This is a genomic window from Streptosporangium heterodermiicola (assembly GCF_051390675.1).
Taxonomy (GTDB): Bacteria; Actinomycetota; Actinomycetes; order Streptosporangiales; family Streptosporangiaceae; genus Streptosporangium.
On the sequence record NZ_JBPJSR010000010.1, the window covers coordinates 1 to 57230 of the forward strand.

The window sequence follows — 57230 nt, forward strand, 5'->3', positions numbered from 1 at the left end:
GAGCGTGCCCGACTTCGAGACCAGGCCGATGCGGCCCGCGCTGGTGATGTCGGCCGGGATGATCCCCGCGTTGGAGGCGCCGGGACTGATCAGCCCCGGGCAGTTGGGGCCGATGATGCGGGTCCGGCCGCCCGCCGCCCTGGCGTGGGCCCAGAAGGCCAGCGTGTCGTGGACGGGGACGCCCTCGGTGATGACCACGCAGAGGCCGATCCCCGCGTCGACGGCCTCGATCACCGCGGCCTTGGCGAATCTCGGCGGCACGAAGACCACCGAGACGTCCGCGCCCGTCCGGGCGATCGCCTCGGCGACCGTGCCGAACACCGGGACGCCCCGCTCGGCGAAGTCGACCGTGCCGCCGCCCTTGCCCGGCGTGACCCCGGCGACCACGTCGGTGCCCGCCGCGAGCATCCTCGCGGTGTGCCGTCTCCCCTCCGCGCCGGTCATGCCCTGCACGACCACCTTGCTGTGGCCGGTCAAGAAGATCGCCATGCTTGCCACTCCCTCTCCGTGCTCGCGCGCCCTCCGTGGGCGGGATCCGTGCTGGCGTGCCCTCGGTGGGCGAGGTCCGTGCTCGCGTGCCCTCCGTGGGCGGGACCGGCGGGCTCGCCGGGTCCGGTGGGTCCGGTGGGTCTAGTAAGGCCGGTAAGGCCGGTGGGGCCGGTGATGGGCCCGCTCATGCCGCGGCGAGCCTGGCCGCCTCTTCGGCGGCGCCGTCCATGGTGGTGACCTGGCGGACCGCGGGGTGCCCGGCCTCGGTGAGGATCCGGCGGCCCTCCTCGGCGTTGTTGCCGTCGAGCCGCACGACGATGGGGCGGCTCAGGCCGCGGTCGCCGAGCAGCCCGAGCGCGGAGACGATGCCGTCGGCCACCGCGTCGCAGGCGGTGATGCCGCCGAAGACGTTGACGAGGACCGACCTGACGTCGGGGTCGGAGAGGATGATCTCCAGGCTGTTCGCCATGACCTGCGCGGACGCCCCGCCGCCGATGTCGAGGAAGTTGGCCGGGCGGACCCCGCCGAAGCGCTCCCCCGCCTGGGCGACGACGTCGAGGGTGCTCATCACCAGCCCCGCGCCGTTGCCGACGACCCCCACGTGACCGTCGAGCTTGACGTAGTTGAGGCCCTTGGCCCTGGCCCGCGACTCAAGGCCGCCGTCGCCCGGCCCGGTGATCAGGGCCGCGTGCTCGTGGCGGAAGGCCGCGCCCTCGTCGAGGCTGACCTTGCCGTCGAGGGCGAGGATCGCGCTCCCCGCCGTCCAGACCAGGGGGTTGACCTCGACCAGCAGGGCGTCCTCCTCCACCATGACCCGCCAGAGGCGGACCAGCACCTCGGCCACCGCGCCCTGGAGGTCGGTGGGGAAGCCCGCCTTGGCCACCAGCTCGCGGGCGGCGCCCTCGTCGATCCCGGCCAGGGGGTCGACCGGCATCTTGACCAGCGCCTCGGGCCTGGTCGCGGCCACCTCCTCGATGTCCATGCCGCCGTGGACGGACGCCATGGCGAGGAAACACCGGTTGGCCCGGTCGACGAGGTAGGCCACGTAATACTCCTCGACCGGGACCGTGGCCGTCTCCACGAGCACGGTCTCGGCGATGTGGCCCCTGATGTCCATGCCGAGGATGTGCCGCGCCTCCCGCTCGGCGGAGTCGGGGCCGGGGGCGGGCCGCACACCTCCGGCCTTTCCCCTGCCGCCGGTCTTCACCTGGGCCTTGATGACGACCGGGACCCCGAGGCCGGCCGCGATCGCGCGGGCGCCCTCGGGGGTGGCCACGACCTCCCCGGTGGGGACGGGGACCCCGTGCCGCGCGAAGAGTTTCTTCGCCTCGTATTCGAACAGGTCCACGCGACCTCCCTGGATACGGTTCTTGTAGACGGTATACCGTATGGAAATCTAGCCGTCCAGGCCTCGACAGGGACTCCGGCGACGGATATTCCATACGGTATGGAGAAGACGCAGCTCGTACGAGACTGGCGGGGACGCGATTACCTCGTCGGCGACACCCCGCAGGATCTGATCAACCGTCCCCGGTCGTGGATGTTCTGGCTCCCCTGGGCCGCCATGGCCTCCATCGGCGCCATGCAGTACGGCTACGCGGCGGCGGTGCCCGCCCTGGCGCAGGCGCGCGGCTGGCCGCTCGCCCCGGCCCTGGCACCGCTCGCCGTCTGGATCGTCTGCCAGGCCGCGGTGGCCCTGCCCACCGTCCTGCTGCTGCGGCGCGGCGCGCTCGGGATCCGCCTCGCGCTGTGGGCCGGAGCGCCGCTCAGCGCGGCGGCCCTGCTCACGGCGGCCTTCGCCCGCGACCTGCCCACGGTCCTCGCCGGCTACGCCCTGCTCGGCGGCGTGGGCGCCGGGCTGGTGTACGGCGCGTGCACCGAGGCCGTCGCCCGCTGGTACCCCGAGCGCCCGGCCGCGAAGGTGGGCTTCACCACCGGCGCCTTCGCCTACGGCACGGCCCCGCTCGCGGTGGTGGCCGTTCTGGGCGGGGGCGCGGGGAACGCGGGGGCCACGGAGAGCACGGGGGGCGCGGGGGGCGTGCTCCAGCCGCTGTTCGCCGTGGCCGCGGTCGTCGCGCTGGTCGCGGTGGGCCTGGCGGCGACCTTCGTACGCCTGCCGCCGCCACACTGGTGGCCCGCCCACATCGACCCGCGCGCCTGGGCCGACGACCGGGTCGCGCTGCGCAGGGAGCCCCGGGCCGTGCGCCAGTTCTCCCTGAGCCAGGCGCTGCGGACGGGCTCGCTGCCCACCCTGGTGTCGATCCTGATCTGCGCGGGGGCGGTCTCCATCTTCGACGTGGTCGCACTGGCGACCTCGGGCGGCTTCTCCCCCTGGGGCGCGGTGGCCCTGCTCCTGGTGCTCAACGGCGCGGGACGCGCCTGCGCCGTGCTCGCCGCCGAGGTGGCCGGGCGGGGGCGCACGCTCAGCGCCGTGCTGGCCCTGCTCTGCCTGGGGCAGCTGCTGCTGGCCTGGGGGACGGTGACCGGGGCCGCCGTCATGATCCTGGTGGCGACGGTGCCCGCCGGCCTGGGCGGGGGCGCGTTCTACCCGCTCATCGCCAGCCTGGTCCGCGAATACTTCGGCGAGAGGCACACCGCCTCGATCCACGGCGTGGTCTACAGTGCGAAGGCGGTCGCCGGGCTCGTCGGGGTCGGCCTCGCCGCGCTGGCCCTGACCTCCTCGGGCCACGCCGTGGCGTTCTTCCTCGCCGCCGGTCTGGTGCTGGCCGCCGCGACCCTCAGTGTCACGCTGCGCCAGCCCGGTCATCCGGTCACGCTCCCCGGGTGAGCCATGATGTGATCAGGCTCACCACGGCGACCCTGCCCGAAACTGTATACTGTAGGCAGTCGACAACAGACAATGGGCTGGCCAGACGAGGGGCCGCCATATTTTCTCATCCTGGAGCTGAAGACAATGGTGCGGTCGGAACTGGCGAACTCGGGAGCGGCGCCCAAGATCCCGCGCCCGACCACTCTCCGGGAGAGCGTTTTCGAGGCGATCCTGGAGCTCATCGTGAACGGGAGCCTCAGTCCCGGCCAGCACCTCGCGGAGAGCGAGCTCGCCGAGCTGCTCGGCGTGTCGCGCCAGCCGGTCCGCGAGGCGCTGCAGATGCTCAGCGGCGAGGGCTGGGTCGACCTCCGTCCCGGCCACGGGGCGTTCGTCCACGCGCCGACCGTGCAGGAGGCCGACCAGCTGCTCGCCGTACGCGCCCTGCTGGAGACCGAGTCGGCGCGGCTGGCCGCGCTCAACTCCGACACCGCGGGCGTGGCCCGGCTGCGCGAGGTGTGCGCGCGCGGGCTCCGGGCCCTGGAGGCGGACGACATCGACGCCTCTGTGGCGGCCAACTCCGAGCTGCACGCGCTGATCACCGAGCTGTCCGGCAACGCGGTGCTGGCGGAGCTGGCCTCGCAGGTCTCCCGCCGCGTGCGGTGGTATCACACGCCGGTGGCCCGCCAGCGCGGCCGGGCCTCCTGGGAGGAGCACGACCAGCTGATCAACGCCATCGAGGCACGCGACGAGATCAGGGCAGCGGAGATCATGCGCGACCACACCGAGCACACCCGCTCCTCCTACCTGGAGCAGCGGGCCTCCGAGCCCGCCGAGCCGGAGGAGCCCGCGCCCGTCGCCCGCCGCCGGCGCCCGCGCTCGCTCAGCGCGAGCTGACCCTCCCTCCGTCTCCTCGGCCTCCTCGTCCCCTCAGCGCGGGCCGGCCCTCTCCGGCAGGCGCGATCCCCTTCCTCCCCTCGCTCGCGCCGGTCCGATCCGGCGCGGGCCATCCCCTCCCGTACGAATCCGGCACCGGCCCGACACTGACTCGACTCGGCCCGACCCGGTACGGGCCGATCACCGGAAACTCCCTCGTGCCGTTCTGATCCGGTTCGGGATGATCTCGCATGTCCCGGACCGGGAGGGCACACCCGGGAGGCACACCCGAAGGAGCACGTCCTCGGAAACGCACGTCCGAGGAAAGGACGTCCGGGCAAGGCGCGTCCGGGGAGGCACGGAAGAACCCGTGCGGACCGGCGTCCGAACCCGCGCCCACCGGCATTGACCGTCAAACGAACTCCCACCGGATAATCCAGCGGAACGGCCCCCGCGAATCCACTCCGGCCGGCGCCGGTCGACCCGTGCCGGCCGGGTGCGGAAAAGCGCGGCGACCCCGCGCGGACCGGCGTCGAATCCAATCCTCTCAGGGCCGTTCCCGCACGGTCCGAGCAGCTCACGGGCCAGTTGACACAGAATTCACGGTTGGCCCGTTTGAGTGAAACACCCAGGGCAGATACTGAACGAAAGAAATTGGTGGTGATGATCGATGAGAGCGTTTCTCAACAGGTTCCGCTTTCTCACCTCTGGACCCGCGGGCTATTCCGCCGACGGCCGGATGATGGGGCTCGGCCTCGCGACGGCCATGCGAAAGTACGGCTCGGCGGAGAACGCCGAGCGCCATCTGCGCCGCTGGGCGACCGAGCGGCGGACCGACGGGATCGACGTTCCGAAATGAGCGAGCGGGAGGTCTCCGCCGGGGAGACCACCCGCTCGCGACGGCCGGCCGCGCCTCAGCCGTCCGCGTGCGCCTCGCTCCGCTTCGTGGCGGGGTCGGCGGGGTCGGGAGAACCGGAGGGGCCGGTCGCCGGATCCTCCGCGGAGTCGTTCTCGCCCGCCGGGGCGCGGCGGCGGTCGTTCCTCGACTTGACGAGGCTGGCCACGGTGGTGACGGCGAGCGTGCCGACGATGACCCCGAGGGAGACCAGGATGGGGATCTCCGGGGCCCAGGAGACGCCGTCGTGGTGCAGCGCCTCGAAGATGAGCTTCACGCCGATGAAGGCCAGGACCACCGACAGGCCCTTGCTGAGATAGACGAGGCGGTCGAGCAACCCTCCGATCAGGAAGAACAGCTGCCGCAGCCCCATCAGCGCGAAGGCGTTGGCGGTGAACACCAGGTAGGGCTCCTTGGTCAGCCCGAAGATGGCCGGGATGGAGTCGAGGGCGAACAGCAGGTCCGTGGTCCCGATCGCGACCATCACGATCAGCATCGGGGTGACGGCGCGGCGGCCGTTGACCATCGCGGAGAGCGACGAGCCGTGGTAGGTCTCCGTGGTGGGGACGACCCGCCTGACCGTGCGCAACGCGATGTTCTCGGAGAACTCCGCCTCCTCCTCCTCGTGGCCCACGAGCTTCCACGCGGTGTAGATGAGGAAGGCGCCGAAGATGTAGAAGAGCCAGTCGAAGCGGGTCACGGCCTCCGCCCCGGCGGCGATGAAGGCGCCGCGCATGACGAGTGCCAGGACGATGCCGATCAGGAGCACCTTCTGCCGGTAGCGGTCGGGCACCGAGAAGCGGCTCATGATCAACAGGAAGACGAACAGGTTGTCGACGCTGAGGGAGTACTCGGTGATCCAACCGGCGAAGAACTCGCCGCCGTGCGACGGCCCCGTGACCACCAGCAGCCCGATGCCGAACGCGATGGCGAGCGACACGTAGAAGACCACCCAGAACACGCACTCGCGGAACGTGGGCTTTCGCGGGTTGCGCGCCACGAGGTAGAAGTCGACGGCCAGCACGAGGCCGAACCCGGCGATCGTGACCAGCCACACCCAGGTGGGAATGTTCAACGCGCTCCTTTCCGTGCGCGGCGGCGTTCCTTGGCGAGCCACAGCGCCTCAGCGTGCTCGACGTAGGCGGCGAACAGTTCGCGCGCCCGCGGATTGCGCTCTCTCAGGCGCATCAACCAGTGGGGCATGAGCCTCTCGTGCAACCAGAGGAAGCCGATCGCGAAGCCGAGGCTCACCATGGCCTGGTAGGCCAGGAATCCCGCCACCCCGCCGGGCAGGCCGACGTGACCGAAGACGGCGAGGCCGGTGATCGTCTCCTGGAACAGCCGGGCCAGGGGGAAACCGGCCAGCCAGTAGAGACCCGCGGGGGCGAACACCCCCGGCCTGAACAGGTTCTGGCCGAGCAGGACGGAGTATCCGGCCCCGAGGAGCCCCAGGGGGAGGGCGAGCGTCAGCGCGGAGATCGCGGCCCAGCCGGCGGGCTGCCCTGCGAGCAGGGTCAGCCCTCCGGCCACGGCGCCGGCGACGACTCCGATCAGCGCCCCGGGAAGGGCGAGTTCAGCTTGTCGCGTCGGCACGGTCTCAGCCCACGACCACACCGAAGGCGAACAGGCTGTAGAGCAGCATCCCCAGGTAGAAGACCGCCCCGAAGCCGATGATCAGGTTGGTCCAGATCTTCGGCCGGATCGGTTTGGGCAGCATGCGGTTGTTCACCAGCAGGAGCGTCACGCAGTAGGCGCCCATGGCGAACGTGGACAGGAACGCCAGCGTGTCGAGGATCCCGCTCGGGCCGTCGGCCGGGCCGAACAGCAGGATCAGGATGCCGAACGCGATGACGCCCCACAGGAAGGCGGCGTACAGGCGGGACATGCCGAGCTTCTTCGCACCGCGTACGAAGTGGAAGCTCATGTCCGCCTGGCCCCGGGAGAAGGAGTCGAACAGGCCGAGGGTGGCGTTCAGCCCGATCAGCGCGATGAAGCCGAGGAAGACCCCGCCCAGCACCGAGCTGCCCGCGGAGGCGAAGGAGTCGGCCATCGCGTTCAGCGCCACCTCCCTGTCGCCCGACTCGATCACGGCGCGGACGCCGGGGGTGTTCCTCGCCGCGGCCTGGGCGATCACGGTGAAGGAGACGGTGACCAGCATCGTGATGCCCCAGAAGAGCAGGAGCGCGTCGAAGGTGACCCAGCGCCGCCACCCCTTCCACTTGCGCATCTCCTCGGGGTTGCTCGTGTCGAACATGAAGCCGCGCGAGGGCATGGCCTCTTCCTCACCGGCGTGCCGGAGACCGCGCACGGCCGGGATGTGGGAGCCCATGCCGGCTCCGGAGTCGCGCAGGTGCAGGGTGTACCACATCTGCTGCATCCCGGACGGCCCGGCGAAGGCGATCGAACCCACGATCACCGGGAACCAGGCCTCGGAGAGCGCCTGCTGCGGCAGGTAGCCGAAGGCGAACATCCCGGTGATCGTGCTCACCACGTCGTTCCAGGTGCCGACCATGGCCGCCACCACGGCGGTCCCGACGACGAGCGTGCCGATCAGGATCGACAGCACGCTCTCCAGCAGGTTGTAGATCACCTTCGCCAGGCTGAAGACGACCCCGACGAGTATCAGGCCCGCGCAGGCCGTGATCACCCATGGGATGCCGGTGATCTGCTCGAAGGCGGCGGCCCCCGCGGACAGATGACCCGGCCAGATGTAGACGAGGATCGCGACGACGAAGAAGAACCACATCAGGGGCTTGAAGACCCGGGCGGCGCCGAAGAAGATGCTCTCCCCGGTCGCCATGGCGTAACGGGCCATCTCCAGCATGACCACGGCCTGGAGGGTGACGCCGATGAGGAACAGCCACCGGATCTCCGGCCCGAACAGCAGGACCAGCCGGGGCCACATGTACGACTCGCCCATGCCCACGCCGAGCGCGACGAGGAACACCGTCGGCCCGAGGATGTGGATCGACGGGGGAGCGTCGGGCAGGGTGCGTATGGGCATCGGCTCCAGCCCGCCCGCCCGCCATACTTTCTCTTCCTGGCCGGATGCGGCGGCGGCTTCGCCGGGCTCCGCTGCAGCCGGTGTTCTCGATGTGTCCACCTGCGGACCTCCTGGGGGGTTGGTTGATCCTGCGAGTGCCCCGATTCGCCCCCTCGCTCCTGAAGCGCGGCTCAGCCGCGCAGCAACCCCGCGGCCCGCGCCCAGCGGTACTTGGCGCCGAGCACGGCCACGGGCCTCTCCGTGGTGTACGGGTAGGCGATCACCCCGTTCGCGAAGAGATGGTCACAGGCCTGCTCGACCTCGGTGTCACCGGCCAGCGAGGCGACCACGGGCTTGTCGTTGCCCTTGGCCCGCTCCTCGGCCACGACCCGCGCGACCAGCTCGGCGAAGACCATCGGCGGGGTGACGATGGTGTGCCAGTAACCGATCACCAGCGCGTGCACGCGGGGGTCGGCCAGGCCCAGCCTGATGGTGTTCTCGTAGGTGCTGGGCGGCTCGCCACCGGTGATGTCGACCGGGTTGCCCGCCGCCCCGAAGGGCGGGATGTAGGCGCGGAAGGCCTCGTCGAGATCCGGCGGGATCTCCATGAGGCTCAGCCCGTTGTCGACGCAGGCGTCGGAGAGCAGCACTCCCGAGCCGCCCGCCCCGGTGATGATGACGACGTTCTCCCCCTTGGGGGCGGGCATCAGCGGCAGCGCCCTGGCGTACTCCAGCATGTCGTTGAGGCCCGGGGCCCGCACGACGCCCGCCTGGCGGAGGATGTCGTCGTAGACCTTGTCGTCGCCGGCGAGCGCCCCGGTGTGCGAGCCCGCGGCCCGCGCGCCCATCGCGGTGCGCCCGGCCTTGAGCACGATCACCGGCTTCTTGGCGACCATCCGCCGGGCGGCCTCGACGAACCCTCGCCCGTCCTTGAGGTCCTCCAGGTGCATCGCCACGCAGTTGGTGTTGTCGTCCTGCTCGAAGAAGGTGAGCAGGTCGTCCTCGTCGACGTCGGCCTTGTTGCCGACCCCGACGATCGCCGAGACGCCCATCCCGGTGGTGCGGCTGAAGCCGAGGATGGCCATCCCGATGCCACCGCTCTGCGAGGTCAGCGCGACCCCGCCCTTCACGTCGTACGGCGTGCAGAACGTGGCGCACAGGTTTTCCGGCGTGTAGTAGTAGCCGTAGATGTTGGGGCCGAGCATCCGCATGCCGTGCTTGCGGGCGATCTCGACGATCTCCCGCTGCCCCTCGACGTTGCCCGTCTCGGCGAACCCCGACGGGATCATGATGGCTCCCGCCACCCCCTTGCGCCCGGCGTCCTCCAGCGCCGCGGGCACGAACTTGGCCGGGATGGCGAAGACCGCCACGTCGACCTCGCCCGGCACGTCGGCGATGCTGGCGTAGGCGGGCAGCCCGAGGATCTCGGGGGCCTTCGGGTTGATCGGGTAGATGTGGCCCCGGTAGCCGCCGTTGATCAGGTTGCGCATCACCGAGTTGCCGATCTTGCCGGTCTCGCCGGAGGCGCCGATCACCGCGACGGCGCGCGGCTTGAAGATCCGGTTCATCCCGGCGAGGATCTCCTCGCGCGAGAGCCTGGCGGGCGCGGCGACGGGGTCGGCGTCGAGGAGGATGCGCACGTCGGCGGCCGTCGCGCCCTCGGAGGTGGCGAAGACCGGGTTCAGGTCCACCTCCGAGATCTCGGGGAAGTCCCCGGCGAGGGCGCCGACTCGTTCGATCATGTTCGACAGCGCCCCCCTGTCGGCCGCCTCGGCACCGCGGACACCGCGCAGCACCTCCGCCGCCCTGATGTCGTCCAGCATCCCGAGTGCATCATCACCCGAGAGGGGGGCCAGCCGGAAGGTCACGTCCTTGAGGACTTCGACGAGCACCCCGCCGAGCCCGAAGGCGACGACCTTGCCGAAGGTCTGGTCGGTGACCGCGCCGATGATCACCTCGTGCCCGGCACCGACCATGGCCTGGACCTGGACGCCGTCGATCGACGCCTCGGGGTCGTACGAGCGCGCGGAGGCGAGGATCCGGTCGTAGCCGGCGCGCACCGCGTCGAGGTCGGCCAGGCCGACGAGCACCCCGCCCGCCTCGGTCTTGTGCAGGATGTCGGGAGACACGATCTTGAGCACCACGGGCAGGCCGATCTCCCCGGCGAGCGACACCGCCTCCTCCGCGGAGGTCGCCACCCCCTCACCGGGGGTCGAGATGCCGTACGCCTGGCAGATCCTCCTGCCCTCGGGGGCGGTCAGCGCGGTGCGGCCCTCGGCACGGGCCTTGTCCAGCACCTCGCGTACGGCGGCCTGGTCATACGCCATCAGATGACTCCGTTCGTCTTCAGCTCGGCCAGCTCCTCGACGGACAGGCCGAGGCCGGCGTAGATCTCGGTGTTGTGCTCGCCGAGCAGGGGCGGCGCGGTGACGTCCACCGGCGAGTCGGACAGGTGCAGCGGGCTGCCGACCGTCACGAAGGAGCCGCGCTGGGGGTGGTCGACCTCGACCAGCGCGCCCTCCCTCCGCAGGCTGTCGTCCTCCAGCAGCTCCTTGGTCGACAGGATCGGGCCGCAGGGGATGTTGGCGGCGTTGAGCAGGTCGAGGACCTCCCACTTGTCGCGGGTGATGCTCCACTCCTCGATGAGCTGGAACGTCTTGTCGAGGTTGGGAAGGCGCGCCTCGGGAGTGGCCCACTCGGGGTCGTTGGCCAGCTCGGGGCGGCCGATGATCCCGGCGAGCGGCGCCCAGCCGACCGGCTGCACGATGACGTAGATGTAGTCGTTGGGGCCGCCGGGCGCGCACCGCACGGCCCAGCCGGGCTGGCCGCCGCCCGAGGCGTTGCCCGAGCGCGGCACCTCGTCGCCGAAGGTCTTGTTGGGGTATTCCGACAGGGGCCCGTGGCCGAGCCGCTGCTGGTCGCGGAGCTTCACCCGGCACAGGTTGAGCACCGCGTGCTGCATCGCCACCTGCACGCGCTGGCCGCGCCCGGTCTGCTCACGCTGGTAGAGGGCGGCCAGGATGCCGGCGACGGCGTGGATGCCGGTGCCCGAGTCGCCGATCTGGGCGCCGGTGGCCAGCGGCGGGCCGTCCTCGAAGCCGGTGGTGCTCATCGAGCCGCCCATCGCCTGGGCGATCACCTCGTACGCCTTGAACTTGGCGTAGCGTCCCGGGCCGAAACCCTTGATCGAGGCGTAGACCAGCCGCGGGTTGAGCTCCTGGAGCCGGTCCCAGGAAAACCCCATCCGGTCGACCGCGCCGGGCCCGAAGTTCTCCACCAGGATGTCGGAGTCGCGCAGCAGCTCGGTGAAGAGCTGCTTGCCGCGGTCGCTCTTCATGTTGAGGGTGATGCTGCGCTTGTTGCAGTTGAGCATCGTGAAGTAGAGGCTGTCGACGTCGGGGACGTCGCGCAGCTGCTTGCGGGTGATGTCTCCGGAGGGCGCCTCCAGCTTGATCACGTCGGCGCCGAGCCAGGCCAGGAGCTGCGTACAGGACGGACCCGACTGCACGTGGGTCATGTCGAGGACGCGGACACCTTCCAGTGCCTTCATGGGGTCCCCCTCACTTGTACATGGTCTGGTTCATGGTTCCGGGCGCGTAGACGTCCGGATCGACCCATACGTTGATCAGGGCGGGCCTGCCCGACTCGCGGGCCCGCTCCAGCGCGGGCCTGATGTCGGCGGGGTCCCTGACCTCCTCGCCGTGACCGCCCAGCATCCGGGCGAACTCGTCGTAGCGGACGTCGCCGAGGGTGTTGCCGATCCGGCCGCGGTCGTCGCCGTACTTGGCGGCCTGGCCGTAACGGATCTGGTTCATCGACGAGTTGTTGCCGATGACGCCGATGAACGGCAGGTCGAAGCGGACCATCGTCTCGAAGTCCCAGCCGGTGAGGCTGAACGCCCCGTCTCCGAAGAGGCAGAGCACCTCCTTGTCGGGTTTGGCGTATTTGGCGGCCATGGCGAAGGCGACGCCGACGCCGAGGGTGCCGAGCGGCCCGGGGTCCATCCAGTGGCCGGGCGACTTGGGCTGGACGACCTGGCCGGAGAAGGTGACGATGTCGCCGCCGTCGCCGATGTAGATGGTGTCCTCGGTGAGGAACTCGTTGATCTCGTGGACCAGGCGGTAGGGGTCGATCGGCTGCGCGCCGGAGAGCTGGCGGGGCAGCCGCTTCTCGTAGGCCGCGGTCTCGACCGCGCGCAGCTCCTCCAGCCACTCCTTGCGCCGGGCCGCGCCGTTCTCGACGCGGCCGGAGGCGGCCTGGGTGGCCGCCGCCAGGATCAGCCCGGCGTCGCCGACGATCCCCAGGTCGACGTCGCGGTTCTTGCCGACCGTGCGGTAGTCGAGGTCGATCTGGACCACCGTCGCCGAGGGCGACAGGCGCTTGCCGTAGCCCATCCGGAAGTCGAACGGGGTGCCGACGATGATGATCAGGTCGGCGTTGGTGAAGGCGTAGCGCCGGGAGAGCTGGAAGTGGTGCGGGTCGCCGGGGGGCAGCGTGCCGCGGGCCGAGCCGTTCATGTAGGCGGGGACGTTGAGGGCGCGGACGAAGTCGATCGCGTCGTCGGTGCCCCGGGTGGTCCAGACCTGGCTGCCCAGCAGGACGCAGGGCTTCTCCGCGTGGGCCAGCAGGTCGGCGAGGCGCTCGACGGCCTCGGGGTCTCCGGCCTGGCGCACCGAGGCGCGGTAGCGGCCGGCCTCGGGGACGCGGGCCTTGGCGAGCGGGACGCTGGCGTCGAGGACGTCGCGCGGGATCTCCAGGAAGGACGGCCCGGGAGCGCCGTGGTAGCACTCCCTGAAGGCCATCGAGACGATGTCGGCCACCCGCTCGGTCGAGGGGACCGTGGCCGCGAACTTGGTGATCGGGGTCATCATGTCGACGTGGGGCAGGTCCTGCAGCGAGCCCATCTTGTGCTGGCTCAGCGCCCCCTGCCCCCCGATGAGCAGCATGGGGCTCTCGGCCCTGAAGGCGTTGGCGACGCCGGTCACCGCGTCGGTGGTGCCCGGCCCCGCCGTCACGACCGCGCAACCCGGCTTGCCGGTGATCCGGGCGTAACCGTCGGCCGCGTGCGCCGCCACCTGCTCGTGGCGGACGTCGATGACCTCGATGCCCTCGTCGACGCAACCGTCGTAGATGTCGATGATGTGGCCGCCGCAGAGCGTGAAGATCACATCGATCCCCTCCGCCTTGAGCGCCTTCGCCACCAGGTGGCCTCCGGAGATGGTTTCCGGCGCCGTGTCCGCTGGCTGGGTCATTCTGGTGGTCCTCTCGATTGTGTTCTCCATACTGCATACCGTATGAGGGCAATGGTTACCCCCGGGGTCCGGGGATGTCTAGACCCTTTGTGCGGGCAGTGGGACGAGCTCGACCGGCTCGCCCCTCCACCCGGGCGGGACGACCGCGAGCGCCTCGGCGAGCGCGGCCCCCCACAGCGATCCCGGCCGGTCGTGCCCGACGGGCACCGCGCCACGGCCGCCGCGCCGCACCGCGACCATGCGGGTGTCGGCGTGGTGGGGCCGTACGGGACCGGTGAGCGCGGACCGCTCGCGCGGGGCCTCGGGACCGCCCGCGAGCGCCCGGATCGCCGGGGCGAGCAAGGTCAGCGCGGCGACCAGGGCGGCGTAGGGATTGCCCGGCAGCCCCGCCACCAGGCGCCCGTCCGGAAGCCTGGCGAGGAGTTGCGGGTGGCCGGGACGCACCGCGACGCCGTCGACGAGGATCTCCGCCCCGAGCCCGGAGAGCACCGCCCTCAGGTGGTCGGCGGGCCCCTTCGAGGAGGCGCCGCAGACCACGACCACCTGGCCCGGCGGGCCGTCCGGGGCCCCCGCGAGCGCGGCGGCCAGCGCCCGCGCCCCGTCGGGCAGCCACCGCGGCGCCTCGGCCAGGCCGCCCGCCCACTCGACGAGCCCGGGCAGCATGGGACCGATCGCGTCGCGCACCCGCCCCGGGCCCGGCAGCCCGCGCGTCACCACCTCGTCGCCCGTGACCAGCACGGACACCAGCGGTCTGGGCCGTACGCGGAGCACGTCGTGCCCGAGCCCGGCCGCGAGGCCGAGCACCGCGGGCGTGACGGCCGAACCGGCCGTGAGCACCACGGTCCCCAGCGGGCAGTCCTCGCCGCGCCGCCGGATGTGTCTGCCGGGCTCGACCGCCCCCGGGACGGCCGACACCCAGCCGCCGCCCGGTGGCCCACCCGGCGGCCCTCCCGGTGGCGCTCCCGGTGGCGCGAACCGGCCGAGTGGCGGCGCGAAACCGCCCGGCGGCACGGATCGCCCGGCCCCCTCGCCCCCGGGTGGCGCCCCGCCGGTCCGTACGGCCAGCTCGTAGGGCAGCACCGCCTCGGCGCCCTCGGGCACCGGGGCGCCGGTGGCGATCTCCACCGCCGTGCCGGGCGCGAGCGCGGCCCCGAAGGGCGCGCCCCCGGCGAGCACGAGGCCCGTGACCCGCCAGGGCGGATCGCCCGCGACCGCGTAGCCGTCCATCGCGGCCACGTCGGCGCCGGGCACCGGGACGAGGGCGTGCAGCGGCGCGGCCAGGCGGCAGCCGTACGCCAGGTGGAGGGGGAGGTCGACCGGGGGGAGCGGCAGCGCGGCGGACGCCGCGACCCGGCGGGCCGACTCCCACGGGAGCGCCCCCGCGTGGGCGCCGTGGTGCGACGCCCCCTCGGCCGGCGACCCCGGCGAGGGCGCGGTGCCCGGATCTCGGGACGGGGCTTCGTGCACGGCTTCGTGGACGGCTTCGTGGACGGCTTCGTGAACGGTGGATCTGGGGACGGCCATCGGCGGCTCCTTGACCGGATTTTTTCCATACTGTATACCGAATGCACTATGGACGCGAGGACGGAGCCTCTTGTGAAAGTCGCTGTTCTTGGCGCCGGCGCCATCGGCGCCTACGTCGGCGCCGCCCTGTGCAGGGCAGGCGCCGAGGTGCATCTGATCGCCCGCGGAGAGCACCTCGCGGCGATGCGCGAATCGGGAGTGCGCGTGCTCAGCCCGCGCGGAGACTTCACCGCCCACCCCCACACCACCGACGACCCTCGCGAGATCGGCCCGGTGGACCACGTCTTCCTCGGCCTCAAGGCCAACTCCTACGCGGCGGCCGGGCCCATGATCCAGCCGCTGCTCCACGAGACCACCGGCCTCATCGCGGCCCAGAACGGCATCCCGTGGTGGTATTTCCACGGGATGCCCGGCCCCTACCAGGGCCACGTGATCGAGAGCGTCGACCCCGGCGGGGCGGTCACCTCCGCCCTGCCGCTGGAGCGCGCCATCGGATGCGTCGTCTACGCGGCGACGGAGATCGAGGCGCCCGGCGTGATCCGCCACCTGGAGGGCACCCGCTTCTCCATCGGGGAGCCCGACGGCTCCCTCTCCTCGCGCTGCGTCGACTTCAGCACCGCCATGATCGAGGGCGGCCTGAAGTGTCCTGTCGAGACGGATCTGCGGCGCGACATCTGGATCAAGCTCATGGGCAACATCGCCTTCAACCCGATCAGCGCGCTCACCCGGGCGACCATGGCGGGCATCTGCCGCCACCGCGGGACGCGCGACCTCGTCGTCACCATGATGCGCGAGACCGTCGACGTGGCCCGCCGGGTGGGATGCGAGCCCGACATCTCGATCGAGCGCCGGATCGCGGGCGCCGAGCGGGCGGGGGAGCACAAGACCTCCACGCTCCAGGACCTGGAGAAGGGCAAGCCCCTGGAGCTCGACGTGCTCCTCGCCGCCGTCGTGGAGCTGGCCGACCTGACCGGGGCCGAGGTGCCCACGCTGCGGGCGATCCACGCGGTCGCGGACCTGCTGGACGAGCGCGTCCGGGAAAATCTTGCCGCCGTCGGTTGATGCGACATACCGTAGACTGTATACAGGACTGTCGAAAGGATGCGGCAATGAAAAGGGACCGCGGGGACCGCGCCGAGCACTACGACCGGCTCACCCATCCCCTTGTCCGTGAGAACGGCGTGCTGCGCCGCGCCACCTGGGAAGAGGCGCTGCGGCGGGCCGCGGAGGGCTTCCGCCGCAACGTCGAGCGGCACGGGCCCGACTCCTTCGCGATGCTGTCGTGCGCCCGTTCCACCAACGAGATGAACTACGTGGGTCAGAAGTTCACCCGGCTCGTGATCGGCACCAACAACGTCGACTCCTGCAACCGCACCTGCCACGCCCCGAGCGTGGCGGGCCTGTCCGCGGCCTTCGGCAGCGGCGGCGGCACCTCCTCCTACCAGGAGGTGGAGGACGCCGACGTGATCGTGATGTGGGGCTCGGCGGCGCGCAACGCGCACCCGATCTTCTTCCACCACGTGCTCAAGGGGATAAGAAAGGGCGCCCGCATGTTCGCGGTCGACCCCCGCCGCACGGGCACCGCCGAGTGGGCCGACCTGTGGATGGGCCTCAACGTGGGCACCGACATCCCGCTCGCGCACGCGGTGGCCCGGGAGATCATCCACTCCGGGCTGCACAACACCTCGTTCATCGAGCGCGCCACCGAGGGATTCGCGGAGTTCGCCGCCTCGGTCGAGCCGTGGACGCTCCCGGTGGCCGAGCAGGTCACCGGCGTGCCCGCGGACGCCGTCCGGGAGCTCGCGCACGCCTACGCCAGGGCCGACCGCGCCCAGCTGTGCTGGACGCTCGGCATCACCGAGCACCACAACGCCACCGACAACGTGCGCGCCCTCATCAACCTGGCGCTGCTCACCGGCCACGTCGGGCGCTACGGTTCGGGCCTGTCCCCGCTGCGCGGCCAGAACAACGTGCAGGGCGGCGGCGACATGGGGGCCATCCCCAACCGGCTGCCCGGCTTCCAGGACATCCTCGACCCGGAGATCCGCGTCAAGTTCGAGCGGGCCTGGGACACCCCCATCCAGCCTCGTTACGGCCGCAACCTCACCGAGATGCTGGAGGGGATGGCCGAGGGCGAGGTCACCACCTGCTACCTCATCGGCGAGAACCCGGTGCAGTCCGAGGCCGACTCGCTGAGCTGCGTCAAGCGGCTCGGCATGCTCGACCACCTGGTCGTGCAGGACATATTCCTCACCAAGACCGCCCAAATGGCCGACGTGGTGCTGCCGGCGGGCGCGGCCTGGTGCGAGAGCGAGGGCACCTTCACCAACAGCGAGCGGCGGGTGCAGCGGGTCCGCAAGGCGCTCCAGGCGCCGGGCGAGGCCCGCGACGACATCTGGATCCTCTGCGAGCTGGCCCGCCTCCTCGGCCACGACTGGCACTACACCGGCGCCGAGGAGGTCTGGGACGAGCTCCGCGCGCTCTCCCCCGCCCACACCGGCATGACCTACGACAGGCTCGACAGGCTCCAGGGCATCCAGTGGCCCTGCCCGTCCGAGGACTCCCTCGAACCGCCCTTCCTGCACGGGCGGCTCTGGGAGAGCGACCCGGCCCGGCGGGGCAGGGCGGCGCCGTTCGCGGTGCTCAGGCACTCCCCGCCGGTCGACCTGCTCAACGACGAGTATCCCCTGCGGCTCACCACCGGCCGCCGTCTCGACTCCTACAACACCGGCGTGCAGTCGTCCGGGTTCGCCTCCCCGCTGCGCAGGGGCGAGAACATCGAGCTCTCCCCCGAGGACGCCGCGCGGCTGGGGGTGAGTCCCGGCGAGGAGGTCAGGATCAGCTCCCGGCGCGGCTCGGTCGTCGCCCCCGTCCACGTCGACCCGGCGCTGCGTCCCGGCCTGGTCTTCATGACGATGCACTTCCCCGACGAGGTCGACACCAACGCCCTCACCATCGAGGCCACCTGCCCGATCGCGGGCACCGCGGAGTTCAAGGCCGCCGCCGTGCGCGTCGACAAGCTCGTGCCCGCGAAGGCCGGGTGACGGGGGCGTGGATCTCCGGTTCAGCGACGCCGAGCCCTCGGCCGAGGAGCGCGCCGCCGTCGACGCGTTCCTCGGCGCCCCTCCGTCGGGCTGGGAGGGCGGCGCCCGCTCCGAAGGTGACCTGCGCGTCGCCGTCGGCGGGCACGGGGCCCGCGATCGGCGCGACCTCCTGCTCCCCGCGCTGCACGCGGTCAACGACAGGATCGGGTGGATCAGCGAGGGAGCCCTCGACTACGTCTGCCGCCGCCTGACCGTGCCGCCCGCCGAGGCGTACGGGGTGGCGACCTTCTACTCGCTGTTCTCGACGAAACCACGACCGGCGCGGGTGCTGCACGTCTGCACCGACCTGGCCTGCCAGGCGCGCGGCGCAGACGCGGTGCGGCGGAGCACCGAGGAGCGGCTCGGCCCGCCCGGCATGTCCTGGCAGCCGAGCCCCTGCCTCGGCCTGTGCGAGCGGGCCCCCGCCGCACTCGCCCTGCAGGCCGGCGAGTTCCCCGGCGCGACCGTGTACGGCCCGGCCGAACCGGCACCGGCTCCCACCGGCGGAGCCAACGGGGCCGGCCGGGCCCGCGCCGCCGATGCCACAAACGGCACGAGCGATGCGAGCACCGCCGGCGGCGCGGCCGGCACACGCGATGCGGGCGACGCTCGTCCCGCGGAGGGCACCGTTGGCACGGGCGGCGGTGAGGCGGGCCGCGCGAGGGATCTCAGCAGGCTCGGCGGCCTCAGCGGCATGGACGCCACCGGCGGCCCCGCCCTGGCCGAGCGCGCGGAGCCTCCCGCCGAGCACGCCGTCCCGCAGGCGGGCGACCCCTCCCTCGTGCTGCTGCGCCGGGTGGGCGTCGTCGACCCGGCGAGCCTGGACGACTACCGGGCCGAGGGCGGCTACGCCGCGCTGCGCGAGGCCGTCAGGATCGGTCCCGCCGGCGTCATCCGCGAGGTGCTCGAATCCGGCCTCGTCGGGCGGGGCGGGGCGGCGTTCCCCACCGGGCGCAAGTGGGAGGCCACGGCCCGCCAGCTCGACCACCCCCACTACCTGGTCTGCAACGCGGACGAGAGCGAGCCGGGCACCTTCAAGGACCGCGTGGTCATGGAGGGCGACCCGTACGCCCTGGTGGAGGCGATGACCATCGCCGCGTACGCCACCGGCTGCCCCAAGGGATACCTCTACATCCGCGGGGAGTACCCCCGGGCGATCGGCCGGATGGCCCACGCCATCGACGTCGCCCGCGCGCGCGGCCTGCTCGGGGCCGACGTCATGGGGCAGGGCTTCGCCTTCGACATCGAGATCAGGCGCGGCGCGGGCGCCTACATCTGCGGCGAGGAGACCGCGATCTTCAACTCGATCGAGGGCTTCCGCGGCGAGCCGCGCAGCAAGCCGCCCTTCCCCGTGGAGAAGGGCCTGTTCGGCAAGCCCACCGTGGTCAACAACGTCGAGACCCTGGTCAACGTGCTTCCCATCCTGAGCGGCGGGGCCGCCGCCTACGCGGCGATCGGCACGGAGGGCTCGACGGGCACCAAGCTGTTCTGCGTCTCGGGCACGGTCGCCAGGCCGGGCGTCTACGAGCTGCCGTTCGGCGCCACCCTGCGCGAGCTGCTCGACCTGTCCGGGGGCGCGACCGGGAGGCTCCGGGCGGTGCTGCTGGGCGGCGCGGCCGGCGGGTTCGTCCGCCCGGACGAGCTCGACGTCCCGCTCACCTTCGAGGGCACCCGGGCGGCCGGCACGACCCTGGGCTCGGGCGTGGTCCTGGTGCTCGACGACAGCGTCGACCTGGCCCACATCCTCCTGCGCATCGCGGAGTTCTTCCGCGACGAGTCGTGCGGGCAGTGCGTGCCCTGCCGGGTGGGCACCGTGCGGCAGGAGGAGGCCCTGCACCGGCTGAGCCGCAGGCCCACCGCCGGAGACATCGCGCTGCTGCGGGAGGTCGGCCGGGCCATGCGCGACGCCTCGATCTGCGGGCTCGGCCAGACCGCCTGGAACGCCGTCGAGTCGGCCATCGACCGGCTGGGCGTCTTCTCCCCCTCGGAGGCATCATGAGTGTTCCCCTGCAGCCGCCCCGGCGGCTGATCGAGATGACCGTCGACGGCGACCCGGTCCGGGTGCCGGAGGGCTCGACCGTGCTGGACGCCTGCTCGGCGGCGGGCAAGGACATCCCGACCCTCTGCTACGGCGACACCCTCACCCCGAAGAACGCCTGCCGGGTCTGCGTGGTCGAGGTCGAGGGCGCCCGTACGCTCGCCCCCGCCTGCTCGCGCAGGGCCGAGCCCGGCATGGTCGTCGGCACCGCGACCGAGCGCGCCCGGCACAGCCGCAAGATCGTCCTGGAGCTGCTCGCCTCGACGGCCGACCTGTCCACCACGCCGCGCGCGGCCGAGTGGATCGAGGAGTACGGCGCCCGGCCCGACCGCTTCGGCGAGGAGGCCGCCACGGTCGCGCAGCCCGCGAAGGTCGACAACGACCTCTACGTGCGCGACTACTCGAAGTGCATCCTCTGCTACAAGTGTGTCGACGCCTGTGGCGACCAGTGGCAGAACAGCTTCGCCATCTCGGTCGCCGGGCGGGGCTTCGACGCGATGATCTCGACCGAGCACGACGCCCCGCTCACCGACTCCGCCTGTGTTTACTGCGGCAACTGCGTGGAGGTCTGCCCCACCGGGGCACTGTCGTTCAAGAGCGAGTTCGACATGCGCGCCGCGGGCAGCTGGGACGAGTCCCGCCAGACCGAGACGACGACGATCTGCAGTTACTGCGGGGTCGGCTGCAACCTGACCCTGCACGTGCAGGACAACCGGATCGTCAAGGTGAGCTCGCCGCACGACAACCCCGTCACCCACGGCAACCTGTGCATCAAGGGCCGTTTCGGCTTCCAGCACGTCCAGAACGTGGCCACCTCCGAGAACACGATCCCCCTATCCGGCCCCGCTCCCCGGCCCACCTCCGAACCCGGCCCCGTCTCCGGGCCCGCCTCCCGACCCGCCTCCGGGCCCGTCTCCGGCGCGCGGACGGCCTCCGCCGATGGGTAGGGTCACCGTCAAGCGCCGGGTCCTGCGGTTGCGGGAGGCCGCGGCCGCCCACCGGGTCGACGTGCTGGCGGCCGAGGAGCCGCTGGAGATCCGGCTCGACGGGCGGCCGCTCACGATCACCATGCGCACGCCGGGCGACGACTTCGACCTGGCGGCGGGCTTCCTGGTGAGCGAGGGAGTGGTCACCTCCGCCGAGCAGGTCACCGCGATCCGCTACTGCGCGGGCGCCACCGCCGACGGCGCCAACACCTACAACGTGCTCGACGTCAGGCTCGCCGCGGGCACCTCCCCGCCGGCGACCTCCCTGGAGCGCAACTTCTACACCACCTCCTCGTGCGGGGTGTGCGGCAAGGCCTCGCTCGACGCGGTCCGCACGGTCGCCAGGTGGCGGGTGGACGGTGACCCAGCGCCGGTGACGGCCGAGGTGATCGCGGCGCTGCCCGACCGGCTCCGCGCGGCCCAGCGGGTGTTCGACCGGACCGGCGGGCTGCACGCCGCGGGCCTGTTCACGCTCGGCGGCGACGCGCTCTGCGTACGCGAGGACGTGGGCCGGCACAACGCGGTGGACAAGCTGGTCGGCTGGGCGCTGCGCGACGGGCGCCTGCCGCTCGCCTCGACCGTGCTCATGGTGTCGGGACGCGCCTCCTTCGAGCTCGTCCAGAAGGCGGTGATGGCAGGCATCCCGATCCTCGCCGCCGTCTCGGCCCCCTCCTCGCTCGCCGTGGAGCTGGCCGCCGAGACGGGGCTGACACTCATCGGGTTCGTCAGGGGCAGCTCGATGAACGTCTACACCGGGGAAGGACGCGTCGGCCTGGTCCCCGGCTGAATCCCCGGTCACCAGCGGGGCCGGGGCGCCCACACCCTCGGGCACCCCGGCCCACCGGTAGCGGGAGGTGCGGCCCGAATCCTCCACGCCGGGCCGGAGCCTCCGCGTCCCCCCACCGACCGCCGAGGCCGGAGAGCGGCGGCTCCCCGGCCCGGCGACGAGAGCCCGGCCCGCGATAACTTCGCCCCCTTCGCCGGCCGGGCTCTCTGACGCCCGCGCCCCGGAGGCCCCTCGCGCCGGGCGGCGTTCCCCTGCTCCCCCGGTTCTCCCGGTTCCCCGCTCCCCCGCCCGGTCGCGCCCCGGCCCGGCAGGCCCGGTACAGCGCGTCAGCGGTCTTCGCCCGCGTCACGGTCCCTCCCCGCCGCACCGGACGCCCTTCCTCCTCGCACCGGGCGGCCTCCCTCCCGGGCCGAGCGGCCTTCCTTCCCAGGCCGGACGGCTCTCCCTCCCGGGCCGGACACGACTGCCCCGGGTGCCGTACGGTGCTCCCTCGCGTGCGGAACGGCGTCCTCGGCGGGCTTCGCGCGAGACCCGATTTTGACAACCGTTTTCATTTACGCGCATACTGGTTAGCATGATGTCCGAGTCCTCCCGACGTATCCGCATACGTAATGCCAGCTTGGCCGCGTCCGCCGTTCTTCTCGCCGCCGTCACCGCCTGCGGCACCGAGACCGGCTCGGCCACCGGCGGCTCGTCCGGGGGGGCGTCGGGCGTTTCCGCGGACGGCAGGCCCGCCGTCACCGCGGCCATGTATCCCCTGCAGTGGCTCGCCGAGCGGGTGGGCGGCCCCGACGCGACCGTCACCGGCCTGACCAAGCCCGGCGTCGAGCCGCACGACCTGGAGCTGTCCCCGCTCCAGGTGGCCGGGCTGGAGAAGACGGGGCTCGTCGTCTACATCAAGGGGGTCCAGCCCGCGGTGGACGAGGCCGTCGAGCAGCACGCCGCCGACCGGGGCTTCGACGTGGCCACCTCGGTCACCCCGCTTCCCGCGGTCGCGGAGGAGGAACACCACGGCGAGGAGGGACACGACCACGAGGAGATCGGTTACGACCCCCACCTCTGGCTCGACCCGGCCCGCTTCGCGACGGTCGCCACCAAGCTCGGCGAGAGGCTGGCCACCGCCGACCCCGCGCACGCCCAGGGGTACAGGGACCGCGCCGCCGCCACCGCCGCCGACCTCACCACCCTGGACCAGGAGCTGGCCAAGGGCCTGACCACCTGTTCCTCGGACGCGATCGTCACCAGCCACGCCGCGTTCGGCTATCTCGCCGACCGCTACAAGCTGCACCAGATCGGCATCAGCGGCCTCGATCCTGACGCCGAGCCCTCTCCCGCCCGCCTCGCCGAAGTGGCAAAAGTGGCCAAACAGGAGAAAGTAACTACGATTTTCACCGAAACCCTCGTCAGCCCGAAGGTCGCCGAGATTCTCGCCCAGGAGGTCGGTGCGAAGACCGCGGTCCTCGACCCGGTGGAGAGCCAGCCGCCGAACGGCGACTACCTGTCCGCCATGCGCCAGAACCTCTCCACACTCCAGGCAGCGCTCAGCTGCTCGTAAAGGTCACACGTGACGTCCAGCAAAACGGTTTTCACCATGAACGGCGGCCAGGTCAACCTGGACCGCCGTCCGGTGCTTCGCGGGATCGACCTGTCCGTCGAACCCGGTGAGGCGGTGGCGGTGCTCGGCGCGAACGGATCGGGGAAGTCCACCCTCATCCGCGCCCTGCTCGGCCTCGTCCCCCTGTCCGGCGGCGAGACCCTCCTGTACGACAGGCCTCCCGCCCGGTTCCGCGAGTGGTGGCGGATCGGCTACGTACCCCAGCGTCTCTCGGTGGGCGGGGGCGTGCCGACCACGATCCGCGAGGTCGTCGCCTCCGGCAGGATCGCGAGGCAGCGCCGTCTGCGCCCGACCGGCGCGGCCGACCGCGAGGCGACGGACAGGGCCCTGGCGGCCGTCGGCCTGGCCCACCGCGCCTCCGACCCGGTGCAGGCGCTGTCCGGCGGGCAGCAGCAGCGGGTGCTGATCGCCCGCGCCCTCGCCGGGGAGCCCGACACCTTCGTCATGGACGAGCCCACGGCGGGCGTCGACTCAGAGAGCCAGCTGCTCCTCGCGGAGACCCTGTCCACGCTCGTCGAGCGGGGCAAGACGGTCCTGCTGGTCGCGCACGAGCTCGGCCCGCTGGAGCCCCTGATCACCCGGGCGGTGGTCCTGCGGGACGGATACGTGTGCCACGACGGCCCGCCACCCCAGGCGGTCGGCACGCACGCGCTGCCCGGCCACGACCACGTGCACCCGCACGCCGAGGAGGAGCCCGTGAGCCCGCTCGACTGGAGGCCCGCCTCGTGATCGAGCTTCTGCGGTTCGACTTCATGCAGCGGGCGCTGATCGCCGCCCTCCTGGTCGGCCTGGCCGCCCCCGCCATCGGCACGTTCATGGTCCAGCGCCGCCTCGCCCTGCTGGGCGACGGCATCGGGCACGTCGCGCTGACCGGCGTGGCCCTGGGCTTCCTGACCGGGACGGCCCCCGTGCTGACGGCCGTGCTGGTCTCGGTGCTGGGCGCCGTCGCCATCGAGCTGGTCCGCGAGCGCGGCAGGACCAGCGGGGACGTGGCGCTCGCCCTGCTGTTCTACGGCGGCATCGCCGGAGGCGTGCTGCTCATCTCGCTGGCTCCCGGGGGGAGCAACGCCACGCTGATGTCCTACCTGTTCGGCTCGATCAGCAGCGTCGCCGTCGAGGACGTGTGGGTGATCGGCCTGCTGGCGGTGGCGGTGCTCGGCGTGGTGACCGTCTTCGGGCGGGAACTCTACGTGCTGTGCCAGGACGAGGAGGTCGCCAAGGCCAGCGGCCTGCCGGTCCGCTTCCTCAGCCTGCTGATCGCCGTGACCGCCGCGCTGACCGTGGTGATCGCCATGCGCGTCGTAGGATTGCTTCTGGTGAGCGCGCTGATGGTGGTGCCGGTGGCGACCAGCCAGCAGCTCACCCGGGGGTTCGTGAGCACGATGTTCCTTTCCATGCTGTTTGGGATGATCTCTACGGTCGGTGGCCTGACCTCCTCCTTCTACATCGAGGTTCCACCGGGCGCGATCATCGTCATCGTCGCTCTCGCGGGGTTCGCCCTCGCCCTCGGGCTCGGTAGATTCGTACGTCGAAGCCGACCTCAGGAGTCCAGCCCATGAGCAACAGGCGTGACGCCGTCCACGCGATCCTCCGTCAGAGCGAGGGTTTCCGCAGCGCGCAGGACGTCTACGCGGAGATGCGCGCGGAAGGCGCCAAGATCGGACTGACCACCGTCTACCGGGCGCTCCAGGCGCTCGCCGACACCGGCCACGTCGACGTGCTGCGGACCGACGACGGCGAGTCGGTCTACCGGGCGTGCGCCAGCGGCGACCACCACCACCACCTGGTCTGCCGCAGGTGCGGCCGTACGGTGGAGGTGGCCGGGCCCGCGGTTGAACGCTGGGCCGAGACCATCGGTTCCGAGCACGGCTTCACCGAGATCACCCACACGCTGGAGATCTTCGGGACCTGCGCCTCCTGCGTCACCGCCGCCAAGCCGCTCCGCGCCCCGAGCCGCGCCTGAACGGACGCCCGCTGGCACGACACAGGGTGACGTGAGGCGACGGAACACGTACGAGAAGCCCGATTTCGGGACGTGACGCACACATCACGGCTCACCAGGACATGCTCCACGGAAAGCCTTGTCGGCCGGGGCACACCACTGTGACGGGCGCCCGTGAGAGGGCGCCGGAGGTCCACGGGAGAGATACGCTTCCGACACGGCGAGCCGCCGTACGCGCCTCCACGTTGCAACCGCTTCTACAGGAGTCAACATGCCATTCGGACATGACATGGTGCACTCACTCGCCACCGCGGTGGACCTGGTCAACACCTCCCCCTCCACCGGGGGCGAGGACACCCTGACCGACCTGCGGAAACTCGGCGACTTCGTGGCACGCTGGGAGGTCAGCGGGATCGGGGAGCTGGGCGCCGCCGACCTGACCCAGGTGCGCGCGCTGCGCGAGGCCTTCCACAAGGTCTTCACCGCCCCCGACCAGCCCACCGCGGTCATCCGGCTGAACACCCTGCTGAGCGGGACCCGCATCACCCCGCGCCTGGCGGAGCACGACGGCCACCCCCTGCACGTCCACTACTTCGCGCCGGACGCCTCGCTCCACGAGCACCTCGCGGCCGACATCGGGGTCGCCCTCGCCCACCTGCTCGTCGAGGGCGAGTGGGAGCGCCTGCGCACCTGTTCGGCGCCCGACTGCGACCACGTCTTCGTGGACGAGTCACGCAACCGCTCGCGGGTCTACTGCGACAGCCGCACCTGCGGGAACCGGATGCACGTCGCCGCCTACCGCGCCCGGCGCCGGGCCTGACGTCACTCTCCGCTAATACCTATTGACTGAGTAGGTAATGCGGGTAGGTTGTGACGTGACGTCGCCTACCCCCGAGGAGAACCCATGAGCGTCACCGACGAGCTGCTCGCCAACGCCGAGCGTTACGCGGAGACCTTCAGGAAGGGCCACCTGCCCCTGCCGCCCGCGCGCGGGGTGGCCGTGCTGGCCTGCATGGACGCCCGCCTCAACCCGTACGGCCTGCTCGGGCTCTCGGAGGGCGACGCGCACGTCATCCGCAACGCGGGCGGCGTGGTCACCGCGGACGAGCGCCGCAGCCTGGCCATCAGCCAGCGCCTTCTCGGCACCAGGGAGATCATCCTCATCCACCACACCGACTGCGGCATGCTCACCTTCACCGACGACGACTTCAAGCGGCAGATCCAGGCCGAGGTCGGGGTCAAGCCCGACTGGGCGGCCGAGGCCTTCACCGACCTCGACGAGGACGTCGTCCAGTCCCTGCACCGGATCAGGAACGACCCCTTCATCCCGCACACCGACTCGGTGCGCGGCTTCGTCTACGAGGTGGAGACCGGCCGCCTGCGCGAGGTCAAGGCCTGACGGCCCCCGGGGAGGCCGCGGGTCAGGGGGCGCCGAAGTCGCCGTGGCGGCCGGCTCCCGCGGCGAAGCGGGACGCGCCGGCCGCTGCGCCGGGCAGGACGCCCAGGCCGTGGCGCAGCTCCCCCGCCATCGCCTCCCGCTCGGGCAGCCCCTCCTGCTCCAGCACCGACACGCGGTCACTCCGCACGCACTCTTGGGGGAAGCGCGCGATGGAGGCGGCCAGGTTCTCGGCGGCGGCGCGCGAGGCGCCGGCCGGCACCACCCGGTTGACCAGCCCCATGCCGAGGGCCTCCTCGGCGGCCACCGGACGGCCGGTGAGGATCATGTCCATCGCCCGGCCCGTCCCGACCAGCCGAGGCAGCCGCACGGTGCCGCCGTCGATCAGCGGGACGCCCCAGCGGCGGCAGAAGACCCCGAACACCGCGTCCTCCTCGGCCACCCGCAGGTCGCACCAGAGGGCGAGCTCCAGCCCCCCGGCGACCGCGTGCCCGGCGACGGCCGCGATCACGGGCTTGCCGAGCCGCATCCGGGTGGGTCCCATCGGCCCGTCGCCCTCGGGGTCCACCCGGTTGGCGCGGCCCTCGGCGACGGCCTTGAGGTCGGCTCCCGCGCAGAACGTGCCCCCCTCGCCCCACAGCACGGCCACCGCCGCGCCGGGGTCGGCGTCGAAGTCGCGGAAGGCGTCGGCGAGCGCCTGGGCCGTGGGACCGTCGACGGCGTTGCGGACGTCGGGCCTGGAGAGCACGACGGTGGTGACGGGCCCGTCGCGTTCGATCCTGACAGTCATCCGGGGCACCTCTCAGCGGATCGGCGTCACCCGGAACCTAACATCATTCCGCCGCGATACCCGGGACACCCGAGGCGTCCCGCGCGGACGGGACCGCGTTCGGCACCGCTCCCCCGTACCGCCTGTCGCGCTTGGCGTACGTCTCGCACGCCTCCCACAGATCACGGCGGTCGAAGTCGGGCCAGAGGCGGTTGAGGAAGACCATCTCGGCGTACGCCGTCTGCCAGATCAGGAAGTTGGAGATCCGCTGCTCGCCGGAGGACCGTACGAAGAGGTCGACGTCGGGGATCTGCGGCTCGTCCAGGTAGCGGGCGAAGGTCTCCTCCCTCACCCTGCCCGGCTTGACCCGCCCGTCGGCGATGTCCTGCGCCAGGCGCAGGGCGGCGTCGACGATCTCGGCGCGGCCGCCGTAGTTGACGCAGAACTGCAAGGTCAGCGTGGAGTTGCCCTCGGTCATCTCCTCGGCGTCGCGCAGCTCCTGGATGACGCTCCTCCACAGCCGTCCGGGGCGTCCCGCCCAGCGGACCCGTACGCCCATCGCGTGGAGCTGGTCCCTGCGGCGGCGGATGACGTCGCGGTTGAAACCCATCAGGAAGCGGACCTCGTCGGGGGAGCGCTTCCAGTTCTCCGTGGAGAAGGCGTAGGCCGACAGGTAGGGGACGCCGAGCTCGATCGCGCCCTCGATCACGTCGAAGAGCGACGCCTCGCCCGCCTTGTGTCCCTCGGTGCGGGGCAGGCCGCGCTGCTTGGCCCACCTCCCGTTGCCGTCCATCACGATCGCCACGTGCCGGGGCACGAGGTCACGCGGGATCGGGGGCGGGGTGGCGCCGGAAGGGTGTGGGACGGGCGGGCGGACGTTCACTTGGCTGCTCCCTTTCTACGTGTCGAAGAGAGCGTATGCCGTGTTCGAGGTGCCACTGGAGGTAGGCCGCGACCAGGCCGCTGCACTCGGCCCGGTGCCGGGCGACGGAGGCGTCGGCGGCGGGCCAGTCGCCCTTGAGCAGCGCGACCATCAGGGCGAGGGTCTCCCCCTCGGGCACCGCCGCGCCCGCCGGGCGGCAGTTTCCGCACACCACGCCCCCGGCCACGATGGCGAAGGCCCGCACCGAGACGGCCTTGCAGCGGGCGCAGGCCTCCAGGGCGGGGGCGTACCCGGCGACGGCGAGGGAGCGCAGGAAATAGGCGTCCAGGACGAGCCTGGCCTCGTGCTCACCCGAGCCGAGCGTGCGCAGGCCGCCGACGAGCAGCAGGAACTGGCGGAGCGCGGGCTCCTTCTCCCCCATGACCAGGCGGTCGGCGGTCTCCAGCATCGCGGTGCCCGCCGTGTAGCGCGGGTAGTCGGAGACGAGCGGCTCGCCGTAGGACCGGATGGTCTCGGCCTGGGTGACCATGTCGAGCGTGCGGCCGGTGTGGAACTGGAGGTCGACGTGGGTAAAAGGTTCGAGCCTGCCCCCAAATCGTGATGTTGTCCGCCTGACCCCCTTGGCGACGGCCCTGATCTTGCCCATCCGCCGGGTCAGGACGGTGACGATGCGGTCGGCCTCGCCCAGCTTGTGGGTGCGCAGCACGATGCCGTCGTCACGGTACAGACTCACCCGGACAGTGTAGTGGGACCGTCCACTTGGCAGAGGTGGAACCATGATCAAACGACACGGATAGATCACCGGTGCGTGTTGTTCACCTAAAACTCACTAAACTTTGGCCTCTGGCGAAATGCCGCCCCCGGTTGCACCGCCTCAACACCCGTCTCCGCACGAAAGGGTGCCATGCCCCGCGTGGTCCTGCTGGGCTCATCGCCCGGCCCCGATGCCGCTCCCGGCCAGGTGACGCCCGCCGCGTTGACCCTGCCCGCGCTTCCCGGCTGCCCCACGGTGATCGGCAAGCTGCACGGCCAGCTCGCCTCACTCGACCCCGAGCCGGTGACGATCGTCCGCTCGGGCGACGCCGCCGCCCACCGGGGCTTCCCCGGCAGCCTGGTCGAGACCTCCGACCTGGCCGGCGACCTGCGCGCCGTGGCCGACGCGGTCGAGGGCGCCACCGAGAACCTGCTCTTCCTGCCGGCCAACTCGCTGATCCACGACGAGCTGATCTACCAGGTCACCAAGTCGAAGCGCGGAGCCCTCGCGCTGATCACCAAGGAGCCTCGGGAGGAGGACGAGAACGGCGACGTCATCGTCCCCGACGTCCCGATCGACGAGGCGCTGCCGGAGATCGGCGACCGGAGGCTGGAGGGCCTGCCCGTCCGGGTGCGCGCCCGCAAGTCCCGGGTCATCTCGGTGGGCTCGGCCTACCACGGGGTGACCAGGCCCAACTCGGTCCTGCTCGGCCCGCTGCACCTGCACCACAAGCACGCGCCCGTCCTCGCCGAGGCCGCCCGCGAGCTGGCCGACATGGCCCACCTGCTCGGCCCCGACGACGACCTGGTCCAGCTGCTGGTGCTGGGCCTGGTGCGCAAGGGCGTCTCGGTCGGCATCCGCGGCCGCCGCGACCTGTTCTTCCGCCGGGTCTCCTCTCCCGAGGAGGCCACCGAGGCGCTCGCCGAGATGGCCACGTTCAACGAGGACAAGGCCCGGCTGAACAACGCGGTGAAGGGCGCCGACGGCTTCTTCACCACGTACTTCGTCAGCACCTACTCCCGGTTCATCGCCCGCTGGGCGGCCAGGCGGGGGCTCACCCCCAACCAGGTCACGCTGATCTCGATCGCGCTGGGCGTGGCGGCGGCGCTGTGCTTCGCCACCGGCGAGCGGGCCGGGATGGTCGCGGGCGGCGTGCTGATCTACTTCGCGTTCGTGTTCGACTGCGTGGACGGCCAGGTCGCGCGGTACGCCCGCAAGTTCGGCGTGCTGGGGGCGTGGCTGGACGCCACGTTCGACCGGTTCAAGGAGTACGTGGTCTTCGCGGGCCTCGCGGTCGGCGCGGCGGTCTCCGGCGTGGGCGACGTCTGGACGCTGGCGCTGATCGCGCTCGGCGTGCAGTCCATCAAGCACCTCCTCGACTTCTCCTACGGCGCCGCGAACCGGCGCAAGCCCCCGTCGCCGCTGCCCTCGGTGGCGCTGTCGGTCAGCGCCGACACCGGCCTGCGCCAGGCGCTGGAGGAGCGCAAGAACGCCAGGACCGGCGGGATCCGCAACCTGCTGAAGATCTGGGGCAGGGCCGGCCGCTACCGTACGGTGCACTGGGCCCGCAAGATGATCGTGTTCCCCATCGGTGAGCGTTTCGCCGCCATCGCGATCGTCAGCGCCCTGTTCGACGCCAGGATCACCTTCCTGACCCTGATCATCTGGGGCGGCATCGGGGCCGCCTACTCGCTCACCGGACGCCTGATGAGGTCTATCGCATGATCACCCAGCCGCAGACCATCCCCGCTCCGGATCCGTACGAGGAGCGGCTGCGCGTGCAGACCGCCCGGCTGCTCGCCTACCGCGACGACGGCCCGCTGGTCACGCTGCTGCGCGACAAGGTCGGCCCCGGCCTGCCGCCGGTGCCCGCCTCGCTCGCCGCGCTGCTGGCGATCGTCGCGATGGCCGTGACCGGGTTGCTGACGAACGGGCCGATCCTGCTCGTCCCGGTGCTGGTCATGGTCGTCCTGGTGCTGCCCACCGCGGCCCGCGACCACCTCGGCAAGCTCGACTGGCTGACGCCGCCGCTGATCCGGGCGACCGAGTTCCTCACGATCATCCTCATCGGCCTGGCGGCCGACGCTCCCAAGTGGCTGCTGTACGTGCTGATCTACGTGATCGGCTACCACACCTACGACACGGTGTACCGGACGCGGCAGAGCATCTGGCCGGCCCCCTGGGTGTTCCAGGCCGGGCTGGGCTGGGAGCTCCGGCTGCTGCTGATCGGCGCCGGTGCCGCGCTGGGCGTGCTGACGTGGGTGCTGGCCGCGCTCACGCTCTACCTCGGCGTGCTGTTCGCGGTCGAGAGCGTGACGAGCTGGGTCGGCCTGGACAAGCAGACGGCGAACGCCGCCCAGGCGAGCGACGACCTGGAGACCTCCCCCGAGGAGGCCCAGGAGCAGGCCACCGGCGAGGCCGACCAGACCTGACCCGAAGACCTCACAAATGGCGAATGCCGCCGGACAGATGATCTGTCCGGCGGCATTCGCGTGTCCGGGCACTCCCGGAGACAAACAAAGGTTCCCCGAGCCACACTAATGACGTTAAAGATATAGGCTTCGGTTTGTCTGACCGTCGGCGATGCCGGCTGAGTGGGGAACAGTCCGGCGAACCCGGGAGCCACCATGCCCAACTTGTTCTCGCGCCTTTTCGGAAAGAACCGGACCACTCCTCTTTCACCACTCGAACGCGAACACGAAGACGCCTATCGACGGGGAAAGAGAGAGGCCCGCGTCTTTCCCCTGGAAGCTTTCCTGCGGCCCGACTTCGAGCTCCAGTTCATCACCTCGGTGCGTGCCGAGGCCGGAGAGAAGGCCGCGGAGCTCAAGATCGCCCTCGATCGCCGGCTCAAGGCGCTGGCGGAAGAGTTCTCGCAGGCCAAGAGGACTCTTGAGCACAACGTCGACCGCCACGAGGAGACCCTCGACACGGTCACCGCCACGCACGCGGAGTCCAACGGCCAGGAGCCGAAGGACGCCTTCCTCACCATCGAGCAGGCCTCGGTGGTCCGCGAACAGCTCCGGCGCGCCGGGCTCCACCGGAAATCCAACGACGAGATCCGGCTGGCCGGCGAAAGGCTCGAACGCATCCCCCGTGAATGGGACAGCGCGCGTTCGGAGTACTTCCACCAGCTGGAGATCCTGCAGGCCCGCGCGCAGGGGCGGGTCTCGGCCTATGACAGGGGGGTGATGGAGACGTTCCCCCGCAAGGAGGAGCTCGTCGCGGCCTGGAAGAAGCAGATCCGCGTGCTCGACGTCACCGGCGACGGGAACGGGGTGCTTCCCCCCGCCAGGGAGGTGTTCAAGACCGAGATCGAATCGGTCAGGAACACCGTCGAGCTCTGGCGGAGGCAGCGCGGCCAGCTGGGCAGCGGGTCCCGGCCCGGCCGCCCGCGGGACCCGGAGGACGACACCACGGAAGGCGAGGCCTCGTGAGAGGGCGCGTCTCCGGCAGCGCCGCGATCGCCCCGGTGCCCGGGTACGGGAGGCGAGGCCTCGTGAGAGGGCGCGCCTCGCTGGCCGCCGGCGTCTCCTCCGTCGTGCTCCTCACCACCTCCGTGACGGCGTGCTCGGTGGCGCCGCTGGCGGTGTGCGGGATCCTCGTCGACTCCACCTCGTACGCCAGGAACGAGGAGTCGAGAAGGGACATCGAGCGGGAGGTCCCCTCCTTCGTCGGCGAGTGCGACTGGGTCGCCTTCGCGGCCGTCACCGGTAACTCCGAGACCACCGTCTGCCGGGAGGGCGCCGTCCCGATCGCGGCGACCCGCGCGGAGAACCCCAACCGGAACCCGAAGGTCGAGGAGAAGCTCCGCGGGCTCCGGCTCAAGGAGATCCTGCCCAAGGCCCAGAAACTGCTGGACTGCCCTCCGGAGGGGAAGGGCTCGGACGTGCTGGGAGCGCTGCGCTATCTCGGCAAGCAGATGACCGCCAGGAGGCTCCCCGACCGGAGGCACGCGCTCATCGTGTTCAGCGACCTGGTGAACAACATCGGCGTGCTGAACGTCGCCAAGGACGACCTCGACTCGGACGGCACCCGGGCCGCGAAGATCGAGCAGCTCCGGCAGGCTCGGCTGCTGCCCGACCTGACCGGGTACGACGTCAGGGTGCACGGCTTCCTGCGCAAGGAGAAGGCCCAGCCGGACCGGGTGCCGGGCCTTCGAAGCTTCTGGCAGCAGGCGCTGGAGGACACGGGCGCCGCCTCGGTCGACCTACTGTAGCCCCGCGTCCGGCACCCGTTGCCGGGCGCGGTTCTCCAGGATCACGTCGATCCAGCTCGTCGCCTCCGGGTTCCCCAGTCCCTCGGCCACCCCGTCGAGATACGCCTTCTCCAGGCTGCGGAAGCCCGTGTCCACCTGCTGGATCCGGGAGGTCCTGCGGTGGGGCGCGTCGGCGATGTACCTCAGGAGGCTCGTGTCGTAGCCGACGTTGCGCCGGTGCGCGAGCTGGGCCCGCTCGTACTCGGCGGCGAGCCGGGCCCGCTGGGCCCGCAGGTCCTTCAGCCGCGCGTCGTTGGGGTTGTGCATGCGGCGGCCGAGGTCGGCCGCGAGCACGGCCGTGGCGATCAGCAGGGCGAGCAGCAGGATCATCGTGGGCCACCCGCCCACGTTCTCCCCCAGCGGCCCGACGCCGGACGGGTTGACGAGCGCGTCGCGCCTCAGTACCGCCACCGAGACGATGAGCGCGAGCCAGCCGCAGGCGACCCCGATCAGCAGCCACCTGCCGACGGAGGGCCGTTCGTTCTCCTGCCAGGCCCTGAACGCCCTGCCGTACATGTGGGGGGCCAGAAGCATCACCAGGGCGGTCCCGGCCGCGAGCAGGGCGGTGAGCTCGGGACTGTCACCCCAGCTCAGGATGACCTGGTAGAAGATCGGCACCTCGACGATGAGGAGCAGCGCCAGCAGGACGGCGGCGGGCAGCCAGCGTTTGACGCCGGCCCAGCGCCCGCCGGAGATCGCCACGGCACTCGCCCGCCGGTCTCCCGGCCGGCGGCTCGGCGTGGCCAGTTCGCGGAGTTCGCCGTCGATGTGCTGGAGCTCCTCGCGCGCCGCGGCGAGCCTGGCCCCGGACTCCTCCAGGGCGATGGCGTGGGATCCCCGCTCCGCGTCGGCCCGCCGCAGCTCCTCGCCGCCGTGGTCGTCGATGCCGTGGAGTTCGGCGTCGCGAGCGTCCTCCAGCTCGCGCAGCCTGGGGACGCGGCCGGTCCGGAACATGACCGCGTCGACGCGCCCGCCCTCCCGGGCGTGTCCGTGGCCGAGATCGCGTTCCTCGTCTCGCCGCCGCGCCCAGTCGGGCATCCGGTAGAGGTCGCCTTCGTAGTGGAGTGACCGGGCGGGAGCGGGATCTTCCTGTACGACGGGGAAAACCGCGGTGACCCTCTCGCGTCGGCGAAAGCGGTCGAAAACGCTCATTCGAGCCTCCGAGCTTGTAACCATCGCCCCGAATCAATGCTTCGTGATCGCCATCGTAACTCTCGGATATCCGGCGAGAGCGAAATATCCGGTATCAACCGCAGGCCGACTATGGACATTTCCGACTGAAGCCCCACTGGTCACACCAGCATCTCCAATTTAAACTGACTTGATGGCATTAGCGGTAGAAAGTTCCTTTCAACTCGACCGACGAAAATGTCGATCAACCTGAGAATACGCAAAAGCCGCACCCACCTCGGCCGTGGCGTCCCGGGACGGCCGCTCGGGAGCGGCGTCCGAAGGCCGCGCGAGCGTGCCCGGCACTCGCGGCCCCTTCAGGCGTCGTCCCGGTGGCGCGCCCCCGCCGCCCACCGCGAACCCGCGCCGATCCAGGCGGTATACAGGTCTGCGTGGAACTGGACAGGCTGGATCGCGACATCATCGGGGCGCTCGTCGAGGACGCCCGCGCCACGTACGCGGAGATCGGGCAGCGGGTGGGCCTGTCGGCGTCGGCGGTGAAACGCCGGGTGGACCGGCTGCGCGAGACCGGCGCGATCACCGGGTTCACCGCCCGGGTGGAGCCCGCGGCGCTCGGCTGGACCACCGAGGCGTACGTGGAGCTGTTCTGCGCGGGCAAGACCTCCCCGTCGGAGATCGGGGTGGCCGTCGGCCGCCATCCCGAGGTGGTCTCGGCGTGCACGATCACCGGTGAGGCCGACGCGCTGCTGCACATCAGGGCCACCGACGTGCGGCACGTGGAGAGGGTGATCGAGCGCATCGCCGCGGAGCCGTTCGTGGTGCGGACCAAGAGCTCGATCGTGCTCTCCCGCCTGATCGAGGCCCCCCTGGTCACCTCGCGCAGCGAGCCGTTCATCGCCCCGCACAACGAATCGACGTTCCTGGCCTGAAGCACGCAGGAAACCCGCGTCAGCACGCAAACGGGGCCCCTTGGCCTGCGAGAACGCTGTTCCTAGGCTGATGGCACCGCCGTCGGAACCGTGACGGCGGCTGTCACCACGACCTTTACCTGCGGGGTTATCCATGACGAGGCACTACCTCATGTGTCGGCCCGACCACTTCGCGGTCGAGTACGCGATCAACCCGTGGATGCGTCCCGAGGCCGGTGCCGACCGCGAGGTGGCGATCAGGCAGTGGGAGACGCTCAGGAGCGCCTACGAGGAGCTCGGGCACCGCGTCAGCCTCATCGACCCGGTGGAGGGCCTGCCGGACATGGTCTTCGCCGCCAACGGCGCGCTGGTCGTGGACGGCCGCGTGTACGGCGCGCGGTTCACCCACCCGCAGCGCGCGGCCGAGGGGCCCGCGTACCTGAAGTGGTTCGTCGACCACGGCTACGAGCGGGTCCGCGACGCGGCCTTCACCAACGAGGGCGAGGGCGACTTCCTCACGCTCGACCACCTGGTGCTGGCCGGGACCGGGTTCCGCACCGACATCACCGCGCACAAGGAGGCTCAGGAGTTCCTCGGCCGCCCGGTGGTGACGCTCCAGCTGGTGGACCCCCGGTTCTACCACCTGGACACCGCGCTCTTCCCGCTGAACGGACACAACGTGGCGTACTTCCCGGGGGCCTTCTCTCCGGGGAGCCAGGAGGTGCTCCGCCACCTCTTCCCCGACGCCGTCCTCGCGAGCGAGGACGACGCGGCCGTACTGGGCCTCAACGCCGTCAGCGACGGCGTGAACGTGGTGATCAACGCCGAGGCCGCCGACCTCCAGCTCGAACTCAAGCGCCGCGGCTTCGAGGTCGTCCCGGTGGACCTGTCGGAGCTCCGCAAGGCGGGCGGCGGCCCCAAGTGCTGCACGCTGGAGATCCGGGGTAGTGCCTGACATGACGTCCACAGACCAGGGAGGGGCGCGGATGACCGGCACCGACGACTTCATCGAGCTGAGCGAGCGCCGCAGCGCGCACAACTACCACCCCCTGCCCATCGTGATCCACGAGGCGCGGGGCGCCTGGGTCGTCGACGTGGAGGGCCGCCGGTTCCTCGACTGCCTGTCCGGCTACTCCTCCCTGAACTTCGGGCACGGCAACCCGAAGATCATCGCGGCGGCGCAGGAGCAGTTGTCGCGGCTCACCCTGACCAGCCGCGCCTTCTTCCACGACCAGTTCGCCACCTTCGCCGCCGGGCTGGGCGACCTCACCGGCAAGGACATGGTCCTGCCGATGAACACCGGCGCCGAGGCCGTGGAGACCGCGATCAAGGTGGCCCGCAAGTGGGGCTACGAGGTCAAGGGCGTGGCCGCCGAGCAGGCCAACATCATCGTGATGGAGGACAACTTCCACGGCCGGACCACCACGATCGTCGGCTTCTCCACCGACCCCGACGCCCGGGGCGGCTTCGGCCCGTACACCCCCGGCTTCAGGATCGTGAAGTACGGCTCCGCCGAGGCGATCCGCGAGGCCGTCGACGCCAACACGGTCGCGGTGCTGCTGGAGCCCATCCAGGGTGAGGCCGGGGTGCTGGTGCCGCCGGACGGCTACCTCACCCAGGTCCGCGAGCTGTGCACCGCGGAGAACATCCTGATGATCGCCGACGAGATCCAGTCGGGTCTCGGCCGCACCGGCGAGACCTTCGCCTGCGACCACGAGGGCGTCGTCCCCGACATCTACGTGCTGGGCAAGGCCCTGGGCGGCGGCGTCGTCCCGGTCTCGGCGATCACCGCGAACGAGGACGTGCTCGGCGTGATCAGGCCGGGGCAGCACGGCTCGACCTTCGGCGGCAACCCGCTCGCCTGCGCGGTCGCCAACGCGGTCATCGAGCTGCTCGGCACCGGCGAGTACCAGTCGCGGGCCAGGAAGCTCGGCGAGGTCATGCACGAGAGGCTGCGCGGGCTGATCGGCCACGGCGTGATCACCGTGCGCGGGCGCGGCCTGTGGGCGGGGGTCGACATCGACCCGTCGCTGGCGAGCGGGCGGGAGGTCTCCAAGGCGCTCATGGCCCACGGCGTCCTGGCCAAGGACACCCACGGCTCGACCATCCGCCTCGCCCCGCCGATCGTCGTCTCCGAGGAGGACCTCCTGTGGGCGGTCGACCAGCTCGGCGCGGTGTTGGCGGAGCTCGCGAGGTAAGCCCTTCGGTGAGGAGTCTGCCCGGCGCGGTTTTGGAGAAGCTCGCCGGATGACTCCTCCGGCGGGGAGCCGGCTCGGTGCGGCTCCGTGGGAAGCTCGGTGCGGCCCCGGGGAACTCGCGCGGCGCCCCCTCCGGTGCGGCCCGCGCCCCGTGGGGGACGCGCCGCACCGGAACCCCGGGTCCGCTAGCGGACGGCCGAGTCCTCCAGCTCCACGACAGTGATCTCCGAGACCTCGGTGCCCGCGGCGGTGTCCCAGCGGACCGACGTGGGGGCGGTGTCCAGGGAGAGGATCGCCACCGCGTTGGAGAACCACGGGCCGTTGGTGATCCGCCACTTGAACGGCGGCTTGGGGATCTTCGCCGACCGGGAGAGCGAGCGGCCGATCAGGCTGGCGACGCCGAACTGGGCGACGATGTTGGCCAGGCGGAGGGTGCGGCTCAGCGGGTTGCGGATCGGGGAACAGACCAGCTGGTAGATGGGGAGCCCGTGGGCCTTCGCCACATAGGAGTAGTGCACGTCGCCGGAAAGCATGATCACCGGCTTCCCCAGCCCCATCAGCAGTTTCGACAGGTCCTCGAACGAGCGGCGGAAGGCCGCCCAGTGCTCCAGGTCGACGGCCTGGCGCAGGGCCTCCGACCAGCGGGCGACGGTCTTGCCCCAGGCGCCCTGGGCGAGGGCCTCGTTCCAGTTCTGGATGTGGTGGATGCCCGCCGGGAGCAGGAACGGCACCGAGGAGCCGATCACGAAGCGCTTCGCGCCGTCCCTTTGGAGCTGCTCGGTGAGCCACTCCCACTCCACCGGGTCGATCATGCGCCGGTCGGCGGGGTCGAGCTGGCGGGAGCAGCGGGAGTCGAGCATGATCAGGCGGGTGTCGCCGAGGTCGCGGGCGTAGCTCCACCGGCTGTCGGCGGGGACGTCGTAGGCGTGCTCGGCGAAGACGTCGAGCACCTCGGCGCCGTCCCCCTCGGCCGCGTACACCTTGCTGAGCACCTCGTCGGAGGCGCGCTCGGCCGGAGACATGTTGCCCAGGTGCTGGTAGACCCAGTAGGCGCCGATCCCGGAGACCACCCGGTGCCGCCACCAGGGGACGTCCTCCATCGCCGTACGCCAGGAGATGGAGGTGTTGAAGTCGTCGCGCAGGTCGTGGTCGTCGAAGATCATCGCGGTGGGCACGGTGGAGAGGAGCCAGCGGATCTCCGGGTCGGTCCACGCCAGGCGGTACAGCTCGGCGTACTCCTCGAAGTCGGCGATCTCCTTCTTCGGCTCGGTGTCCCTGCGGTCCGCGATGAACTTGAGCATCTCCGCGGACGGCTCGTCGGCGTAGACCTGGTCGCCGAGGAGCAGCAGCAGGTCGGGCCAGCGCTCGTCGGGCGCGTCCGGCAGGGTGCCGCCGTACGCGCGCAGCACGTCCACTCCGTGGGAGATCGTGTACACCAGGTCGTGCGGCACGCTGGTCCGGCAGGAGCCGAACATGACGCGGTTCGGGCCGTCGGGGCCGAGCAGGCGGATGCGGCTCGGCGGCCGGTCGGGCAGCGGCCACACGGTCTCCCCGCCCAGGCGCACCTCGTAGGTCCCGCCGCCCTCCACGTCGACGATCGCGTAGTGGTGGCCGTGGACGGTGAACGTCCCGGCCTCCGAGCTCACGCCGCCGACCTCGACCGTCACCTCACACGGCTCGCTCGTCTCCACCCACACCGACGCGCTCGTCTCGTCGACGTAACGCAGCATCGGCCCGACCACAAGTTCCGGCACTTTCATCCCCTCAGCCACTGCACAACGGCAAGAATCCTTGACCGGAGACTGCCATGTCCGCGTGTCGTCTCCAGATTGCCCTAGAGAACCGGCGGATAACACCCGCCGCCTGCCCGGGAGCCAGCGGACAGGCCCGGTGATCAGTCATCAGAACGAAACACGGTCCGTCCCTGGGGGCAAAAAACCGCACCTAGTCTGATCGTGACCATGTGCCCCGAGTGGAGCAAGGGCGCTCCGCTCACCGTACGGAGGTTTGCCTTGACAACGCTCACGGTGCCGTCGAAGACGCCGGCCGCCACCGCTCCCGTCAGTCCGGGCCGGCAGGCCCTCGACTCCGCGCTGTTCCGGCTCGACCAGGCGGCCGACCGGCTGGAGCTGGACGACAACCTGCGCGCCATGCTCGCCACTCCCCGCCGCTCGCTCACCGTCTCGGTCCCGGTCCGCCGCGAGGACGGCCGGATGGACGTCGTGCAGGGCTTCCGGGTTCAGCACAACACTACCCGCGGCCCGGCGAAGGGCGGCATCCGCTTCCATCCCAGCACCGACGTCCACGAGGTCACCGCCCTGGCGATGGGCATGACGTGGAAGTGCGCGCTCGCCGGCATCCCCTACGGGGGCGCCAAGGGCGGCGTCTCGGTGGACCCCGCCTCACTGAGCGCCCGCGAGCTGGAACGGGTCACCCGGCGCTACGTCAACGAGGTCCTGCCGATCATCGGTCCCGAGCGGGACGTCCCGACGCCCGACGTCGGCACCGACGAGCGGACCATGGCTTGGATCATGGACACGTACTCGGTGAACGCGGGCTATCCGGTGCCCGGCGTGACGATCGGCGGCCCCGTGACCCCCGGCGGAGCGCCCGACCGGGCCGGGGCCACCTCCCGCGGCGTGCGGGTCGCCGCGCTCAGGGCCCTGGACGGCTCCCCCGAGGGCCGTACCGTCGCGATCCAGGGCTTCGGCAAGGTCGGCGCCCCGGCCGCGCGCTACCTCTCCGAGGCGGGCTGCCTCGTGATCGCGGTCTCCGACCGCACCGGGGCCGTGATCGACCGCTCCGGCCTGGACGTCGACGACCTGCGGGCGTGGTCGGAGGAGACCGGCGGCGTACGCGGCTACCTCCGGGCGGACGCGCTGTCGCAGGAGGAGCTCCTGGAGCTCGACGTGGACGTGCTCGTCCCCGCCGCGATGGAAGGGGCGATCACCGAGGAGAACGCCGTCCGGGTCAGGGCCGGTCTGGTCGTGGAGGGCGCCAGCTCCCCCACCACGCCCGGGGCGGACCGCGTCCTCGCCGACGCGGGCGTCACCGTGGTCCCCGACATCCTGGCCAACGCGGGCGGCGTGATCGTCTCCTATCTGGAGTGGCTGCAGGACATGCAGGCGCGCGCGTGGAGCGCGCGCGAGGTCGACGCGAGGCTTCGCGGCATCGTGGAGGACGCGTTCGACACGACCGCGCGGGTCGCCGCCGAGTGCGGGATCACCCTGCGCCAGGCGGCCCACGTGATCGGCGTCGGCCGGGTCGCCGAGGCCCACCGGGCGCGCGGGCTGCACTCCTGAGGCCGTGAGGGGACGTGTCGTGGATCCTGTGACCGTGGATCGGAACGCGGCGCGGTTCCCCCGGCCTCCGGAGACCGGCTTTCCCGGGGTCGAGCTTTCGGAGATCGGGCTTTCGGGGGCCGGGGTTCCGGAGGTCAGGCTTCCGGAGATCGGATTTCCGGGAGCCGCGTTTCCGGGAGCCGGATTTCCGAGGGTCGTGTTCTTCGAGGTCAGGGCGTGTATGGGCTCCGGCGCCGCCGGCCGGGACGCGTCACGAGCGGCCGGGGCCACCCGGGGCACGCTCCCGGACCGCCGGCGACGGGACCGCCGGAGCGTCGTCCAGGGCGGTGACCAGCCCCTCCAGGTCCCGCATGAGCCGCTCGGTGCGCTCGGTGCCGTAGACCGCCTCGATCAGCCGATGATGCTCGGCCACCCCGCCCTCGACCCGGGTCAGCAGCTCGGACCCCCGGTCGGCGAGGAAGACGGCGACCTTGCGGCGGTCGCCGGGATCGTGGCCCCGATAGACGAGGGAGCGGTCGATGAGCCGGTCGATGGCCTTGGTCAGCGTCGGGTGCGGCATCAGCACGGCCTCGGCCAGGTCGCCCATCGAGTGCCCCCGGCCGTCGGCGAGGGCGCGCAGGATGCGCCACTGCTCGACGGAGACGTCCTGGGCGGTCACCGCGGCGGCGAGCCCACGGTTGACGCTGCGCTCGGCCCTGCTGAGGAGGTAGGCGAGCGAGGATCCCAGCCCGGTCGTCACCACATGGAGCTCCCGTCTGCGTCACGATCCGTGTCCCGTCCGAGTAACGGGACTGCCGTACCCATCCATTCCGGAGGATACTCGTCCCTGTGGCAGAAGCCATCACACCCGTCATAGAACCCCTGGAAGCCCAGCTGCTCCCGGGTGACGCGCTGCGCGTCGGGCTGGTCGTGCCGATCTCCGGCGTGCTCGGCCTGGTGGGACCGTGCGCGATCAACTGCGCGATCCTCGCCGCCGACGAGGTGAACCTCGCGGGCGGGATGCTCGGCAGGCCGGTGGAGCTGGTCCTGGTCGACGGCGGCCGTCCGGCGGCGCAGGTGGCCGCCGAGGTGGCGGGGCTCGCCCGCTGGGGCGCGATCGACGCCGTGGTCGGCACCCACGGCAGCGACGTCAGGATCGAGGTGGTGCGGGCGCTCGCCGGGAGGGTGCCGTTCGTGTACGCGCCGCCCTACGAGGGTGGCGGTCACGCGCCGGGGGTCTACTTCCTGGGCGAGACCCCCGCCCGCCAGCTGCGGCCCGGCCTCGACTGGCTGGTCGAACGCCGCCGGGCGCGCAGGTGGTTCCTGCTCGGCAACGACTACGTCTGGCCGCGCCTGGTCCACGGGGCAGCCCGCCGCCACCTCGCCACACGGGACGTCGGCATCGTCGGCGAGCTCCTGGTGCCGTACGGCACGCGTGACTTCTCCCCGATCCTGGAGAGGCTGGTGTCCGCCCGGCCCGACGCGGTGCTGCTCAGCCTGATCGGCAGCGACCTGGTCGCCTTCAACCGGGCCTTCGCGGCGGCCGGACTGTCGTGGCCGCGGCTCTGCGGCGCGCTGGAGGAGCACGGCCTGCTCGGCATCGGCGGTGACGCCACCGGCGAGCTGTACGGGGCGATGGGTTACTTCGCGAGCCTGGTCACCGACGACAGCCTCAGCCTCGGCGAGCGCTACGCCCGCCGGTTCGGCTCGACCGCGCCGCTGCTCAACGGGCACGGGCAGGGCTGTTACGAGGCGGTGCTGATGCTCGCCGCGCTCGGCTCGCGCGCCGGGACGCTCGCCGTGCCCGAGGTGGACGCGATCGCCGACGGCACCTCCATCGTCACCGCGCGGGGGCGGCTCACCCTGCGCGGGCACGGGGTACGGCGGCAGGCGCACATCGGCCGGGCCGACGGGCTGGACTTCGACATCGTCCGCTAGGAACGTGGCGAGTCAAAATCGGACAAAAACTTCCGACTGAAAACTTTTCCTTTGCAAAGAAAGGTCCTAGTGTACGGCTGCAGCCACTTCAAGGAGCCGTACATGACAACCGAGCCATCACTGGAGCGATTCGGCTACCGACAGGAACTCCGCAGGTCACTGAGCTTCACCGACCTGCTCGTCTACGGCCTGATCTTCATGGTCCCGATCGCGCCGTTCGGCATCTTCGGCGGCGTCTTCCAGGCCTCGGGTGGCATGGTCGCCCTCGCGTACGCCGTCGGCATGGTCGCGATGGCCTTCACCGCGCTCTCGTACGCGCAGATGGCCCGCGCGTTCCCGATGGCCGGATCGGTCTACACCTACGCGGGCCGTGGCATCGCCGCACCCGTCGGCTTCCTGGCCGGGTGGGTGATCCTGCTCGACTACGTGCTGGTGCCCGCCCTGCTCTATCTCATCGCGAGCGCGGCGATGGCCTCCTTCGTCCCGGCCATCCCCGTCTGGGGCTGGCTGATCGTGTTCGTGGTGCTCAACACGGTCGTGAACTACACGGGCATCCAGATGACCGCGCGTATCACGAAGATCATGCTGATCGGCGAGCTCATCGTGCTGGCGATCTTCATGGTCGTCGGGGTGGTCGCCCTGGCCCAGGGCAAGGCCCAGGCGGGCGCGCTCAGCCCGCTGTTCGACTCCTCGACCTTCTCCTGGTCGCTCGTCTTCGGCGCGGTCTCGATCGCGGTGCTGTCCTTCCTCGGCTTCGACGGCATCTCGATGATGGCCGAGGAGAGCCGGGAGGACTCGCGGCGGCTCGGCAAGTCCATGGTCGCGGCGCTGGGCCTGGCCGGGGTGCTGTTCATCGCGCAGACCTGGGTCGCCGCGCTGCTCACCCCCAACCGGGCCGACCTGCTGACGAAGGGCGACCCCGCGGGCACCGCCTTCTACGACATGGCCGAGTTCGCCGGGGGCCACTGGCTCAGCGTGCTGACCGCGGTCGCCACCGCCATCGCCTGGGGCTTCGCCAACTCCCTGGTCGCCCAGGCCGCCACCTCCCGCCTGCTGTTCGCGATGGCCCGCGACCGTCAGCTCCCCTCCTTCCTCGCGAAGATCGACCCCAAGCACCGGGTGCCCGTCAACGCGACCCTCGTGGTGGCGGCGGTCTCCCTGATCGTCGGGCTCTACCTGACCACCCGCGACGACGGGATCACGCTGATCAGCGGGCTGGTCAACTTCGGCGCGATGACCGCCTTCCTCGCGCTGCACGTGTCGGTGGTCGTCCACTACGTCGTGCGCCAGGGCAGCCGCGACCTGTGGCGGCACCTGATCGCCCCGGTGCTCGGTTTCGCGATCCTGCTCTACGTCGTGATCAACGCCAGCATCGCGGCCCAGACGCTCGGCATCGTCTGGTTCGTCGTCGGCCTGGTGGTGCTCGGCGTCTCCTACGCCACCGGCCGCCGGCCCACGCTGGCCGGGCTCGTCGACACCCCGGACGCGCCCGGCACGTCCGCACCCGACACGGCGCGCAAGCCCTGAGAGCCCACGACCCCCGTCCCACCGACCCGACAGCATGCGAGGGCAGAACCGTGTTCGACATCTTCCTGGAGGCCGGGGAGGGGCTCGGCTCCCCTCTTCCCGTCGAGGATCGTGGTCACCTCCCGCTCCCCGCGAGAGGCGTGCGATCCCCGATGAGAAGCACGCGATTCGCCGTGGGAGGCACGCGATGAACGTCTTCTCCTACCGCCCCGCGCCCGAGGACCTCAGCTACACCTTCGGCGGGCGGCCCGCGGTGGCCAGGATCGCCCCGGGCTCGATCGTCGAGACGTACACCGAGGACTGCTTCGGCGGCCTGGTGACCTCGGTCGACGAGCTGCCCTCGCGCGTCTGCGAGTTCCCCTACCTCAATCCCGTCACCGGCCCCTTCCACGTGGAGGGGGCCGAACCCGGCGACACGCTCGCGCTGCACTTCGTCTCCATCGAACCCGCCAGGGACTGGGCCGTGTCGGCCACGTTCCCGCACTTCGGCGCGCTGACCGGCACCCACACCACCGCGATGCTCACCCCTCCCCTGGAGGAGCTGGTGTGGCGCTACGACATCGACAGGGCCGCGGGCGTGGTCCGCTACCACGCCCGCAGGAGCGACTTCACGGTCGAGTTGCCGCTCGACCCGATGCACGGCACGGTCGGCGTCGCGCCCGCCGCGTCCGAGGCCCGCATGACGATCACCCCGGACGCCCACGGCGGCAACATGGACACCCCCGAGCTGCGCGCCGGGGTGACCGTCTACCTCGGCGTCAACGTCGAGGGCGGGCTCTTCGCGATCGGCGACGGGCACGCCAGGCAGGGGCACGGCGAGGTGTGCGGCACCGCCGTCGAGGCGGCGATGAACACCGTCGTCGCCGTGGAACTGGTCAAGGGGGTGAGCACCCCGTGGCCCCGCCTGGAGGACGACGGCCACCTGATGTCCACCGGCTCGACCCGCCCGCTGGAGGACGCGTACCGGATCAGCCAGCACGACCTGGTCACCTGGGCCTCCGGGCTCACCGGCCTGGACCCGCTGGACGCCTACCAGCTGGTCAGCCAGATCGGCGAGGCACCGGTCGGCAACGTCTGCGACACCAACTACACGATGGTCGCCAAGCTCCCCAAGTCCGCCCTCGGCCGCCCGGCCGCCTACGAGTCGGCCCACGACCGCCTGCGCGCCCTCGGCCGGAGGTACCTGGCCGAACGCTGACCGGGGTCTTCCCGGTGGAGCCCCTCCTCGTCGCGCCGTCGGGGGCGCGACGAGGAGGGGCGGCTCGCGACGGCGACGACGCTCGGCGCGCGACGTGGACAACCCACTCATGGCGGACAATCCACTCACGGCGGTGACGGCCGGCGCGCGGCGCGGACGATCGGCTTGCGGAGGCGATGGCGACCGACACGCGGCGCGGGCTGTCAACTCGCGGCGACGACGATGTCCTCGCAGATCGCGTGGGTTGCCAGGGCGTCGGCGGCGTCGAGGACGGTGCCGGAGCGGACCGCGTCGAGAAACTCCAGGCAGGCCTGTTCGATGCCCCGCTGCCGGGAGACCGGGATCCAGTCGCCTCGCCTGGTGAGGGTCTCGGCTCCGGCGTGGTCGATCACGTCGGCCAGGTTGACCACGCGGCGCTTGGCACCGCCTCCCATGACCTCCACGGTCTCCTCGGCCGAGCCGCTCACCCTGTTCATGATCCCGAAGGCGGCGAAACCGTCCCCGGACAGTTCCAGCGTCACGTGCTCCAGCAGCCCGTCCCTGACCCGGGTGCGGATGCCGGTGTGCTCGACCTCGCCGGGCACCAGGAACCTGAGGGTGTCCACGACGTGGACGAAGTCGTCGTAGACGACGGTCCGCGGGTCGGCGGGGTGGTGCGCGCGGTGCTTCTGCATCACCACCAGGTCGCGGGGAAGATCGCGCAGCGCCGCGTAGGACGGCGCCCTGCGGCGGCTGAAGCCGACGAGCAGCGACCGCCCGCTCTCGCGTGCCAGCCGCACCAGGCGCTCGGACTCGGCGAGGGTGTAGGCGATCGGCTTGTCCAGGTAGACGTGGACGCCCGCCCGCAGCAGCGGCTCGACGACCTCCGCGTGCGCGGCCGTCGCGACGTGCACGAAGGCCGCCTCGACCCCGGCGCCGATCACCCCGTCCACCGTGGAGAACCGGCGCTCGACCCGGTAGGCGTCGCCGAGGCGGCCGAGCGTGGCGCGGTCCCGGGTGCACAGGTGGAGGTCGAGCCCGGGGGTGACGCCGAGGACCGGCAGGTACGCCTTCTCCGCGATGTCCCCGAGGCCGATGACAGCGATCTTCATGCTCAAAGCGTACGGCGTGCCCCCCGCCCCGATTCCGGCGCGTGCGCCCCCGGTTCCGCTCCGGCGCGTACGGCGTGCCCCGGTTCCGCTCCGGCGCGCGGTCCCGCCGGACCCGGCGGGGTGCGGCCCCCCGCGTACGGGGCGGGGACCCTACGCCGCGACGGCCAGGCGGTCGCGCCACCACGCGAGCGTCGCGGCCAGCGCCTCGTCCATCGGGGTCGGCGCGACGCCGAGGGCGGCCTGAGACTCCCCGGAGTCGAGGACGAAGGGGCGGACGAACTGGTAGCGCAGCTCCTCCAGTTCCCCGAGCATCGGCGAGAAGAGCGCGGCGGCGCGCAGCATCACGTGGGGCAGGGCCTTGACCCCCGGGTCGGGGACCCCGGCGAGCGCGCACAGGCGGGCGGCGACCTCGCGTACCGTCATCGGCTCGGTCGTCGGGACGTGCCAGGCGCGGCCCCAGGCGCGGTCGCCCTCGCCCGCCGCGACCAGGGTCCGCGCGACGTCGGGCACGTAGGTCCAGCTGTGCGGCTGGGCGGGGTCTCCGGCGAAGCGGACGGTCCTGCCCGCCAGGAGCTTGGGGACGAACCGCTCCCCGAGGTGTGACTGGTCGAGGCAGCCGGGGCCGAAGTAATCGGATCCGCGCACCTCGGTCACCCTGATCCGGCCAGCCTCGTGCGCGGCCAGGGCCTCCCGCCACACCTTGGCCCGGATCGCGCCCTTGACGCTGGGCGGGTCCAGCGGGTCGCTCTCGCGCATCGGCCGGTCGGGCGCCGCGTAGACGTAGAGGTTGCCGAGGATGACGTACCCCGCGCCGGTGGTCTCGGCGGCTCCCAGCATCGACGCGGCGAGCGGCGGCCAGTCGCGCGCCCACTCGTGGTAGCGCGGGTTGACGCAGTTGTAGAGGACGGCGGCGCCCCCGGTCAGGGCGGTCAGCTTCTCGCGGTCGCTCACGTCGGCGGCGACCTTGCGGATGCCCGGCAGGTCGGGACCCGAGCCCGAGCGGCTGAGGAGAACGACCTCATGCCCCTGCCCGGCCAGCAGCCGGGCGACCTCGGAGCCGACCTGACCGGCTCCCGCGATGACGTGCTTGGCCATGATTCCTCTTCCCTTGCGGTTGTGTGCCCGTTCCGTTCTGAGAGCAATGCTCTCGCTAGAGAGCACCGATCGTCAAGAGCAGTGCTCTCCTTTCTTCTCAGTGCTCTGATATGGTCGCGGTATGAGTTCGAGCCTCACCGCACGCGAGAGGGTCAGAGCCGAGCTGACCCGTGAGATCACCGATGTCGCCAGGCGGCAGCTGGCCGTCGAGGGCGCGAGCGGCCTGTCCCTGCGCGCGGTCGCCCGCGAGATGGGCATGGCCTCCTCCGCGATCTACCGCTACTTCCCGTCCAGGGACGACCTGCTCACGGCCCTGATCATCGACAGCTACAACGCCGTCGGCGAGGCCGTGGAGAACGCCGACGCGGCCGTCCCGCCCGGGGACCACGGGGACAGGTGGATGGCGGTCTGCCACGCCGTACGGGACTGGGCACTGGCCCACCCGCACGAGTACGCCCTGCTGTACGGCTCACCCGTCCCCGGCTACCGGGCCCCGCAGGACACCGTCGCCGCCGCGGTCCGCGACACCGTCGTCTACGGCCGGATCGTCTCCGACGCCCACCGCGCCGGAGCGCTGAACCCGCCCGACACCACTCCCCCGCCCGTCCCGCCGTCCTTCCACGAGGGCACCGCGCGGGTGCGCGAGCTGATGCCCGGCGTTCCCGACGACGCCGTCGTCCGCGGCCTGATCGCCTGGACCGGCCTGTTCGGCTGGGTCAACTTCGAGCTGTTCGGCCAGTTCGACAACGCGATCCTCGACCGCGCGGCGGCCTTCGACCACGCCATGCGCCGCCAGGCCCGAACCCTCGGGCTACCTGCCTGATACGTCACGACTTGGCCGCAATGAGTAACACTCGGATGCCTGGAGTGATAAACGAGGAGAAAGGCTCTCAAGTGAGCCGTCTCCTCGACGGACGAAAGGCATCCCCGACTCCATGGTGGAAAGTCCTATTCACGGCGAAGGCGTGACGGTCCGCGCTCTCTTCGAGAGCAACTCCTTCGCGCTGGACTACTACCAGCGGGAGTACACCTGGACCCGCCACGAGGTCGGCACGCTGATCGACGACCTCAGCCGGCGTTTTCTCGGCCAGTGGAAACCGCTGCACGACCGCGAGGAGGTCGGCCGCTACGCCCCGTACTTCCTGGGCCCCTACGTCTACCACGAGAGCGGGGGGCGCACCTTCCTCGTCGACGGCCAGCAGCGCGTCACCACGCTCCACCTCGTGCTGATCTACCTCCGGCAGCTGCTGATCGACCAGGAGAGATGGATCGACGCCGACGAGCTGGAGCGGCTCACCTACACGGCGCGGCACGGCAAGCGGAGCTTCAAGGTCGGCAGCTCGGAGGAGCTGTCCCGCGCGCAGCTGCTCAACTCCTTGGTCACCGATTGGAACGGTCTCAAGGGGTTCACGCTGCCCGGCAACGCCCACGTCTCGGTGCGCAACCTGCACGACCGGAGCAGGGAGATAGACGGGGAGTTCCCCGAGGTGCTGCGCGGCGAGGCCCTGGTGCCCTTCGTCCACTGGCTGCTCGACCGCGTCTGCCTGGTCGGCATCCGGGCCCTCGACCAGGAGAACGGCCGCGAGATCTTCGTGTCGATGAACGACCGGGGGCTCCGGCTGAGCCACGTGGACCTGCTGAAGGGCCACCTCTTCCGGCGGGTCGACACCAAGGCGCGCGAGGACCTCGGCGGGGCCTGGGCCGACATGCTCGCCCGCCTCACCACCTCCGAGACCGACTCCCCCGAGGCCAACACGCCCAGCGCGTACGTCCGCTCGTTCCTCCTCGCGCAGTACGCGGATCTCGGCGAGGGGTCCGCGGACGCCGCCGAGATCGGGCGGGCCGTCCACGAGTGGATCCTGCGCAACGACGTCCAGCTCGGCCTCGGCCGGGTGGCCGACGCGCAGGCGTTCGTGCAGCGGCTCACGAACGTGTCGAAGCGCTACTGCGAGCTGCTCCGCGCCTGCCGGGAGTTCACTCCGGCCCTGGCCGGCGTCTACTTCAACGGCCACAACGGCATCGACAACCAGTTCACGCTGCTGCTCTCCGTCGTCTCGCCCGAGGACTCCGACGAGGTCTTCACCCGCAAGTGCTCGATGGTCGCGTCGTTCCTCGACCTCGTCTACGTACGCAGGTCCGTCAACAACCTTCCCGTGCAGCGCCGCGACCTCGACGAGATCGTCCACCGGCTCATCCCCCTCCTGCGGATGTGCCGGACCACCGACGACGTCGCCACGGTCCTCGGCCGGGAGACCTCCCTGCTCGAACACGACTTCCGCGAGCTGGCCTCCTTCGGGCTGCGGGCCAACAACCGCCGCCTGGTCCGCTACCTGCTCTCCCGGATGACCGCCCACGTCCAGCGCGAGTGCGAGGGCGGGAACCACGAGTTCGCGTTCCTGCGGGGCGGGCGCGAGTACGAGATCGAGCACATCTGGGCCAACCGCTTCGAGCGGCACAAGGCCGAGGTCAAGACCACCGCGGAGTTCTACATCCGGCGCAACCGCCTCGGCGCCCTGCTGCTCCTGCCCAAGTCCGTCAACGCGAGCTTCCGCGACGACCCCTACGAGCGGAAGATCGAGCACTACTACGCGGAGAACCGGCTCGCGGCCTCCCTGCACCCCAAGAGCCGCCTGCGCAACACCCCGTTCACCCACTACCTCAGGGACTCGGGTCTGGACAAGGCGTTCCTGCCCTGCCCCGAGTTCGGCTTACCGGAGATCGAACGGCGGCAGACCCTCTACCGGCTCCTCTGCGAGGAGATCTGGAACCCGGTCAGGCTCGGCTACCGCCTGCCGGCAATCGTCCTTCCGGACCGCATACCCGAGTCCGGGTCCCGCCGCCACTACGGCGTCGAGGTCGTCGACCTGATCAGATTCGGCCTGATAGCGCCGAACGCCAAGATCTTCCGTACGGTCAAGGGCGAGATGCACTACGCCACGGTCGAGGAGAGCGGGGCGATCAGGGTGGTGGCGACGGGACAGGCCTACCACTCCCTGTCGGCCGCCGGGGCGGCGGTGGCCGGGACCAGGGCGTGCGCCGGGTGGGACGTCTGGCGCATCGACCGCGACGGCGCCGCGCTGCCGCTGAAACGCCTCCGCGAGGAGGCCATCAGCCGCGGCCTGACATCCAGGGCCTGACGCCGGCGCCTTTCCCCGACAGTCTTTCCCGGACAGATTTTCCCGGACAGCGCGTGGCACGCCTCCTCCACCCGTTCTGACGGGTGGAGGAGGCGTGCCACGATGTCGCCGACGTGACGGAGGTCCGCCCGACACCGCCCGCGCGGTATTCCGCGGGCGTACGACGCGATCTCCGCGAGACCGGGTGACCGGCCGGAGAACCCCCTACCGGGAGAACTTCTTGCGCACGGCTCCCCGGATGACCTCGCCCGGCCGCTGCTGCTCCCCGTGCAGGGAGGTGAGAACGACCATCAGCCCGGTGAGGGCCGGGACTACCCACTGCATGAGGCGCAGCTGCTGCTGCGTCTTGGCGACGTCGTCCGGAGTCTCCTTCTCCGGCTTCACGGCGGCCTCCACGGGCACGTCGCCCGCGTCCGCGAGCTTGGTGCCGAGCACCCCGGTGTAGCCGGTCGCGGCCAGCGCCGCGACGGTCAGCGCGGCCTTGACCGCGGTGCTCGCCCCCACCCCCTGCTGGTGCGCCACCCGCTGCTTGTTGGCCGCCAGCAGGCCGACGGAGCCGATGAGGAAGGCGCCGATGCCCACGGCGTTGACCGGCCGCCAGCGTCCCCACCCCACGTTCGCCACCCGCAGGCGCTCGCTCCTGTCACTGACCACGGCGGTGGCGCCGTTGAGGCCGATCGCGCCCATCAACGAGCCCCCGAACCAGGCGGCCAGCCCGACATCGTGCATCGCGCGCACGACCGTGTTGCGTTCCATGCTTCTCCCCCTCGTCACCAGCGCTGGATTCACGATCTATTACGGCAGGTGTCACACCGTTACTCACTGTGATGGGAATTGACTACCCGGTTCCGCTCGTGCGATCCGCTTGTGAGCTGATGTCCGGATCAAGGTTGAGGCTGGGAACGGTCAGGAAGGGGAGCCACCGGGGAAGAGGCGGGCGTCGAGGAACGGGTTGCGGAACTTGCCCGTGGGGTCGAGCTCGGTGGCCAGCCGCCGGAAGTCCGGAAGCCGGTCGTACAGGGAGTCCAGGCGCTCGGGCCCCATGAGGAAGAGCTTTCCCCAGTGGGGGCGGGCCTCGAAGGGCTCCAGCGCCTCCTCGACCACGGCGATCACCCGGCTCACCGCGGGCCAGTCCTTCTTCCAGGTGAAGTGGACGGCGACGGTGTCCTCGCGGTAGGAGGTGCTCAGCCACAGGTCGTCCGCCGCGACGGTACGGATCTCCGAGACCTGCAGGACGGGGGCGATGACGTCCCCGGCCGCGTCCAGCGCGCGGAGCGCGGCGAGGGCGTGGCGGCGCGGGAACAGATACTCCGACTGGAGCTCCTCCCCGCTGCTCGGGGTGAAGTCCAGGCGGAAGTGCGGAAGCCGGTCGTACCAGGGGCCGGGCACGCCCATCTGCGCGGTGCAGTTGACGGCGGAGATCCCCGGCAGCGGGTGCCGGTCGGCCGTGGCCGCCGTGGCCCCCAGCCAGGTCGGCACCGGCTCCCACGGGCCCGGGTCGCCGTCGCGGCGCTTCACCCACACCTGGTCGATCCCGGAGCCGGTGGTCCAGCCGGTGAACAGGCCCACGCTGTACGCGGCCGAGAGGATCTCCTCGAAGTGCTCCTCCATCCGCGCCCACGACAGGTTCTCGTAGACGTACTGCCGCACCTCGAAGGACGGGACGACGTCGAGGACGACCCTGGTGACGACGCCCAGCGCGCCGAGAGCGACCACGGCCCCGGCGAAGCGGTCGCCGTCCTTCTCACGGCTGAGGACGACGATCTCACCGTCCGCGGTGACCAGTTCGAGGCCGGAGACGGCGGTGGCCAGGTTGCCGTTGGCGACGCCGGAGCCGTGCGTGGCCGTGGCGCAGGCGCCGGCGACCGAGATGTGCGGCAGGGAGCCGAGGTTGGGCAGCGCGTAACCCCGGTCGTGCAGCCACCGGCTCAGCTCGCCGTAGCGCACCCCGCCACCCACCGTGACCGTGCCCCGCGCCGGGTCGAGCTCGAAGTCCGCGGGCAGGCCCGCCAGCGAGACGAGGTCGCCGCCGGGACGGTCGGCGATCTCGTTGAACGAGTGGCGGGTGCCGAGGGCCCCGATGGCGCCGCTGCCGGCGACCAGCTCCTGGAGTTCCTCGACGCCGCCGGGACGGTGGAGCCGCGCGGCCCCGTAGGTGATGTTGCCCGCCCAGTTCAGCAGTTCTCTGGTCACGATGTGCCCTCTCTACGCCTCATGTCAGGCCGTACGAGGCGGATGCGCGCCACACGCGGGTGATCGTGTGGGACACGGGCTCACTCGGGTGACCGTGAGGGGCACGGGTCGCGGCCGGGCGGTCGTGGTCGTGCGGGACACGGCTCCTGGCCGATGACCATCCGAGGCGCGACGGCGGGCATCGCCGCACCCAGGGTAGTTCAGGAATTTCGCTACATTCGCCGCGAACCTTTACCGAGCGCGTCCGGCGCACTCGATGCAGGTCCGGGCGATCGGGCGTGCCTTGAGGCGGTTCAGGGCGATGGGCCGCCCGCAGTCGTCGCACACGCCGTAGGTGCCCTGCTGGAGTCGCTCGGCCATCTCGTCGAGGGCGGTGAGGTGCTCTCGCGCCCTGTCGAGCAGGGCCTGGAGGTGGGACCGCTCGAAGGCGATCGTCGCGCCCTCCGGGTCGTGCTCGTCGTCGTTGGCCACCAGCGCCGACGAATCGGCGAGATCGTCCCAGTCACGCGTCAGCGCGGTGATCTGGGTCACCGTCCTCTCGCGGTCCGCGGTCAGAAGATCCCGCATGGCCGCTCGCTGAGCAGAAGACAGCACGGTTCCCGAAGGCTGCTTGCCCATCGCCGTCTCACCCCGTCCTACCGCGGATCCACTCCTGGCCGTGGGCGGCGCCGGCTCGTGGCGCGATGCCGCCCGACCTGGGACTTCCCTCCAGTTTACGGCTCGCGGGGGCGGGCGGCCCCCGCTCGGGGCCCGGAACGGCCGGTACGGCGGCGGGGACGTCCCCGCCGCGGTACCGGCTCCTGTCACGAGTTTCGCCGTGAGAGCCGTACGAGCTCCTGTCGTGGGAGCCGACGATCATCCGTCGGCGATCGCTCCGCCCGCCGCGCGACAGTGGGTCCGCCCGATCCCCCTGGTCTCTCCGGCCTCTTCTTCACCTTTGTGTATCGGGTCGACGAGGCGTCCCGTGTTCCGGGTGCGCGCCACGTTCCAGGTGTGCGCCACGGGACGGGGGCTAGAAGGCGAAGATCGCCCCGGTCGCGGCGCGCAGCTCGCACGGGTTGTCGAAGGTCCGCCGGTACCGGATGTAGTGATCGTTCCAGGTGCCGTCCGCGGACACGCTGACGGGGTCGTACTGCTGCGAGCAGCCCACCCACGGCAGCCTGACGTAGGCGGGGTCACCCTGTGCCCGGCTCAGCATCACACACGCCTCCGGCCCACGGGGATGCGTGCCGTATGTCGGCGTGCATCCGAGCCGGACGGTCCGTACCCTCCCGTACTTCTCGACGGTCAGCGTGAGGCGCCTGGCGTACGGCCCGCCGGGCGGCGGGTCCCACGGCGGGGTCACGATGGGCGGGCGGGGCGGCAACGGAAGCGGGACCGGCCGGGGCGGAATGGGCTGGCCCCACGGCGGACGGGGCGGGCGGGGCGGCAGCGGCGGAGGGATCGGGACCGGCCTGGGCGGGATCGGCTGACCCCACGGGGGACGGGGCGGAAGCGGCTGGGGCGGGGTCGGCCGGCCCCACGGGGGACGGGGCTCGGGGGGCTCCGGGTTCGGGCGAGGCGGCGGAGGGAAGGGCAGCGTGACCGGCCGGGGCGGCCACGGGGGCGGATCGGTGATCGATCGGGCCGCGGACGGGTCGGATTCGTGGCGCGGCGGCTGCGCGTCCGCGGTGGCGGTACCGCTGAGGATGACGAGCCCGGCGGTGGCCAGGCAGAGGATATATCGCATGAATTCCCCCGATAAAAACGAATTTCGTAAATAACCGAACATGTCGCTTTCAGTCAGTTCGGAGGGAATGATTTATGCCCTGAGCTGCAAAGAGGCTATGTCGGCGACGTTGGGATGCCTCGCAGCGACTCGCCATGTAATGCCATGAATTTGTCAGTCATGAGAACCACCGGACAGCCCGTCCGGAGGGGGCTTACGAGCATTCCTGTTGTGCCGATCCGTCCGGAGAGAGCTGGTTTCGCGGTGATTCTCCTGGCTGTGGTGTCCATGGCCGTGGTGTCCATGGCCATCCTGCGGCGGGAGTCGCGGCCCTCTCTCCTGGCGGTCACGCGCGTCTCGGTGCCAGGGGGCGAGCGGAAACGACTCGACCGCGCCCGGACGGTTCTCGTGATGGGCGCGGTCGAGTGGGCGACGTCGGCGCCTTGTGGGCGACTGTCGAACCTCGTGCGGCAGGTCGTGCCGTACGAGGTGGGTCTGTGCGGGAAGGAGCGATGCGGGAAGGAACGGTGCCGGCACGGGTGAGCACGGGACGCGACCGGTTCCCGTACCGGACGGAGAGACGCGGGCGGCGGACCGTGTGAGGGCCAGGCGCGGGCGGCGGACCGTACGTGAGAGCGTGCCGGGCGAAGAAGTGCGGGCGGCGGACCGTTTGAGGGACTGCCGGATGGAGAGGCGCGGGCGGCGGGCCCCGCGTGGGGCCCGTGCCGCCCGGACCCGATCCGCTAGCGGCCGGCGCGGTTGACCGCGGAGATGACGGCCTTGAGCGAGGCGGTGGTGGTGTTGGAGTCGATGCCGACACCCCACAGGGTCCGGCCGTCGATCTCGCACTCGATGTAGGAGGCGGCCTTGGCGTCGGTCCCCGCGCTCATGGCGTGCTCGGCGTAGTCGAGGACGCGTACCTGGACGCCGACCCGGGCCAGGGCGTCGCAGAAGGCGGAGATGGGGCCGTTGCCGACTCCCTCGACCTCGCGGATCTCGCCGTCGAGGCGCAGGTCGGCGCTGATGGCGTCCTTCCCGTCACCCCTGGAGGTGGTCCGGTGGGCCAGCAGGCCCAGGCGGCCCCACGGGCTGGCCGGGTTGGGCAGGTACTCGTCGGTGAAGACCTCCCACATCTGGGTGGCGTTCACCTCGCCGCCGATGGTGTCGGTGTGGGTCTGGACCGCGCGGGAGAACTCGATCTGCAGGCGTCGCGGCAGGTCCAGGTGGTGGTCGGCCTTCATGATGTAGGCGACCCCTCCCTTGCCGGACTGGCTGTTGACCCGGATGACCGCCTCGTACGTACGGCCGATGTCCTTGGGGTCGATCGGCAGGTACGGGACCGCCCAGGTGAACTCCTCGACCGGGACGCCCGCGGCGGCCGCGTCGCGCTCCAGGTGCTCGAAGCCCTTCTTGATGGCGTCCTGGTGGGAGCCGGAGAAGGCGGTGTAGACGAGCTCGCCGCCCCACGGGTGGCGCGGGTGGACGGGCAGCTGGGTGCAGTATTCGGTGACCCGGCGGATCTCATCGATGTCGGAGATGTCGACTTCCGGGTCGACGCCCTGCGAGAACAGGTTCATGCCCAGCGTGACCAGGCAGACGTTGCCGGTGCGCTCACCGTTGCCGAACAGGCAGCCCTCGATCCGGTCGGCCCCGGCCATGTAGCCCAGCTCGGCGGCGGCGACGGCGGTGCCGCGGTCGTTGTGGGGGTGCAGGGACAGCACGATCGAGTCGCGGTAGGCCAGGTTGCGGTGCATCCACTCGATCTGGTCGGCGTAGATGTTGGGCGTGGCCATCTCGACGGTGGCGGGCAGGTTGAGGATGACCTTGCGGTCGGGGGTGGGCTGCCAGACGTCGTTGACGGCGTCGCAGACCTCCACCGCGTACTCCAGCTCGGTGCCGGTGAAGGACTCCGGGGAGTACTGGAAGTAGATCTCCGTGTCGTCCATCTCGGCGGCCAGCTTCTTGCAGAGCTTGGCGCCCTCGACCGCGATCGCGGTGACGCCCTCGCGGTCCTGGCCGAACACGACCCGGCGCTGGAGGGTGGAGGTGGAGTTGTACAGGTGGATGATCGCCTGCTTGGCCCCGCGCACCGACTCGAAGGTCCGCTCGATCAGCTCGGCCCTGGCCTGGGTCAGAACCTGGATCACCACGTCGTCGGGGATCAGGTCCTCTTCGATGATCTGCCGTACGAAGTCGAAGTCGGTCTGGGAGGCGGCGGGAAAGCCCACCTCGATCTCCTTGTAGCCCATCTTCACCAGCAGCTCGAACATCTGGAGCTTGCGGTGGGCGTCCATGGGATCGATCAGCGCCTGGTTGCCGTCACGCAGGTCGACGGCGCACCACCGGGGGGCCCGGTCGATCACCTTGTCGGGCCAGGTGCGGTCGGTCAGCCGGATCGGCGCGAAGGACTCATAGCGCTTGAACGGCATGGGGCTGGGCTGCTGCTGCGGGTACATGCAAGGCTCCTCGACTGGGAAAACAATCGTGGCCGACGCGCATGGCTCGCTCCGCGACGAGGGAGCCGGCCT

The 57230-nt window shown here is 71.3% G+C and carries 49 protein-coding genes and 1 pseudogene; 28 read left to right on the forward strand and 22 right to left on the reverse strand.

Translation table 11 applies throughout. The annotated features are described in order from the left end of the window. Both ACSC1Q_RS21890 and sucC read right to left on the reverse strand, forming a co-directional pair. A pseudogene (locus ACSC1Q_RS21890) lies at positions 1-489 on the reverse strand (succinate--CoA ligase subunit alpha); the annotation flags it as partial. A gap of 184 nt (positions 490-673) precedes the next feature. Then, the gene (gene sucC / locus ACSC1Q_RS21895) at positions 674-1837 is read right to left on the reverse strand and encodes an ADP-forming succinate--CoA ligase subunit beta (RefSeq protein ID WP_436760565.1); all 1164 of its coding nucleotides are present in this window, start codon (positions 1835-1837) and stop codon (positions 674-676) included. Between the two features lie 99 nt (positions 1838-1936). Between sucC and ACSC1Q_RS21900 the strand changes: the two genes are divergently transcribed. The 3 genes from ACSC1Q_RS21900 to ACSC1Q_RS21910 all read left to right on the forward strand — a co-directional run bounded on the left by ACSC1Q_RS21900 (position 1937) and on the right by ACSC1Q_RS21910 (position 4991). Continuing rightward, the gene (locus ACSC1Q_RS21900) at positions 1937-3277 is read left to right on the forward strand and encodes an MFS transporter (protein ID WP_436760566.1); all 1341 of its coding nucleotides are present in this window, start codon (positions 1937-1939) and stop codon (positions 3275-3277) included. 126 nt (positions 3278-3403) lie between these two features. Continuing rightward, positions 3404-4153 (forward strand): GntR family transcriptional regulator, encoded by a 750-nt coding sequence (locus tag ACSC1Q_RS21905; RefSeq protein WP_436760567.1) that lies wholly within the window; start codon positions 3404-3406, stop codon positions 4151-4153. Positions 4154-4802: 649 nt separating this feature from the next. Then, positions 4803-4991 carry a hypothetical protein gene (locus tag ACSC1Q_RS21910; protein ID WP_436760568.1) on the forward strand — a complete coding sequence of 63 codons (189 nt, stop codon included), beginning with the start codon at positions 4803-4805 and terminating at the stop codon, positions 4989-4991. 55 nt (positions 4992-5046) lie between these two features. On the opposite strand, the gene ACSC1Q_RS21915 is transcribed toward ACSC1Q_RS21910, so the two are convergent. From ACSC1Q_RS21915 to ACSC1Q_RS21945, 7 genes are all read right to left on the reverse strand, one after another. Further along, positions 5047-6102 carry a TerC family protein gene (locus ACSC1Q_RS21915; protein WP_436760569.1) on the reverse strand — a complete coding sequence of 352 codons (1056 nt, stop codon included), beginning with the start codon at positions 6100-6102 and terminating at the stop codon, positions 5047-5049. Then, positions 6099-6620 carry a hypothetical protein gene (locus ACSC1Q_RS21920; RefSeq protein ID WP_436760570.1) on the reverse strand — a complete coding sequence of 174 codons (522 nt, stop codon included), beginning with the start codon at positions 6618-6620 and terminating at the stop codon, positions 6099-6101. The genes ACSC1Q_RS21915 and ACSC1Q_RS21920 overlap by 4 nt, the downstream gene beginning before the upstream one ends. A gap of 4 nt (positions 6621-6624) precedes the next feature. Beyond that, on the reverse strand, positions 6625-8031 hold the full coding sequence (locus tag ACSC1Q_RS21925; protein WP_436760571.1) for an Nramp family divalent metal transporter: 1407 nt from the start codon (positions 8029-8031) through the stop codon (positions 6625-6627). Positions 8032-8201: 170 nt separating this feature from the next. Further along, positions 8202-10337, reverse strand: coding sequence for an acetate--CoA ligase family protein (locus ACSC1Q_RS21930; RefSeq protein WP_436760572.1), 2136 nt, complete (start codon positions 10335-10337; stop codon positions 8202-8204). Then, the gene (frc, locus tag ACSC1Q_RS21935; protein WP_436760573.1) at positions 10337-11560 is read right to left on the reverse strand and encodes a formyl-CoA transferase; all 1224 of its coding nucleotides are present in this window, start codon (positions 11558-11560) and stop codon (positions 10337-10339) included. The genes ACSC1Q_RS21930 and frc overlap by 1 nt, the downstream gene beginning before the upstream one ends. A 10-nt stretch (positions 11561-11570) precedes the next feature. Continuing rightward, positions 11571-13262: a thiamine pyrophosphate-binding protein gene (locus ACSC1Q_RS21940; RefSeq protein WP_436760574.1), complete on the reverse strand. Its 1692-nt coding sequence runs from the start codon at positions 13260-13262 to the stop codon at positions 11571-11573. Positions 13263-13340: 78 nt separating this feature from the next. Next, positions 13341-14786 (reverse strand): molybdopterin molybdotransferase MoeA, encoded by a 1446-nt coding sequence (locus tag ACSC1Q_RS21945; protein WP_436760575.1) that lies wholly within the window; start codon positions 14784-14786, stop codon positions 13341-13343. A 72-nt stretch (positions 14787-14858) separates the two neighbouring features. Between ACSC1Q_RS21945 and ACSC1Q_RS21950 the strand changes: the two genes are divergently transcribed. The 11 genes from ACSC1Q_RS21950 (at position 14859) to ACSC1Q_RS22000 (ending at position 26636) form a co-directional block, all read left to right on the forward strand. Next, a complete protein-coding gene (locus ACSC1Q_RS21950) occupies positions 14859-15848 on the forward strand; it encodes a 2-dehydropantoate 2-reductase (protein WP_436760576.1) in 990 nt (329 codons plus the stop codon). 47 nt (positions 15849-15895) lie between these two features. Further along, a complete protein-coding gene (locus tag ACSC1Q_RS21955; protein WP_436760577.1) occupies positions 15896-17830 on the forward strand; it encodes a molybdopterin oxidoreductase family protein in 1935 nt (644 codons plus the stop codon). A gap of 7 nt (positions 17831-17837) precedes the next feature. Then, entirely contained in the window at positions 17838-19868 is a 2031-nt protein-coding gene (locus tag ACSC1Q_RS21960; RefSeq protein WP_436760578.1) for an NAD(P)H-dependent oxidoreductase subunit E, read from the forward strand. Further along, on the forward strand, positions 19865-20854 hold the full coding sequence (locus ACSC1Q_RS21965) for a 2Fe-2S iron-sulfur cluster-binding protein (RefSeq protein ID WP_436760579.1): 990 nt from the start codon (positions 19865-19867) through the stop codon (positions 20852-20854). The genes ACSC1Q_RS21960 and ACSC1Q_RS21965 overlap by 4 nt, the downstream gene beginning before the upstream one ends. Beyond that, the gene (fdhD, locus tag ACSC1Q_RS21970; RefSeq protein WP_436760580.1) at positions 20847-21680 is read left to right on the forward strand and encodes a formate dehydrogenase accessory sulfurtransferase FdhD; all 834 of its coding nucleotides are present in this window, start codon (positions 20847-20849) and stop codon (positions 21678-21680) included. Before ACSC1Q_RS21965 ends, fdhD begins: the two co-directional genes overlap by 8 nt. Before the next feature lie 619 nt (positions 21681-22299). Then, the gene (locus ACSC1Q_RS21975; RefSeq protein WP_436760581.1) at positions 22300-23235 is read left to right on the forward strand and encodes a metal ABC transporter substrate-binding protein; all 936 of its coding nucleotides are present in this window, start codon (positions 22300-22302) and stop codon (positions 23233-23235) included. Between the two features lie 36 nt (positions 23236-23271). Next, a complete protein-coding gene (locus ACSC1Q_RS21980) occupies positions 23272-24024 on the forward strand; it encodes a metal ABC transporter ATP-binding protein (RefSeq protein ID WP_436760853.1) in 753 nt (250 codons plus the stop codon). Then, the gene (locus ACSC1Q_RS21985; protein WP_436760582.1) at positions 24021-24854 is read left to right on the forward strand and encodes a metal ABC transporter permease; all 834 of its coding nucleotides are present in this window, start codon (positions 24021-24023) and stop codon (positions 24852-24854) included. The genes ACSC1Q_RS21980 and ACSC1Q_RS21985 overlap by 4 nt, the downstream gene beginning before the upstream one ends. Then, complete coding sequence (locus tag ACSC1Q_RS21990) at positions 24851-25258, forward strand: Fur family transcriptional regulator (RefSeq protein WP_436760583.1); 408 nt, start codon at positions 24851-24853, stop codon at positions 25256-25258. The genes ACSC1Q_RS21985 and ACSC1Q_RS21990 overlap by 4 nt, the downstream gene beginning before the upstream one ends. 250 nt (positions 25259-25508) lie before the next feature. Beyond that, positions 25509-26057: a CGNR zinc finger domain-containing protein gene (locus tag ACSC1Q_RS21995; protein WP_436760584.1), complete on the forward strand. Its 549-nt coding sequence runs from the start codon at positions 25509-25511 to the stop codon at positions 26055-26057. Between the two features lie 84 nt (positions 26058-26141). Beyond that, positions 26142-26636 (forward strand): beta-class carbonic anhydrase, encoded by a 495-nt coding sequence (locus tag ACSC1Q_RS22000; protein WP_436760585.1) that lies wholly within the window; start codon positions 26142-26144, stop codon positions 26634-26636. A 22-nt stretch (positions 26637-26658) separates the two neighbouring features. On the opposite strand, the gene ACSC1Q_RS22005 is transcribed toward ACSC1Q_RS22000, so the two are convergent. Genes ACSC1Q_RS22005 through recO form a run of 3 tightly spaced genes read right to left on the reverse strand, consistent with a single transcriptional unit; the run spans position 26659 to position 29018 of the window. After that, complete coding sequence (locus ACSC1Q_RS22005) at positions 26659-27423, reverse strand: crotonase/enoyl-CoA hydratase family protein (RefSeq protein ID WP_436760586.1); 765 nt, start codon at positions 27421-27423, stop codon at positions 26659-26661. Between the two features lie 43 nt (positions 27424-27466). Next, on the reverse strand, positions 27467-28285 hold the full coding sequence (locus ACSC1Q_RS22010) for an isoprenyl transferase (protein WP_436760587.1): 819 nt from the start codon (positions 28283-28285) through the stop codon (positions 27467-27469). Beyond that, a complete protein-coding gene (recO, locus tag ACSC1Q_RS22015) occupies positions 28224-29018 on the reverse strand; it encodes a DNA repair protein RecO (protein WP_436760588.1) in 795 nt (264 codons plus the stop codon). Before recO ends, ACSC1Q_RS22010 begins: the two co-directional genes overlap by 62 nt. A 171-nt stretch (positions 29019-29189) precedes the next feature. On the opposite strand from recO, the gene ACSC1Q_RS22020 reads away from it, so the two are divergent. The 4 genes from ACSC1Q_RS22020 to ACSC1Q_RS22035 all read left to right on the forward strand — a co-directional run bounded on the left by ACSC1Q_RS22020 (position 29190) and on the right by ACSC1Q_RS22035 (position 33258). Further along, a complete protein-coding gene (locus ACSC1Q_RS22020; protein WP_436760589.1) occupies positions 29190-30764 on the forward strand; it encodes a CDP-alcohol phosphatidyltransferase family protein in 1575 nt (524 codons plus the stop codon). Continuing rightward, positions 30761-31471: a DUF5941 domain-containing protein gene (locus ACSC1Q_RS22025; protein ID WP_436760590.1), complete on the forward strand. Its 711-nt coding sequence runs from the start codon at positions 30761-30763 to the stop codon at positions 31469-31471. Before ACSC1Q_RS22020 ends, ACSC1Q_RS22025 begins: the two co-directional genes overlap by 4 nt. Before the next feature lie 360 nt (positions 31472-31831). Continuing rightward, complete coding sequence (locus ACSC1Q_RS22030; RefSeq protein WP_436760591.1) at positions 31832-32476, forward strand: hypothetical protein; 645 nt, start codon at positions 31832-31834, stop codon at positions 32474-32476. Between the two features lie 62 nt (positions 32477-32538). Continuing rightward, positions 32539-33258, forward strand: a complete 720-nt coding sequence (locus ACSC1Q_RS22035) for a hypothetical protein (protein WP_436760592.1) — start codon at positions 32539-32541, stop codon at positions 33256-33258. On the opposite strand, the gene ACSC1Q_RS22040 is transcribed toward ACSC1Q_RS22035, so the two are convergent. Further along, positions 33250-34449 (reverse strand): hypothetical protein, encoded by a 1200-nt coding sequence (locus ACSC1Q_RS22040; RefSeq protein ID WP_436760593.1) that lies wholly within the window; start codon positions 34447-34449, stop codon positions 33250-33252. The genes ACSC1Q_RS22035 and ACSC1Q_RS22040 overlap by 9 nt on opposite strands. Before the next feature lie 410 nt (positions 34450-34859). Here ACSC1Q_RS22040 and ACSC1Q_RS22045 point away from each other — a divergent pair, with 410 nt between their 5' ends. The 3 genes from ACSC1Q_RS22045 to rocD all read left to right on the forward strand — a co-directional run bounded on the left by ACSC1Q_RS22045 (position 34860) and on the right by rocD (position 37534). Then, positions 34860-35357, forward strand: coding sequence for an Lrp/AsnC family transcriptional regulator (locus ACSC1Q_RS22045; RefSeq protein WP_344920783.1), 498 nt, complete (start codon positions 34860-34862; stop codon positions 35355-35357). Between the two features lie 133 nt (positions 35358-35490). Beyond that, on the forward strand, positions 35491-36291 hold the full coding sequence (gene ddaH, locus ACSC1Q_RS22050; RefSeq protein WP_436760594.1) for a dimethylargininase: 801 nt from the start codon (positions 35491-35493) through the stop codon (positions 36289-36291). Between the two features lies 1 nt (position 36292). After that, entirely contained in the window at positions 36293-37534 is a 1242-nt protein-coding gene (gene rocD, locus ACSC1Q_RS22055) for an ornithine--oxo-acid transaminase (protein WP_436760595.1), read from the forward strand. A 185-nt stretch (positions 37535-37719) separates the two neighbouring features. Here the strand turns inward: rocD and ACSC1Q_RS22060 are convergent, their stop codons facing one another. Further along, positions 37720-39288 (reverse strand): alkaline phosphatase D family protein, encoded by a 1569-nt coding sequence (locus ACSC1Q_RS22060; RefSeq protein WP_436760596.1) that lies wholly within the window; start codon positions 39286-39288, stop codon positions 37720-37722. Between the two features lie 258 nt (positions 39289-39546). On the opposite strand from ACSC1Q_RS22060, the gene ACSC1Q_RS22065 reads away from it, so the two are divergent. Next, positions 39547-40836: a Glu/Leu/Phe/Val family dehydrogenase gene (locus ACSC1Q_RS22065; RefSeq protein WP_436760597.1), complete on the forward strand. Its 1290-nt coding sequence runs from the start codon at positions 39547-39549 to the stop codon at positions 40834-40836. A 250-nt stretch (positions 40837-41086) separates the two neighbouring features. On the opposite strand, the gene ACSC1Q_RS22070 is transcribed toward ACSC1Q_RS22065, so the two are convergent. Beyond that, positions 41087-41578: a MarR family winged helix-turn-helix transcriptional regulator gene (locus ACSC1Q_RS22070; protein WP_436760598.1), complete on the reverse strand. Its 492-nt coding sequence runs from the start codon at positions 41576-41578 to the stop codon at positions 41087-41089. Positions 41579-41664: 86 nt separating this feature from the next. On the opposite strand from ACSC1Q_RS22070, the gene ACSC1Q_RS22075 reads away from it, so the two are divergent. From ACSC1Q_RS22075 to ACSC1Q_RS22085, 3 genes are all read left to right on the forward strand, one after another. Continuing rightward, positions 41665-42753 (forward strand): substrate-binding domain-containing protein, encoded by a 1089-nt coding sequence (locus ACSC1Q_RS22075; RefSeq protein ID WP_436760599.1) that lies wholly within the window; start codon positions 41665-41667, stop codon positions 42751-42753. Between the two features lie 102 nt (positions 42754-42855). After that, a complete protein-coding gene (locus ACSC1Q_RS22080; protein WP_436760600.1) occupies positions 42856-44280 on the forward strand; it encodes an APC family permease in 1425 nt (474 codons plus the stop codon). 187 nt (positions 44281-44467) lie between these two features. Then, complete coding sequence (locus tag ACSC1Q_RS22085) at positions 44468-45478, forward strand: acetamidase/formamidase family protein (protein WP_436760601.1); 1011 nt, start codon at positions 44468-44470, stop codon at positions 45476-45478. Between the two features lie 203 nt (positions 45479-45681). On the opposite strand, the gene ACSC1Q_RS22090 is transcribed toward ACSC1Q_RS22085, so the two are convergent. Beyond that, on the reverse strand, positions 45682-46569 hold the full coding sequence (locus ACSC1Q_RS22090) for a Gfo/Idh/MocA family protein (RefSeq protein WP_436760602.1): 888 nt from the start codon (positions 46567-46569) through the stop codon (positions 45682-45684). A 150-nt stretch (positions 46570-46719) separates the two neighbouring features. Next, entirely contained in the window at positions 46720-47664 is a 945-nt protein-coding gene (locus ACSC1Q_RS22095; RefSeq protein WP_436760603.1) for an NAD-dependent epimerase/dehydratase family protein, read from the reverse strand. Positions 47665-47785: 121 nt separating this feature from the next. Between ACSC1Q_RS22095 and ACSC1Q_RS22100 the strand changes: the two genes are divergently transcribed. Both ACSC1Q_RS22100 and ACSC1Q_RS22105 read left to right on the forward strand, forming a co-directional pair. Next, the gene (locus ACSC1Q_RS22100) at positions 47786-48487 is read left to right on the forward strand and encodes a TetR/AcrR family transcriptional regulator (protein WP_436760604.1); all 702 of its coding nucleotides are present in this window, start codon (positions 47786-47788) and stop codon (positions 48485-48487) included. A 142-nt stretch (positions 48488-48629) separates the two neighbouring features. Beyond that, complete coding sequence (locus ACSC1Q_RS22105; protein WP_436760605.1) at positions 48630-50801, forward strand: GmrSD restriction endonuclease domain-containing protein; 2172 nt, start codon at positions 48630-48632, stop codon at positions 50799-50801. A 204-nt stretch (positions 50802-51005) separates the two neighbouring features. Here the strand turns inward: ACSC1Q_RS22105 and ACSC1Q_RS22110 are convergent, their stop codons facing one another. The 4 genes from ACSC1Q_RS22110 to ACSC1Q_RS22125 all read right to left on the reverse strand — a co-directional run bounded on the left by ACSC1Q_RS22110 (position 51006) and on the right by ACSC1Q_RS22125 (position 54339). Then, positions 51006-51557, reverse strand: coding sequence for a hypothetical protein (locus ACSC1Q_RS22110; RefSeq protein ID WP_436760606.1), 552 nt, complete (start codon positions 51555-51557; stop codon positions 51006-51008). A gap of 150 nt (positions 51558-51707) precedes the next feature. After that, positions 51708-52994, reverse strand: coding sequence for an FAD-binding protein (locus tag ACSC1Q_RS22115; protein WP_436760607.1), 1287 nt, complete (start codon positions 52992-52994; stop codon positions 51708-51710). 231 nt (positions 52995-53225) lie between these two features. Next, entirely contained in the window at positions 53226-53612 is a 387-nt protein-coding gene (locus tag ACSC1Q_RS22120) for a TraR/DksA family transcriptional regulator (protein ID WP_436760608.1), read from the reverse strand. A gap of 394 nt (positions 53613-54006) precedes the next feature. Continuing rightward, entirely contained in the window at positions 54007-54339 is a 333-nt protein-coding gene (locus tag ACSC1Q_RS22125) for an SSI family serine proteinase inhibitor (protein WP_436760609.1), read from the reverse strand. Positions 54340-54882: 543 nt separating this feature from the next. Here ACSC1Q_RS22125 and ACSC1Q_RS22130 point away from each other — a divergent pair. Continuing rightward, positions 54883-55245: a hypothetical protein gene (locus ACSC1Q_RS22130; RefSeq protein ID WP_436760610.1), complete on the forward strand. Its 363-nt coding sequence runs from the start codon at positions 54883-54885 to the stop codon at positions 55243-55245. Between the two features lie 200 nt (positions 55246-55445). Here ACSC1Q_RS22130 and leuA read toward each other — a convergent pair whose 3' ends face one another. Next, positions 55446-57158, reverse strand: coding sequence for a 2-isopropylmalate synthase (leuA, locus tag ACSC1Q_RS22135; RefSeq protein WP_436760611.1), 1713 nt, complete (start codon positions 57156-57158; stop codon positions 55446-55448). Positions 57159-57230 lie beyond the last annotated feature (72 nt).

Bases quoted from the DNA above. Each gene is read 5' to 3' on its own strand.
- ACSC1Q_RS21955 (WP_436760577.1), top strand. From the start codon at position 15,896: ATGAAAAGGGACCGCGGGGACCGCGCCGAGCACTACGACCGGCTCACC.
- ACSC1Q_RS22000 (WP_436760585.1), top strand. From the start codon at position 26,142: ATGAGCGTCACCGACGAGCTGCTCGCCAACGCCGAGCGTTACGCGGAG.
- ACSC1Q_RS22080 (WP_436760600.1), top strand. From the start codon at position 42,856: ATGACAACCGAGCCATCACTGGAGCGATTCGGCTACCGACAGGAACTC.
- leuA (WP_436760611.1), bottom strand. From the start codon at position 57,158: ATGTACCCGCAGCAGCAGCCCAGCCCCATGCCGTTCAAGCGCTATGAG.
- ACSC1Q_RS22110 (WP_436760606.1), bottom strand. From the start codon at position 51,557: ATGGAACGCAACACGGTCGTGCGCGCGATGCACGATGTCGGGCTGGCC.
- ddaH (WP_436760594.1), top strand. From the start codon at position 35,491: ATGACGAGGCACTACCTCATGTGTCGGCCCGACCACTTCGCGGTCGAG.
- ACSC1Q_RS21995 (WP_436760584.1), top strand. From the start codon at position 25,509: ATGCCATTCGGACATGACATGGTGCACTCACTCGCCACCGCGGTGGAC.
- ACSC1Q_RS22130 (WP_436760610.1), top strand. From the start codon at position 54,883: ATGAGAACCACCGGACAGCCCGTCCGGAGGGGGCTTACGAGCATTCCT.
- fdhD (WP_436760580.1), top strand. From the start codon at position 20,847: ATGGGTAGGGTCACCGTCAAGCGCCGGGTCCTGCGGTTGCGGGAGGCC.
- ACSC1Q_RS22120 (WP_436760608.1), bottom strand. From the start codon at position 53,612: ATGGGCAAGCAGCCTTCGGGAACCGTGCTGTCTTCTGCTCAGCGAGCG.
- ACSC1Q_RS22020 (WP_436760589.1), top strand. From the start codon at position 29,190: ATGCCCCGCGTGGTCCTGCTGGGCTCATCGCCCGGCCCCGATGCCGCT.
- ACSC1Q_RS22025 (WP_436760590.1), top strand. From the start codon at position 30,761: ATGATCACCCAGCCGCAGACCATCCCCGCTCCGGATCCGTACGAGGAG.
- ACSC1Q_RS22095 (WP_436760603.1), bottom strand. From the start codon at position 47,664: ATGGCCAAGCACGTCATCGCGGGAGCCGGTCAGGTCGGCTCCGAGGTC.
- ACSC1Q_RS22090 (WP_436760602.1), bottom strand. From the start codon at position 46,569: ATGAAGATCGCTGTCATCGGCCTCGGGGACATCGCGGAGAAGGCGTAC.
- ACSC1Q_RS22100 (WP_436760604.1), top strand. From the start codon at position 47,786: ATGAGTTCGAGCCTCACCGCACGCGAGAGGGTCAGAGCCGAGCTGACC.
- ACSC1Q_RS21940 (WP_436760574.1), bottom strand. From the start codon at position 13,262: ATGACCCAGCCAGCGGACACGGCGCCGGAAACCATCTCCGGAGGCCAC.
- ACSC1Q_RS21930 (WP_436760572.1), bottom strand. From the start codon at position 10,337: ATGGCGTATGACCAGGCCGCCGTACGCGAGGTGCTGGACAAGGCCCGT.
- ACSC1Q_RS22040 (WP_436760593.1), bottom strand. From the start codon at position 34,449: ATGAGCGTTTTCGACCGCTTTCGCCGACGCGAGAGGGTCACCGCGGTT.
- ACSC1Q_RS22005 (WP_436760586.1), bottom strand. From the start codon at position 27,423: ATGACTGTCAGGATCGAACGCGACGGGCCCGTCACCACCGTCGTGCTC.
- rocD (WP_436760595.1), top strand. From the start codon at position 36,293: ATGACGTCCACAGACCAGGGAGGGGCGCGGATGACCGGCACCGACGAC.
- ACSC1Q_RS21945 (WP_436760575.1), bottom strand. From the start codon at position 14,786: ATGGCCGTCCCCAGATCCACCGTTCACGAAGCCGTCCACGAAGCCGTC.
- ACSC1Q_RS22085 (WP_436760601.1), top strand. From the start codon at position 44,468: ATGAACGTCTTCTCCTACCGCCCCGCGCCCGAGGACCTCAGCTACACC.
- ACSC1Q_RS21905 (WP_436760567.1), top strand. From the start codon at position 3,404: ATGGTGCGGTCGGAACTGGCGAACTCGGGAGCGGCGCCCAAGATCCCG.
- ACSC1Q_RS21925 (WP_436760571.1), bottom strand. From the start codon at position 8,031: ATGCCCATACGCACCCTGCCCGACGCTCCCCCGTCGATCCACATCCTC.
- ACSC1Q_RS21990 (WP_436760583.1), top strand. From the start codon at position 24,851: ATGAGCAACAGGCGTGACGCCGTCCACGCGATCCTCCGTCAGAGCGAG.
- ACSC1Q_RS21980 (WP_436760853.1), top strand. From the start codon at position 23,272: ATGAACGGCGGCCAGGTCAACCTGGACCGCCGTCCGGTGCTTCGCGGG.
- frc (WP_436760573.1), bottom strand. From the start codon at position 11,560: ATGAAGGCACTGGAAGGTGTCCGCGTCCTCGACATGACCCACGTGCAG.
- ACSC1Q_RS21965 (WP_436760579.1), top strand. From the start codon at position 19,865: ATGAGTGTTCCCCTGCAGCCGCCCCGGCGGCTGATCGAGATGACCGTC.
- ACSC1Q_RS21910 (WP_436760568.1), top strand. From the start codon at position 4,803: ATGAGAGCGTTTCTCAACAGGTTCCGCTTTCTCACCTCTGGACCCGCG.
- ACSC1Q_RS21900 (WP_436760566.1), top strand. From the start codon at position 1,937: ATGGAGAAGACGCAGCTCGTACGAGACTGGCGGGGACGCGATTACCTC.